The organism is Marinobacter sp. 3-2 (assembly GCF_003751355.1).
GTDB lineage: Bacteria > Pseudomonadota > Gammaproteobacteria > Pseudomonadales > Oleiphilaceae > Marinobacter > Marinobacter adhaerens.
Window position 1 is genome coordinate 1 of the sequence record NZ_RJUQ01000003.1, and the last position, 49,528, is coordinate 49,528.

Consider the following 49,528-nt stretch of genomic DNA (forward strand, 5'->3'; position numbering starts at 1 on the left):
TTTCTGGATCTGACCGGAATCGACCGGGTGGTAAGCTTCGAGCCTTTTGGTCGGCAGGCGATTTGGCTCAAGGTGGAATCACCGGACGGTTACTGGACAAGTGGTTGCATGTCAATATCACCGGCCTGGTGGCCAGCGACCTGGTAACGTGCCGGGTATAGCGCACCCGGCCGCGGAATAGACGCAAGTGTGGGCTTGAAATAAAGTTGGTAACAAATCAGCGCCGAAGGCCGCATAAAATGGATTTGCGAACACGACCCTGGAAAATAGAATAGGTAACTTTTGGCAAAAATTCGCTGTTCAAACGCCGGAAAGCCTGCAACCCGTACTAATAAAGTTGGTAACTTTGTACCGAATTCCAATCCCGTTTCATGCTTCAAGTGTTGCAGTTTTTGAGAGTTCTCTATACCAACCAAGCTCTTCTCTTATTGTCGATTCCGTTGGTCTATGCCGAAACCACTGGATGAGAAGCAAGAAGACAATTGGCAGCCAGAGCCAAACCAGCGCTACATAGATCTCCGAAAACAGCCAAATGCTCTCGCCGTGGCTAAGTGCGTAACCTGCCAAACACGCACAGACCGCCAGATACGAGCCCAGCAGCAACGGCACATTTCTCGCAACAGACTTCCGTAGAGATTGCCGGTATTCTCGCTTAGCCTGGCCCAGCAGCGTGGATATGGTCTTACTTGAGTATCTTTCGGACTCAAGCTCATTTTTGGGCACGTCTTTATAGTTCATCAAACCGGGTTCCAATCAGTCGTTACCTTTAGTCGTAGCTCTTCGCATAGCGTCAGTCGGCGGCTGCACACGATTGTCGCAATCAGGCTCCCGACCATTATTTATGTAGCTCAATCCGCTCCCCGGCGTAGACATGAACCATCTCTCATCAAAGGGATTAATTCCTCCTCGATCAGAGACTTTCGCCTTTGAGATCCGATCACGCATCTCTGAGCTAAGAGGCGAAGGATCAATGACATGTATGTTTTTCTGCTCAAAGCTGTTCTTCATAGCGGATTCCAATGCTCAGTTAGATGCCGTATTGCGCCCGAAAGCGCTTCACTTGATCGATTTGATCAGCCAGCCCTCCACCTTCCGAGAGCACTCCCTGAAGCTTAATCAAGGACTCACGGCAACCTTCTTCGTTGGCCACATACTCACGGTTTTCGGCCGTGGTCTGAATGAGACATGAGCTTCGGATCTCAGCATCGACATATCCATTTGCAAAGCCCTCTTTCATAGCCTGAGCGATTTCACGGCCGTCAAAAGTCTCATCTGCGTTAACAGTAAGAGCGAAAAACAACGCGACAGCCGCACCAAGCACTTTTAAAGCTATCTTCATAACTCGGATCTCCCGATTTCCAACGTTTGTGATCAGCCAATAAAAAGCCAGTAAATTGCCACTGGCGCAACTACGAGGCCGATGACACCCACGGTATGAATCGACACAACGCCCCGTTCCGAATCGCGTTCAGAGACTTTACTGAAATAGCGGTACATGTAGTGCGGCCATCTGAATACCATCGCGCTAGCGCCCAAGCAGATAAATGGCAGTACACCAAGCAGTCTCCACTCGGTAACGCCAGTGATGCTGGTCATCGTCGCTCCCACCATGAACAAGGTGGCCAGGAGGGCGAACGTAAGGGCAGTCTTCATTCCATCAGTCATACGTATTCCCACTTAATCAGGTTTGGGCGTTGACCAGCGAATGGCAACAACGATTACGCTCAATACAAAAACGATCGAAAAACCCTTAATTACCCAAACCAGTGCTCCGATCGGAGATTTTGGATCAGCCCCTTCGTTGAGCCACGCCCAGGGGATGCCGATGAAAGCGAACACAAACATTAACGTCAGGGCTAGAAGCCAAAGAACCTTGTATGTTTTTTCAGACTCAAACATTTGCCCGAATTCCCATCATCGTAGTGCAGCCAACGCCATAGCCCGGAATCCATAACCAGCCAAAGCTCCAAAGCTTGCATAAATGAAAAAATGACCAAGCGGAATAGCTGTGTTCGAGAATTGCAATGCGACAAACAATGCAGCGCATGAGGTGGACCCAATCAGTTGGACAACCTGATGGTGTCCCTAAGCTATGATCCGGTTGTTTCCCTGGCTCAGGCTGCCAGAGATATGGGTTGCCCGTAGTACACCTCATCGGGCGTTTGGTAATCAAGGGTTTGGTGGTACCGGGTCTGATTGTAATGCCGGAAGTACCGGTGGAGCGCCTGCTTCAAGTGTTGGCCATCCTCGAAGGCAGTGAGGTAGACGCACTCGTGTTTGAGGCTGCGCCAGAGCCGTTCCACGAAGATGTTGTCATGGTAGCAGCCCTTGCCGTCCATGCTGATCCGGATGCCATGCTCTTTGAGAACGCTTGTGAAGGCCTCGCTGGTGAACTGGACGCCCTGATCGGTGTTGAAGATTTCCGGCGTTCCATGGCGCTGTAGAGCCTCCTCCAGGGCATCGACGCAGAAGTCTGTGTCCATGGTGTTGGAGATCCGCCAGGACAGCACCTTGCGGCTGTACCAGTCGATGATGGCAACCAGATACATGAAGCCCCGCGCCAACGGCACGTAGCTGATGTCAGTTGCCCAAACCTGATTGGGACGATCGATCTTCAAGCCCTTGAGCAGGTACGGGTACACCTTGTGCCCGTCGCCCGGAACACTGGTTCTTGGTCGCGGGTACACGGCCTGAATGCCCATGGTGCGCATCAGCCGCTGCACCCGCTTCCGGTTGATGCGGTAGCCCTGGTGCTGCAAGTGGACCCGCATCTTGCGAGAGCCATAATACGGCGTTTTCAGGTGCTGCTGATCAATCAGGTACATCAGATCCAGATCCTCCTGACATTGCTCACGAGGGACGTAGTACACCGATGAGCGGCTCAGCTTGAGCAGCTCGCACTGGCGCGAAAGACTGACTTGGGGATGACCACGCTCGATCATCGCCAACCGCTGTTGACGGCTTACTGATCGAGCTTGCGCGACAAAAAATCGCGTTCCACCGTCAGTCGACCGATCTCGCGGTAAAGCTCGTCTGTGCTGGGCTCATCGGATTGCTTGCCGGCCTTCCTCTTGCCTTCGAAGAGATCGGGAGCGTTCTCCAGCAGCTCGCGCTTCCAGGTACTGACCATGGTGGGGTGAATCTGGAAACGGGCGGCAATTTCGGATGTGGTCTGGTCACCCTTGAGGGCGGCCAGAGCAACTTTGGACTTGAATGATGCGCTGTATTGCTTGCGTTTCTTGCTCATGATTCTCCTCCTCGTGGAGATGATGAATCAGAGCTTAGGCACCTGTCCAAAATTTGGGGTCCACTTCAGCAGGAGCCAATCCACATAAACAAAAGCTCTAATAGGTGTTGCTTTCTTGTCATCAACGATCTCCCCGAATTCCCATGATTAGTTCTTGTTCCAGTAACCGGCGCTCATCTCATCCTTGACCCTTAAAGGCACTTCTGAGCAGTGTTCACCACACTTCTGCTGCAATGCATTTATGTCATCCAAAGCTGCCATGAGAGCAGCGCCAGTGGCTGTCGCAAAGTCGTAGTTTTTTTGAATCTGAAGCCAGCCAATGAGCCCGACGAATAGGGCAGCTACCGCGGCTCCTGAGAGCGCTCCAAAAATAAGGCCTTCTTTCATATAGCGAACTCCCGTATTCCATTGTGGTTTTGCGTCACTCAATACCGAGCTGCTTTGCAAGCTCAGAAGTGGCAAGGTCAACAGCAAACGCTTCTCCGGTGATATAAAAGACCTTCGAGCCAGTGCGCTTAGGTTCGTAAAGCTGAGCTGTAGTGATCCGGGTGATCATGCCAGGGCATATAAAATGTACTGCCCCTGATTCATCGACAACCTTCTTTTTGGAAAGTTGGGCCTCTGTCAGCATCATGCCCGATAGAGCTTTTAGGGCGTTTGCAACATCCTTGGTGTCAACGGTCTGGGTTATGGTGTTAAACATAGCGTTCCTTATAGCGCTAATTCGTGCGGAATTTTTGAAGTTGCAGTCCTTACGGCTACATACTTTTTGGCGTGTTAACGTTTTCCAATTACCCAAATATTTGTGAGTGGAGATACAGCAAGAGCACAAGGCCAAATCCAACAAGGATTACGATCGCGCCAACGTATGCATCGAACCAAGAAAGTGATTCGCTGATATGCCCCGCTATTATTCCGACGAAGGCAACCACGAAAGAGACAAGCAACGTTTTGTACATGACAGTTTCAGCGTCCATGTTCCCGAATTCCAATCACACATTAAGGCCAGTCTGGCTTGCGAAATCTTCCACCAACATTTCAAGACGTTCCCAAGTTCCATCGAGATAACGAATCAGCAGCGTGTCTCTTTCAGGATCGTTGTAGTACCAACCCTTTTCCTCTTGAATTACGCTCTTAACCAAGCTGAGGTGAATTACTGCCTTCTCACCAGATGCAGTTGTGACTGTCCGGAGGGTCGTAGGGTCACTGTTTTCGATCATTGCCAGAGAAAGCGCCTTTTTGGTCTTTTCTTGCTCAAGCGCTAATTGTGATTCGTGCTTACTTGTAAACATGCTGGTCCTCGTATTCCTATCCGTTTTTGGCGGGAAGCCCCCGCACAGCATCGAGATCTTTCTGGCTAGGGTTGTTGGCAATCCGGCTCATTTGACGTTCGCTAACCCCCCAGCGTTGACCAATTTCAACAAGGGTCCAGCCTTTCTCCCGTGCAGCCTGATGAAAAGCTGTCATCTTACGGCCTGTCATATATGTCTAGTATCTCCACTTTACCATACTAGACGTATATGTCTAGTTTTGGGTTTGCTAATGTTGTGAAATTCACACAGCCGGCTTCACGCCTTTCCAGATACTCTGGAACGCTGCCTTTATTCGTTGAAGGTCCGGATCAATATACTCAAGTGTCATCCCCGGGTTTCGATGGCCAAGTATCAACTGGATAAGCTCCAGGTCATACCCCTTTCGATCCAGCCAGGTCGCCAACGTTCGACGGCCTGAATGGCTGGAGCCGTAGTTAAGCCCCGCCCCTTTGAGTAGTTCACGCACCAGGTTCTCCAGCGATCCACATACTTTCGTAGTCACAACTTCACCGCTACTGGTCTTGTATTTCTTGTCGTTGAAGGCTAACCGTCGCCAAGTCTTCCCGCGCTTGCCCAGGATAAGGTCGGATTCAGGGTCAAGGCCGCCATAGGAACCGTCTTGTGAAGTGAAAGCTCCTTCGGCAATCCGCTGGTCCCGCCATGATAAAAGGGCTTCCCTATGCTGCTTGGCAAGGATAAACCCGGGCCGGTGCTGATCAGTCTTGGTCGTCGGCCCACGGATAATAAACACCTCTTTGAGCGCTCCGTCCCGGTAGAACACATCAGATACCTTCAGGTGTGCCACCTCGTTCACCCGCATGCCGCTCCCAAACAGCATCCAGATGACCGCGACATTCCGGCGACCAAGGTTGCCACGGGAGGCGGCCCAAAGGATGTGTGTTAGCTGCCCGGGACGATCAACAACCTGGGCCTTACCCCGGCCATGCTCTGGATCAGCAAGCAATCTTCGAGTGGGCCTTAGCTTTGGCAATTCATGCTCCTATTCGCTTCTTGGTGCCAAATTCCAATGTACCACGTTAAGCCACCCCCTAACTTAGGGAGACCCCATAAAACAGGCCTTTATGGGAATATTGGGGTACGTCACCGGCTACTGTGCGTATCCCCAGCGGAATGAGTTACCAACTTTATTACCTTGTTACCGACTTTATTACCAGACCACAATCGGACCACTTATGACGTTGCCTGCTTGTCCTTTGTGGATGCAGGGTTGGTCGTTGGGAGCTGATCCGGAGCTGCTGATAGCGTTATTTCGAATGCGGCACCCTTATGGCTTGGAACCAAACGGATCTGACCTCCCATTTGCGTAACCATAGTTTGGCAAATAGACAAGCCAATACCGAGCCCCGAGCTATCGGGGCCTGGGTTGAACGGCTCAAAGAGCGTTGGTATTAAGTGGCCGGGTAGTCCAGGTCCATTGTCCAAAATCTGAAGGCGGCTCACCGGGCCTCCCGGGCCGGTATCTCGACTGGCGATAATGCTGATCTGAGGATTTTGTGATTTGAAGCGATCAAAAGCGTCGAGGGAATTCCCTATCAGATTGCCGATGGTTTGGATCAGGGCATTCTTGTTTCCAAAGACCAACGTGTCATGCAGCCCTTCTTCTGTGATTGTTATCTTGGCTAGGCGCTCAGCATGGAGGGTTTTCGCTTGGGCGACGGCACGATGCAGCGGCACTGACTCCACGACAGGCGTATTCTCAGGGGTCAAGAAGTCTTTGAGATCCCCAACAAGATTGCCGATTCGTTCGAGGCCGATTTGAGCCTCTTCCAAAGCTTCGTTCCGGATATCTAGATTTTTGTGTTTACTCGCAATCCTCACGGCGCTTAAAGCCACATTGAGGGGGTTGCCAATCTCGTGGATCAGAGCTCCTGATAAATGCGATATCGATCGCCACCTCTCGGATTGAATCAGTTGCGCTTCTGATCGGCGTAGATCATCCATTGCGCGGCTCAGTTCATGGTTTCGTTCGCTAAGGGCTTTTTCCAGATTAGACCGCCGTACCAGATTACTCACGCGGGCTTTGAGCTCTACCCAGCTGAAAGGCTTGGCAATAAATTCGTCAATGCCCAGATCTAAGGCATCCTGCTTGAGCGTGTCCCTGGCATTAGCGGTAATCAATAGAATTGGAATTGTAGATGTCGCTGGGTCCTGCTTAAGCTTTCGAGCGACTTCCAAGCCATCTTTCCCCGGGAGCATGTGGTCGAGGAGGATGGCGTGCGGAAGATGGGATGCTATGTGTTCATCGGCTGTAGACCCTTCGTTCAGCCACACCAGGTCATAGTCGGCTTTCAGCGCATCCAGCATCATCGAAGCAATGTCGGGCTCATCCTCTACAAGAATGATCAACGGTTTTCCCGGTGATCGATAGGCTTTACCGGTGGTTTCTGGAGCCGAGCATGTATCAAAATTGAGCAGGTAATCGCTTTCGGCCTCCCTACGAAGGTCCTTATTATCCGTTGGCTGTTGGGCAGGGGCGCCGGCTTGATTTTCTGTCAAGGGAAGCCGAAGAGTAAATGTGGCGCCGTCGCCAGGCTGGCTAAGCACGGAAACGGTGCCCAAGTGGGCCTCTACAATTTCCTTTACCAGGGCAAGCCCTATGCCTGTGCCTTGGGACTGTCTGGAAGTTGAACCGTCGGCCTGCCGATATCGCTGGAAAATAATCTCGTGGTGCTCAGTGCCAATTCCTACGCCATTATCCTCAACTCTCAGGACGGCCTGGTCATTCTCTACGAAGAGTTCAACGTTTATTCGGCCATCGTCAGGGTCGGTAAATTTGTAGGCGTTCTGGATCAGGTTGAAGCAAACTCGTTCTAACTGACTTTCGTTGCCTTCCACCCAGACAGGATATGAGGGCCAACTGGTCGATAATTGACGGTGGTTGTCGCGGCCAAAAAGCGGTGCAAGCTGATCGGTACAAACCTTGAGAACCTCAGCTAGATCGAGGCGGGTGTAGCTTACGGTTGTTTGGGAGGTATTTTCTAACACCATTAGTTCGAGTAGGTCATTGACCAGCTTGGTCAGCCGCCCTCCATTGCGAACGATTTGTTCCAAGACTTTCCTTGCGGGTGCGGGGAGTAGGTTCGCCTGCTGCTGCAAAAGGTGTTTGGCCGGGCCTACAATGACGGCCACGGGTGTTCGCAATTCATGGGAAACGTTAGCAATAAACTCTGATTTTCTGCGGTCCATTTCCTGGAGCGCTTCGTTGGATTTCTGTAGCTGCATTTCTTGTGCGTAGGAATAGAAACGAACCCGATAAGAAAAGTAGGCTGCAAGAATCGCAATCACGCCGGTGAGGAAAATGAAGTAACCGTTGTTTATAACAATCCGCCAAGCATCGTCGGGAATGCCCGCCAAAACGCTGACGAATAGGTAGGCCATCACCGAAAACGTGGTGTAAAAAACCGCCTCTCGAAAGGTCAGACCCATGATGAAACCAATACCGATCATCACCAGGTTGATACCCGCATAGTAGGGTGAAACGGCTCCCTCAGTGACATAAATAATCACGCACACCGTGGCGATGACTGATCCAGTAAAGATGGCAGTAATCCTGAAGAGGTGAGGGCGCATCGAGGGGAGGGTTGTTAGGCCGAACATCAAAGCGAGGAACCCGACCTCGAAAAGCCGGAGGGCTGTAAATTGCGCGAAATGATCAGGGTAAACAATGTAGTCGAGCGGGATGCCCAGTGTCACGATGACAATGCTCACTAGGCATCCGATCTGGTTCAGATACGCCCGATCTGCCCAGTTTTTTTCACGAAAGCCTGCGCGATATTCATCCAGATGTCCAAGATCTCGAAAGGCCGGACTGAATCGTCCGAGCTTAGCGTGCAGTTTCTTCAACATCGGCCTTGCTCGATACTCGATCCATAAAAGACGTCATGGCTGCGTGATACAGAGGCCAGTTCTCAAACATTGGCAAGTGGCCTGATCTGTCGATCAGAGTCATTTTGCTATTGGTGAGGGCCGCATGGAGGGCTTCAGTATTGGGGATAGGAACGTAGGGGTCCTGGTTGCCCGACATAACAAGCACTGGAGCTGTAACCTTTGGCATATAGGGTCTCAGGTCAAGACTTGCCAAGTCGCGGAAGTAACTTGCCATCGAAAGACCGGATATAGCCTTCAACGCGGGGAAATAGTAGCTAACGTAGTGGTTGGCATCGGTATCCTCGAAAAACCGATCTGGCTCAGCGACAACATCCCGCATGAAGATCTTATGGACTCCCAAAGAGACCGCATTAACTTTCAGGCCGAGAGCAATCAATGAGCGCCCTGGGAGACCAAATTTAGCCAGCCGTTGGAACGCTGCGTAGATCCCTCCTTCTTCTTTTCCCGACAAAGATCCGCCGATAGAAACGACACCCTCTACTTTTTCAGGGCGGGCTGCCGCTGCCAGCAAAGCCGCATGAGCTCCGGTAGAATGCCCCACCAGAACGCACCTACGTTGACCAATGAGAGCTTCGATCTGGGAGAACACTGCCTCCACCAGTCGACCTGGAGTAATCTGTTCTCCCGATTTCAAGGCCGGTGCGGGATAGTGTCCCGGTAGCGCAATGGAGTAAACCGGACGGTCTCCAAAAACACTAAGATGCTTGGGATACCAGAAGTAGATTGAACAGAGCAGACCATGAATCAATACGACCGGCGTGCCTGGTGCTTGCTCGTTGAACGCCAGGCAGGTTAATCCATCTACATTCACTGTTCGCGGGATGCCATGATTGGCAAACGCATGATTCATGACCGGGATTCCTTTCACTAAACGATCCTAGTTGGCCATACTACCGCTTGTAGATAGCCAAGGTCGTGCTCAAGGGCCGGTTTTTGGACGCGGATCACCTTTTCACATATCGCGTTAATGCACACTTAAAAGCGCTCGAAGTATTTGGCACTGAAGCCACCTTATTCTTGCAAGGATTAGCATGACCGACTGGAAAACCCGCATTGTGTTTGCGGGGCCTGATGGAAAATTCCCTGCTCCGGAGCTCTCCGGACTCGGCGATGTTATTCACATCTCCTTCGCGGAGACGCGCCTGCCGGCTTACGATCTTTTAGTCTTGGTCGATCCGCCGCTTGACTGGCTGGAGCGCACTCACCTGGAAAGGGTTACAGGTGCGGTCTCACTATTGGCGATGTCTTCGCCAACTGCCCAGCATATCCGGGTTGGCCTAAATCGCCTCGGCGTGGACGTAATCTGTGATATTGACGCGATTTACATCGAAGTGGAGCGGCTGCGAAGTCAGCTTTGGACTGCCAGGGCCAAGCAGGCCATATTGTCGCTGGAGCAAGAAAGCCAATGACGCCAACTCGAGTTGGACTGATCGACGATGAAACTCAGGCGCTGAAAATGTTTCAGTGGGAGTTCGGTGAACAGTTCGAGGTTTATACGTTTATCAGTGGTGAGGACGCCTTGGCCGCGCTTGCTGACGGTCTTGTAATTGATGTCCTTATTTCAGACCAGCGAATGCCGAAAATGCCAGGGGATTCGGTTTTAGTAGCGATTCGTCAACGATTTCCGGACATCCAATTATTGATTACAACGGCCTTCGCAGACGTTGAGCCCCTGCGGCGATGCGTAAACGAAGCGGGTGTTTATGGTTACATTGAGAAGCCATGGAAGCCCGACTTGATCGTAAAAATGGTCGAAGAGGCGCGGGCAAAGCAACTTCAGAAGGAATTGGAAAACGCTCGCACTCAAGCGCATATCAAAGCCTGGGAGGAAAAGACTCGCGGACGACGTATTGGAGATATCCGGTCAATTTGTAATGTCTTGGAGCTTCCGGAGACCGTTGCTGACAAGTACCTCGATGTGGTTACCAAGGTTGCATCCACGCACACATCCCACTGGACAGACGTTGGGTTGCTGTCGGAATCCGATGATGACCGCATTGCCTTGGATTTTCTGCGAGCTTGCCAATTGATTTGCGCTGAGGAGCCCCGCCACTCGAATGCTCGCCACACAGACAGCATTCCACTGGTCCGCTCCATGGAGCTCATAACTCGGTGCAGTGGCCCGCCTGGCCCGTCATTCGATGTTACGAAAGAGGAAGGCCGGCTGACTGTAAACTTTGATGCATGCGGCGCATTTGGAGATTCGTATTTAGACCCTCTATCTGCCAGGGATCAGGAAACACTTTTCCGGAATGCACTCTTGCTTTTGGCGTTGGCGGAAATGGAAAGGGTTGGGTGGAGCCTGACGGTGGATCCAAGGGAGGATCGCCTTATGGGCTCTGTGACATTCCCAACGTAGTGGGTAGTAAGGAGTGCGGTATGGATACCGATATTCTGGTGATACACCAGCACCGGTTAATCTTGGATATGTTAGAGCTTGGTTTACAAAACCAACTGCCTGATCTGGAGGTGGAGACTCAGCTGACAGTGCTGGGATCCGATCAGATGAAGCTGAAACCCAAGATTATCATTATAGAAGTAGAACAATTGAGTCGGGTCGCATTCAGGAACCTGGAGCCACTACGTCAACGTTATCCAGGCACTCGAATTGTGGTGCTGGGCTCCCATCCTCGGCCGCAGGTTCTTCTGGCTCGTGGCGTTCATACCTTCATTGACCTAAACCAATCGCTTGATGGAATAACAGAACGAGTTCGAGAGATAGTACAAGGTCGGGGAAGCGGGTTGATGGTCCGGCCAACTGAGGACGGTCAGCCAAACTCTGTCTTTGATCGCCTATCGGAGCGGGAGCGGGAGGTTTTGCGAGGGTTGTGCGACGGCCTGAAATCGGTCGACATAGCCTCAAAACTAGAGATTAGTCCACAAACGGTGCACTCCTATGTCAGTCGGATCTGCGAGAAGCTTGAGGTCGAAACCCGGCAAGAAAGCGTCTTCTTGGCGATGAGGCACCAGGATGAGTGGCATGTATTGTAATTTTTACATTTGTCTTATTTTTCCTACAGACGCTTATTTTACCCGGACTTAAACTAGCACCTATATAATCTTATATAGGAATTTGGGGTATGGATACCGCAGTATTTCAGGGTTCAGAGTTTGTTTGTGTTCGCCAGAATGGACGGTTGAAGACAAATTTCCCGCAGCTCGTGTGGTTGGAGGCTTCATTGGCCTGGGATCGGTGCGCCAATGATGAAGACCTACTATCCTCCCTTGCAGTGAATATGCTTCAGCATCTGTTCCCTGGTAGCGAATGGCCTATGGCACAGGGTCAGTGTTCGCATTGTGCGAAGCTTCTGTATCCGGCGTTTGTTGCTGAGATCCTATCCTCAATGCCCGAAAATGGCGGAAACCTACCAGTAGAAGTGGTTCGTGAATGGGCGTACGAGAGACTTTCCTGTAATCAGATTCCAGAATTGAATCAATGCGCTAGTTGATCAAGTGTAGCGGACTCGGCGACGCTCTTGCGCAGTGTTGCCTGTGCCGCTACACTGCGATAGTCAGTCGTAGGGGTTCAGCCATGAAAAAATTTAAGCCAGAACATCCAGGTAAGTTTTTAGAGCGGGAATTAAAGCGATTCCAGCTGCCTAAAAAACCGACTGCTGAGAACCTTCAGATCGCTCGAACGACACTGTATCGCATCATCGATGGCGAGCTGGACGTTACGGTAGAGCTGGCTTTGAAGCTTGAGGCGGCCTTTGGATACCCGGCCGATCACTGGTTGAGCCTGCAACTCGAATACGACCTATGGAAAGCCCGCAAGAGTGCCAACGTCACAGGCATTCGGCGGATGGTTCCCGAACAAATTCAAGCGGAGTTCGCCATGCTGTAATTAATCGGCATAAAAAAAGGCCCGTCTGGTAAACGGGCCTTTTTTCGAAATATTTGGCACCAAGCTGCAACTTGAGTGCCGTAGAAGGTGGGCGCTACGCACACACAACTCCTCAACAGTTGTAAGTGTAGCGCGACCCACCCCTGTGTTCAACTTTTGGGGTCAAAAAATGGCGCTACAGTGGAGCCACGCCCCCTCGAAGGATCGAGGATCAGAGCGTGGCAAAGAAGAATAACAACGCCTCTAACAGTTCGTGGGTCTCGTGCCGCCGGCTCGGTCTACCAACTGGAAACCATACGTCTACATCCGGTCGTGTCCCTCGGGGTATCGATAACCTCCTGAAAGAGTGGGAGGTTATGCATGGCTGAGCGGACAGCACGGACGTACACGCCCCCCTATCAATATCGAAATCAGCGATCTCCTCTTTCCCGTGTAATTGAGGAAATGCCATATCTGGCGCGCTGTTCGGACAACAAAACCGCTGGGTTGGTTCGGCCCAGGGAATTCGCGGTCAAACATCCCTACATCCAGGTAAACCGAGCTAACGTGGTTTCATGGCTGATCTTTGACCTTGATCATGCGAACGCCACAATCTGGCAAGACCAGGATCTGCCCCCTCCGAACCTGGTTGTGAGGAATCGTCGAAACGGTAAGGCTCATCTGTTCTACGCAATAGAGCCGGTTTTGACTGGAGAGAATGCTCGCGCCAAACCCATTGCTTTCATGAATGCGGTCTACGATGCCTTCCGAATGCGGCTGGATGCTGATGCGGCTTATAGCGGGCCCGTAGCGAAAACGCCTGGCCATCGGTGGTGGGAGACTACCGAATTCCATGACCACGTTTATGACCTTGCTGAACTTGCAGAACACGTAGAGCTGACTGTAAAGCCTTACTGGAGCAAGGAACCCAATTTAGATTCTGTCGCTCATTCTCGCCACTGTACCTTATTCGAAAAGCTACGTTTTTTTGCCTATTCCATTGTGGGGGAAGAGCGCGATAAAGGCTCCTATCAATCGTTTTGCCGGAAGCTTCGACAGTTTGCCAATCAGCAGAATTGTTTCAGTTTGCGAGGGCACAAGGAGAACCTTCGACAAAGCCAGGTAAGGGCAACTGTTAAAAGCGTGGGACGATGGACCTGGACGAGGTACACCGGCCGGTCCGACTGTCACCGAGGCGTCATGGCTCTCAATGGGGACCTCCCGCTTGATGAAAAGCAGCGGTTGGCCGCAAAACGGACGCACCAGGTTCGACGAACAGTTACGGAACGAACGATCAGGCAGGCTTGCGAAAAGTTAAAACGTGATGGCCAGCCATTGACGATGGTGGGAGTGGCAAAAGTTGCCGGGGTATCACGGCAGACCATCGCTCGATATAGGCACGTTCTAAACGAATCGCCTCAACGCACTCAATCGGATGACTCAAAAGTACTCCATTTGCCGTTGCGGTCCCTGAAACCTGTGTTTGTTAGTTATGGTGTCTATCAGATATCTGCACTGCGTTTGAGGGTTGCCTTATTAGGGGATGAGGTTGGAATAGTGGACTGGTTAAATTGGGTTCGGCGCCAATTTGAGCCTGAACGTGGTTCGGGTTAGGGATGTTCGATGGTTAGTGCTTACGATGGTGGATCTTTTACAGACCTGTTATGGCGTGCTTTCGAAGTGCCGGCGTGGAGGAGTCAGAATGTAGTGTGGCTCGGATCGACTTCAGTTTCGGTTACGGTTGACCTGGAGACAAACTTATATCCATGCCTCTTTCGTAGCTTTGATGCTTCACGGATGGTTGCTTTCACCTCTGAGATATCGCTACAACGAATGAGCTTGTAATTACCGTGTTTGCTGTTCCGGCTACCCCAGATACAAAGTACGGCGAGATCCCCGAATAAGTCCTTCTGAATTTTAATTCGGTAGTAGCGGGTAGGAGTTTGCCAGGTGAGTGCAGTCATCTTTTCAGGTGTCTATAAAGCGTAGTGCGGTCTACATCGAAGTGTTTGGCTACTGATGAAAGGCTCTCGCCTCCGTCAATTAGGATGCGGGCCTGCCTGACCTGGTCTTTTGTCAGTTTTGGTGGTCGGCCGCCTACTCTCCCTCGCTTTCTTGCAGCTTTTAGCCCGGCTTTTACTCGCTCTTGAACCAAGCGGCGTTCGAATTCTGAAAGCGCTCCAAAAATTTGAAATACCAGGTTGCCCGTGGCGGAGGTTGTATCAATAGGATCATGTAGCGATCGAACCCCGACACCGCGGGTTTTTAGGTCTTCGACAATCTCGATTAGATCCCGAAGCGATCGTGCAAGGCGGTCCAGTCTCCAAATAATAAGGGTGTCCCCTTCACGAAGGGCTTTCAAGCAGGCAATCAGTTCTGGACGATCTCTGGTCGATCCGCTGAACTTGTCTTGGTAGATCTGCTGACACCCTGACTCTTGAAGCTCATCAATCTGAAGTTCTGGATTTTGGTCAGTTGTACTGACTCGGGCATAGCCTATGAGCATGGTGCACCTTTAGCCACATGGTTTTTGCATCATATGTTTTGCAATAGGGTTTCGCAACATTTGATGGCGAATTTCCCGCGACTTCATAGGTTTTTTTCTGAGTGTTGCGAAAACAACTGTTTCTGCAACACTATCGGCGAACACAATTCACGCTGGATGCTGGTCTCAAAAAATTAGTAGGGCAGGATGGTGCGGATCGATTCCAACAGCTCAGCAAATTGTTCGACTGAGCTCAAGGGCCAGGAGTGGAGGCTGACAATAACAAGAATGAGGGTCGGCAACGATTCTGACGAAATCCTCCAGAAAGTGCACTAACCTATTGGATTTAAATTATTTTTGTATTGTAGCTCATGGGTGAAACCTGCCGATCAAAATCAAGCGTATAATCGCCGAATCGATTGATATGGTCCGTGCGGTATGGGGCCAACCCTTTGAGAATATCGTGATCTATATGATGACCTTGATCCTTGAGAGCTTTAAGAGTCAACGTCATCGACTCCACATTGTGAAGAATGACCAGGTTGGCCACCAAATGGTTATATTTGATCACCTTCCGTTGCTCGTGGCGGATATTCTCGGCGATCACCCCCTCGCCGCCGAAGAATAGCCATTTCACGAACTGGTTGAATTCTTCCGTTTTGTTCGTTTCCGCATGAATGGTTCGCCGCAACTCCACGTTGCCAATGTAATCCAAAAGAAAGGTCGTCCGAACAACCCTCCCCAGTTCCCGGAAAGCAAAGTAGAGTTTGTTCTTGAGGCTTGCGGTACCCAAGCGCCGCAGTATCGTGGAGGGTGCGATCTTGCCAGCCTTGATCGATAGCGCCACCCGGAGCATGTCGGGTACATGTGTTTCAATCAGTTTCCAGTTGACGGTTTCGCTGAATAAGGCATTGATGTGCTCATACCGCTGGCGTTTATCGGGCTTGTAGAACACCAGTTGCTTCAGATTCCGGATTCGGGGCATGAGGTTGATACCCAGCAGATAAGCCAACCCGAAGACGGGCGCACTTTGCGCCTGGGTATCGCCATGCAAGGTGTCGGGCTGGATATCGGAATCGTTTTTGATCAGCCCATCAAGGATGTAAATGGCCTCATAAACGCCGCAAGGAATGAAGTGGCTGAACAGCGCGATGTATTTATCCGAGACGTGGTAGTAGCCCACCCCGCCATAGCCACCGTACCGTATGTGGTATTCCGATAGCAGGTTCTGTTCGTACAGGTTCCATTTTGTGCCATCGGCGGCGGCCCGCTGGCCCGTTCCCCAGTGTCGCGGCAGCCGGTAGCGGTTGTAGGCATTGATAACCTGTACAATCGCCTGCTCCAGGCGCTCTTCGGTGACGTGCCGCAGGTTGAGCCAGGACACCTGCCGGCGATTAAGCGTCGTGATGGATCGCGCGGTCTGAGTTGGCCCGAGATTGCAGCCATAGCAAAATAAGGTCGAAACAAAGCGGGTACGGGGGTCGTCCAGCTTGCCCTCAAATCCGGAAAGTGGGGTTCTAGGGATTTTCCGTCCAAAAACGACAAAGTGCTCTGGAGGCCTCTCTGGCCGTGGCCTCCAGAGGGGTATTACTTTTCCCTGACAGGTAAATATCCCTCGATTGAGCGCATAAGCTCCTCCAGTTCTGGCAATTTTTCGCTCAATTCGAAATGGTAAGTCCCCTTGAGGTTAATGTTGTGCCAAGCCACAGGGGAGGCCTGTTTGACGATTCCTATTCTATGGGCGTCTCCATGGTATTCGAAGCTGGTCAGCAGCTGACTGAGTATCCTGGAGTTGAAATAGATGATGGCATTGGTGACTAGACGAGCGCACTCATTCCATAGCTGGATTTCTTCGTCTGAACTGCCCCGGAACTGATCCCCATTTACGCTGCTCACTGCCCTACGCAGTTGGTGATAGGCCTCTCCACGATTCAGCGCGCGCTGAACATAGTTTCTTAAACTGGCATCATCGATGTAGCACAGTAGATAATTCGCTTTCACCAGGCGGTTGTATTCAGTCAGGGCTTCCAGCAACGGGTGATTGTGCTTGTATCCCGAGAGCTTTCTCACCAAGGTGGCTTGTGTTGTTTTCCGTTGTTTAAGCGATACTGCGATCCGTTGGATGGTATCCCAGTGCTGCGCAATTCGATGCGTGTTAATGGGCTTTTTCAAGCGTAGCTGTATTCTATGGTCTTTGTCTTCCTTGACATCAAACATGTCATTGATCACTTTACCGACCTGGGCATAGCGCGGGGCAAACTGGTATCCGAACAGATCGAGCAACGCGAAATTCACATGGTTCACACCATGGGTGTCGGTTGAGAGCACATCCGGAATAATGTCTGACGTATTGCTCATCAACAAATCAAAGATGTAGTGAGATTCATGCTCGTTGGCACCAATTACCCTGGCATTAATGGCCGTATGATTGGCGATTAGGCTCATAGCAGAAACGCCTTTTTGTGTACCGAAGTATTTCGACGAGTAACGGGTTTTGAACGTCTCGCGCCGGGCTCCGAACTTTTGGCCGTCGGCACTTGCGTGTAAAACATCCTCCTGGATGTTGTAGTGCCTGAAGATGGGCAGCTTGGCGGTCGCGTTATTGATGTTGTCGTTGGCATCATTCAAGGTTTCCAAACGTAGGTAGTTTGCCTGGATGGTGCTGAGCTGATCATAGGTACGATCAGAGATCTGTGCCATACCGTAAATGCCTTGATTGGTTGCATTGCCGACCAGAATTGCCAACAGATCATATTCATGGGAACGGCTTCTGGATTGGGAACCCAGCACATGCGCGAAGCAGTCTATGAAGCCGGTGTCACGATCCACCATGCGCAGTACATCCGCGACACCCGTTGTAGGGATTTGCTGGAAGAAGGGATTGTTGACCAGATGATGTTTGCTGGCCGAAGGTAAGCGCCAGAAGTGTTTACCCTGCGGATTGCGCAAGATGATATTCCGGTTGTCTTCCTGTTCAAGATATTCACCGACCTCGAATAAACGGGTATCCAATTCAGTGGCCATCTGCTTTATCAGTTTCTCAGGCTCTTTGGCCAAATCGGTTAGCTGGCTCTGTTGCAGCAGCGTATATTTATGTTTTCGCCAATGCTCCCCGTCGATCAGATCAGCATCAAGCGCCCGGTATTTAATGACTTCAGGCAGTGTTAGTTGGCCATTCAGGCGATCAGGAATCTGCTGATAGAGGAACCACTCATAACGATCTAACAGGATGTTACCGTCACGATCCAGCAGGTATTCGTGTACTTTTTTCGGTAGAAACCGGGTATCGGCGGTTTGCAATTGGGCCAGGGTGTCGATTTCGCCTTGTGCTTTCGCCAAGGCAGTCGCTAAGTGCTGAGTGCCATCGCTGCCTTCAAAGCGCAGACATCGAAATAACTCTCGCAGTAAACCTTTACGCAGGCTTTCTTTCTCGTCGTAGTATTGCCACATGGCTTCATCGACTGATCGCCGCTGCTCGTTCAAGAAGAGACATACCGATTCCAGATCCTTTTTGGCCAGGAGGTTCAGTGCTTTTTGTCTTACTGTTGCAAACGGTAGTTGCAGATCAATTTCGTCATCAATGAATAGATGGAGCACTTCGGCCGCCTTGCTGACATTTTTGGCCGCTTTTTGCCAATCCTGATACACCGCTTCTTTTGCGTACTCCTTTGCCTTCTGTTTGGTCTGCCTGACATGATGCACAAAACCATCGGCAATACGTTCGAGTGCTTGTTGCCATCGCGTTTGCAAATAGCACAACAAATACAGCCGTTGGTTGCTTATGGTTTGCCGTTTCAGTTTGGCGCCGTAGTAGTCGACTTTCTCCGCCAGGTGTTGTTGATTTTTCTGCGACAGTGAAAGCAGGCTCAAGAGCAGGTCCACTTCTGACATCCAATGCTGGATGTTGCGATAGACAACCAGCTCTTTCTCAAGTTCGGTTCCAGTGAAGTTACGAGCCGATTGTCGCAACTGCCGGAACGGTAGTGCACCTTCGCCGTTTACGAGATCCGCCAGTGCATGCTTAAGATCTTGTGACATTGCACGCTCAAGGCGGTTGGCCATGTCTTCCTGTTCATCTCCCACCACTTGACTGATGATCTTTTGCAGCGTGCTGTAGGCAGGGATCGCTATCTTCTGTCTCGAACAATACTCAATGGCCGCATCGAAGAGGTGTCTTGGAGCCGTCCAGGCTCTGGCTTGCTGGGATAAGTAGGCGCTCAACGCAGCTCCGTGGTCTTTGGCATTCCAGCGCTGGTAGTTGCAGAGTTGGAAAATACGTTGGTAAATCCGTTCGTTCTCTTTTGGCGTGAGATTAAAGGGTCTACAGCCCGGCCCTGGTAGAATGGTTTGATAAACGTATTTGAGATCCTGCTTGATCTGGTGGAAACCGGGATGAAGCACCGCCGGCTTGGCCTTGAAATAGCCCAGCAGTACAACCAGCATGTAGCGCTGACCCCGGTGACGTAGGCTTGTAGCGATAGCCAGTTCCTTATCGTTCAGCGAGAAAAAGAAGCGTTGGTCTGCTGAGGTGAAAGCGGGAGGTCCATAAAACTGTTCTTGTTCCGCCTCGGACAAGATTTGAACACGTTCATCGAATGCCATGGATTTAGCCTAAAAAGGCCAAATCTTACCCAATCAGAGCCAAAATAGGGATATGGAAAAAGTAATACCCCTCTAGAGGCCATAGATGGCGGGGCTTCCAGAGCACTTTGTCGTTTTTGGACGGAAAATCCCTAGAACCCCTATCTGAAGCAACAATTAAAAGACCGGTGAAAAAGAACACGCGTTCGTCCGATGACCCTTCAGTTTGCTTCCAAATGATGCATGATCTGGAGTGCAACGTCTTTGGCGGGTTTCTCCGAGTTATCAATTTCCAACGTATTCCTATGATGAATAGGGAAGAACCGCCACTGCGACAGCAGCTCCGAAAGGTGTTGCTCGCATGAGATTTTGTGGGACTTTTGGCGCTCTACGCTGCTGGAACGGCTGATTAGCACGTCATGCCTTGGCGAAAGATGGACCGGGAACACCTGAATATTTTCAGATTCGAAGAAATCGAGATACCGTTTTATTTCTTCCCTGTCCTCCTCTGCGCATGTCATGAAGGTCATCGCAATCCGTTGCACCCCTAATTCATTCGCCTTGGATAGGGTTTGGCGTCGGATCGAGTTAGTGAAGTCGTGGAAGTCCTTCTCCCCGAACTCATCATAGATGGACAGGCTGAGATCCACCGCCAGGTGGTTGTGAAAGAGCTTGAAGCCATGTTCTTTCTCAAGCGCTTTGGCGACCGTCAGTTTCCCTGCAGCCGGCGGGCCGTGAAGCCAGACAAGTTTCATTGCGATGAGGCTCCTTAATCAGGCCATCGGGCAGTTGAGGCAAAATCAACAAACCGATCAACTTCGTCCTGATTCTCGCTAACTCCCCACTCAAAACCAATCGACCGTTTTGCTGAGAGCTCTGTAAGTGGACGTTTGACGATATTGGGCGAATCGTAGTGTTCTGGAACGATCGCAATTCCAACACCCTGTTCCACCAGGGACAGTGCACGGTCATCCTGATTGGTGACGTACGCGACGTTCAGGCGCGTGCCGGTTGACTTCAACAGGTGTTGCAGCATTTGTCGATACTCACAATGTGACCGCGAGACAAATGGTTCGTTCTCCAGGTCCGCAAGCGTGAGTAACGGGGACTTGCTGAGATGATGGTGAGTGGCCATTGCGATGCTGTAGGACTCTGAAAAAAGCGGTTTCGAGTGAGTAAAACGACGACCGTTGCCAGGACGATCCGTGAGCAGAGTCAATGCCATATCGATTCGGCCGCTTTCAGCCAGTTTCTCCATTTCTTCCTTGCTCGCGTCAAACACCTGCAATCTTAATCTGCGATTTTCTCGCCGGTAAGGCTCGATCAAGCGGGCAACGTGCGAAATGGATAAAGTGTTTATCACACCTAGCCTGATCATGCGTTGTTGATCGTGGTGTTTCAGCTCGTCACGAGCCTTGTTGCATTCCTCGACAATTCGAGTCGCGCGCTCCAATAGGGTCCTTCCCGCTGGCGTCAATACAACGTTGCGCTTGTTTCGGGTGAATAGCTTGACCCCAAGCTCATCTTCCAACTTCGCAATGGATGCCGATAGAGCCGGTTGTGAAACAAAGGCTCTTCGAGCCCCGCGAGTGAAACTCTCTGATTCTGCGGCCGCCAGAAACAGTCGTAATTGCTGCAACTCCATAACATAACCATTGATTGTGATTAGGATTCATATAATCGATTTCAATTATGTTATTTGATGGGATACGCTTTTACCAGCATCGTAACGGGATAAGGGGAAGGAACATGGGCACGACCGACAAACCGATCGCGCTGGTGGTTGGAGCTGGCGACCATTTAGGGGCGGCGATCGCACGCCGATTCGCCAGGGAAGGATTCCATCTCGTGGTGACCCGTCGCCGGGGAGACCTGGAAAAGCTCTGTGTGGAAATCAGTGACCTAGGGTCCACGGCAACTGCCATTCATTCCGACGCCCGCGACGAGACGCAAGTAACTGAACTGATCAATCGAGTGGAGTCAGAGTTGGGCCCTATACGGGTGGCGATTTTCAACGTGGGTGGAAACGTCCGATTCGATCTCTGCGAAACAACCACTCGGGTGTACCAGAAGGTTTGGGAAATGTGTGCGCTGGCTGGCTTTCTGGTGGGCCGTGAGGTGGCGGCAAAGATGCTGACCCGCAACGAAGGAACCATCCTGTTCACCGGTGCATCGGCAAGCCTGAGAGGCGGGGCCGGCTTTTCAGCCTTCGCGGGTGGCAAGCACGCGTTACGGGCCCTGGCTCAAAGCATGGCGAGGGAGCTTGGACCTAAAGGAATCCACATAGGTCACGTTATTGTTGATGGACTGATACGAAATGAGGCGACCGCTGAATTTCTGCCTGATCTTTATGCCAGTAAGGGGGAGGGTGGCATCATCGAGCCCGATGATCTCGCCGACATTTACTGGCATCTCCATACACAGCCCCGGTCAGCCTGGACATTCGAGCAGGATGCGCGGCCATTTTCTGAGTCCTGGTAGATCCTTTCCAACAAGAGGTAATCACGATGAGTACGAACATCGATTTTTATTACGATTTCATAAGCCCCGCGTCCTATTTCGCATGGATGCGATTGAAGGAACTCACTGAGGGAACCGGCGCCCGTATCAATTACAAGCCGATTCTTCTCGGGGGCATTCTCAAGGCCACTGGCAATACCTCTCCGGTAACCGTTCCAGCCAAATGGGAATGGATCAAATCCGATTTTCAACGCCATGCCGATCACTACGGCATTCCGTTCCAGTTAAATCCGCACTTTATTTTCAGCACGGTCAATGCAATGAGAGGGGCGCTCTGGGCGCTATCTAACGGTCGGATCGAATCCTACAACCAGGCGATGTTCTCAGCCGCATGGGCCCAGGGTGAGGACCTTTCATCCCCGGATGCATTGAGGGAGATCTTAACCAACGCTGGCTTTGATTCGGAACAGGCAGCGAACGCAATGGCGCAACCCGAGATAAAAACTGAGCTGATCGAGGCGACGGATGACGCCGCCAAGAGGGGCGTGTTCGGAGCTCCCACCTTCTTCGTCAACGATGAAATGTTCTTCGGCCAGGACCGTATGGACTGGGTCAAGCGGGCGCTTGGCTAACCTGAGCTGTCTTCCGCGCCAACACCAATGTCACTTTCGTCACTCCTGAGGTATCTATGAACGACCCCATTCAACGCTGCAAGGTTTTAACCGCAGGGGTGCTCAACCTGATATTGGTAATGGGTATCGCCCGTTTTGCGTACACACCTTTGCTGCCGGCCATGCAGGAACAGACCGATTTGGGAGCGGCGGAAGGAGGTTGGCTTGCAGCGATTAACTATCTCGGGTACCTCGTGGGTGCGGTGGTTGCTTCTGTGATCAGTGACCTGGAACTAAAAGACCGCCTCTATCGCATCGGGTTGGTGGCTGCGGTCGTGACGACAGCCGGTATGGGACTGACTGAGAACCTGTGGCTCTGGGCAATCTTACGTTTTTTTGCGGGTCTGAGCTGTGCCGCTGGAATGTTGATTGGCTCAGGATTGGTCCTGAACTGGTTGATGCGAAACAATCACCGCGGTGAGCTCGGCATTCAGTTCAGCGGCGTTGGTTTGGGAATGGCGTTGTGTGCCGTTGCCGTCGAGGTAATGAATACCGTGTTTGACTGGCGCGAGCAATGGTTCGTGTTGACCGCCATAGGCGCTTTGATTCTTATCCCGGCCTGGGTATGGTTGCCAAGGCCAGAGTCGATACCCAGTGGTGTGAATCGCAAAACCATGGAGGACTCCCCGCCAGGTGCCATCTTCATGAGGCTTGTGACGGCAGCTTACTTTTGCGCCGGCGTTGGTTATGTTGTCAGCGCAACTTTTATCGTTGCAATTGTTGATGAGCTTCCAGGACTGGAAGGCAAGGGTGTCTGGGCTTTTCTTGTCATGGGGCTGGCAGCTGCGCCAAGCGCTATCCTTTGGGATCTGGTCGCGCGTCGGTTTGGGAATATGAACGCGTTGATCGCTGCAAGCCTGCTTCAGGCTGTGGGTATTCTATTACCGGTCATCGAACCGAGCCTAATGTTGACGATGCTGGGCGCCATCCTTTTTGGGGGAACCTTTGTGGGCATTGTCTGCCTTGTCCTGACGATGGCCGGGCGCTTCTATCCCTCCCGGCCGGCGAAATTCATGGGTAAAATGACAATCTCTTTCGGAATTGCGCAGATCGTTGCACCGGCGTTTACCGGTATTCTGCGTGAGCACAACGGGGACTACGCCGTGGGACTGTATACGGCATCTGCGACGATGTTGGTCGGCAGCGTTCTGTTGCTCATGGCAAAAAGTCGGGAGGTTGGTGAAACGCCAACCCCCGAGGCTGTCAATCGATGAAAGGCGAATTGTTATTTGTGTGGTGTTGTTCATTGGCATAATGCAGCCAGGCATTGAATCCCACTAGCGCCATTACGATGAGTGTTCATACCGGTGGCTTGGTTTGTAGAGGCAGTACCGACTGCTGGGACACCGGGCTGGAGGTGAACGTAAACCGCAACAACCATAATAATTCCGGTTAAGGCTGTTGAACCGAAAAACAAACGGTCCGCTAGTGATGTCGCTGATACCCGATGCTGCTATGTCTGCCCAATGACCCGACGGCCAGTTTATTCGGATGAAATGTTGGTGATTTAGTCGTAGATGACGACGCAGCGCACTTCGATACTTTGGCGATCCGGCGCACCGTAAGGTGTGGCTGGATCTTCGAACGCGCTATGGAAGCTGAAAGTGGACGGCGATCGCGGATCACTCGCATCCGCCTGCTTGCCGTCAGATCTCGCCAGTGGCCCCGCCGAATCCCATTGTTTAATCAGTAGCGCTTCGTCCCCCGTCATTTCCGGGAAGTAGTACCAGTGATGGCGCTCGGCGTGTTTTGCAAAATAGTTTTCCCCGAGACGGTCCTGATAGTGAATTTCAAATACGACCAGGTCTTCCGGGTTGACTGTCTGGCTATCGCATAGTGCCAGGGGATGTGTGGCCACCGGCTCGCTGGATATATTTCGCCACAGGTTGATAATCGCAAAACGGCCACCTTCTGCGAGCGCACGCTCGACCGTGTCATTGGAGATCAATGACTCTTTGTCGCCAAGAACACTGCGCAGAGTGTCATTGCTGCCGGGAGGGTTCGTCAGGTCGCGCAAGCGCTGGGGGGCACTGGTGAGCGTATAATCGCCATGCACCAGATGCAAAGGCTCCTGCACTTGCTGTCCGCCTGATATCTGTTTTCCGCTTTGTTTTCCGAGCACCGAGCGGACATTGTGGTCGAAGGCAAATGCACGGCCACCGGTCGCTTCCTCTATGATTTTCGCGCATTCCGGGTAGTAGCATTGAACGATCTGTTGCTGATCCAGAAAATCCAGACCAGGTTGTGCGAGCGGCCGGGTCAGCAACTCGAATCCGTTGGCGGCAAGGCTAAGACGCTGATTGCCTGAAAAAACGCGACCGTTGTGAACCTTCTTTTCCTGCTTGTCGTGCACCACTCCCTGCATTTCGCTGTCGTTTCCGCCCGTATCCCTGCGTATCAACACCTTGCCATTTCGGTAGAGTGATGACTCGGTGGATTTATCCAGATAATTAAAAAAGCCCAGGCTGTGGTCGCGGTTATGCGTATTCGCTTTCGGTGTGCTCATCGATGGTGCCTCTCTCAATTAAATAACGAGTGTCTGCGGAAACATCTTGCACGGGGCAAAGCCAGAACTGAAACTCTGAAACCATATTCCTGCTATTCATATACGTGATAATGACATCGTAGACTGAAAGCTGGATATTGGGCCTCCCTTTCGGGAAGCCATTCAGAGATCAGGCGGTAGCCGTTTCGTGGTTATCCAGAGTGGCGGAAATGCGGGTCAGAAGCAGCGCACTGAGAACAATCACGCCGCCAATCCAGGGTGTGTTCATTAGCCCCATGTCGGCTACTACATGGCCGCCGAGCCAAGCGCCGACGGCAATACCAATGTTGAAGGCCGCGATGTTCAGGCCGGAAGCAACATCTACGGAATGCGGAGTGTAACGCTCAGCCAGTTGGACCACATACACCTGCAAGCCCGGTACATTGCCGAAGGCAAAAGCACCCCAAACCAGCAGGGTGATAACGGCTGTAACCGGATTGTAAGCGCTGAAGGTCAGTACGAACAGGATGGCCGCCAGGCCGCCAAAAACGATGTACAGCGCTGTGGTTGGCCCGAAACGATCGGCCAGCTTACCGCCCCAGATATTGCCAGCGGCCACAGACACGCCGTAGACGAGCAGCAGGAGGCTGACCATGCCGGAGGCAAAACCGGTAACGTCTTCGAGGATCGGGGTCAGGTAGGTGAATGCCGTGAATGTACCGCCGTACCCAATGGCGGTCATCGCGTACACCAGCAGCAGTCTCGGGCCAATGCTGAAACGTTGGAAAACAGGCAGCGAAGCCGCAGCGGATCTGAACGGACTCCCGGCTGACTTGGTGGCCGCCGTGAAAGCCCTGCATGAGCGAGCTCAATACGCGGCCGATGAACGTATTACGCAGGAGCGCGAAGCGCACCAGACGCTGGAACAGCAATGGCGCACCGAGCTGGAAGAGGTGCGGCAGCGGTGCGAGTCACTGGAAGAGCAACGCTGCGGGCTGGAGAAGGCCAATGAAGCGCTTCGCAACGAAAGCGATGCCCAGGCCCACGCTCTGCAACAGGAACAGCACCGGGCGGCCTCACTCACGTCCAAACTGGAGGCAAGTCAGGAGAAACTCAGTGAGACCACTGCAACCGTCCAAGAGATGAAGCAGGAAAACCGCGATATCCGCAGCCATTTCGAGCACTACCAGCAGGAGATTGCCGAGGATCGCCGTCATGAACGGGACCAGTTCCACAGGACCCAGTCAGGGCTGGAGGGTCAGGTGGATCAGCTGACGCAGCAGCTCCGCTCCAGCGAACAGGACCGCGACACGCTGAGACAACATCGCGACCAAATAAACCAGCGCTATGAGGCCAGTCAGGATCACGCTGAAAACTTGAAAGAAAAGTTGCACGCGAGCCAGGCCGTCATAACACAATGGGCAACGCGAACAGAAACGCTGGAAGCGACAGTCGACCGCCTCCAGCTGGAGCGAGATAGCGACGCCGAACACCGGGAGAAGCTTGGTGCGGCCCTAACGGATTCTGAAAAACATCTCGCGGCCTGCCAGCAGCGGATCTCCGACCTCAGAGAGCGCGTGGCAGCGGCTGACGACCGAAACCAGTTCCTCAACGATCAGAATCGCGAATTACTGCAGGAAAAAGCTGTCCTCCAGGGTCAGTTGAAACAACTACAAACAAGCCTGGCTAAATAGCCCGCTATTGTCTCGGCCTGATCATCCCTGAGAGTTGCGAGTAATGCCAATCGCGCAAGGAGAAGTTTAGATGTCTACCGTGACCTTTGGCAGGCTGCGAGCTGCGGCAAAACGCATTCAGCATGATGCGCTGACGGTTTATTTTGTGGCGCGAGACTCGAATACCCCCATAGTCGTTCGGCTGCTTGCGCTCGCAATCGCAGCGTACGCCATGAGTCCAATTGATCTCATTCCGGACTTCATACCGATCCTGGGCTATCTTGACGACATTATCTTGGTCCCGCTGGGCATCGTCCTTGTCATCAAGCTGACGCCATCGAATGTGATAGAAGCGAGTCGCTCGAAAGCAGCTAAAGTGGCAACCAAGCCGATCAGCCACGTTGCGGCCGCAGTCGTTATTGGCACATGGCTTTTATGTGCCGCGGCTTTTGGCTACTGGGTGTGGGAATACGGCAGGTAACGCATCGTCTGCACGCGATGAAATAGTTAATTTAGGGCTTGTAAAACAGATGGTTAATGCGCTTTTTGGAGGATTTCGTCAGAATCGTTGCCGACCCTCAGAATGAGCAAACGAGTGGAAATATCCACTGATATCTTTCGTTCTTCCATCTTGCGTTTGTTGCGTGACCTGGTTTCGATCCGGCGCTGCCATGAGAACCGGAACATAGCGTTCGATAGATTCCTGAGGGCATAAAAAAAGCCGCAATTAAGCGACTTGGTGAGAATGAAACAGGCACAAAAAAGCCCGATCACTCTGCGAGTATCGAGCTTGGGTGTACCTCTTCCATCTTGGGAAATTATCCCCGGATTATTCGCATGGAGTCAATACCGGTGAAGAAGTCCCAACATAACAATCTTACCCTCTTTTTGTGACATAGGGCCAGGAGCGCGGCCTATCATTCAAATAATAAATGGCTTCTTGCGCTGTACGGTAAATTTCCGTACAATTCATGTGTGTCTTTCAAAGGCACGGGAGAAAGAGAGAAATATTGTCTAACACAATAACGGGGAGATGCTGAGGAAAACTCTTTTAAAGAGAAATTCCCAGCAGATGAAAAAATGCAGCATAAAGTCGCAAGGCTGGACCTACGATTGGATCCAGACATCAAGAACCTTGCGGCGCGGGCTTCTGCTTTAGTGGGCTCGAAAACTTTGAGCGATTTTGTAGTGCAAGCAATTCGCGAAAAGGCCAGTCGAGCAATCGAGGAAGCAGAAGTTGTGCGGTTGAACAGCGAGGCCTTTGCTGCCTTTAAGGCGACATGCGAGTCACCAGAGACAGCAAATGAAGCGTTGTCAGCAGCCATGCGCCGCCGACATAAACGGAAACAGGAAAGTGCTTTTTATAGAAGAACTGAACAAGAAACTTCACGACCGTAAAACGTTTGATTGCGGGCTTGCTGACGTCAATGAGTTCCTGAAAAAGCGGGCGAGTCAGCAAGCCCAGCAATCCATCAATCGAACCTGGGTGGCTCTCGATGATGAAATGGTGGACCGCCATCCAGCGCCAATAGTTGGGTTTTACACTCTAACCAGTTGTACGGTGGCTCATACAGACATCCAGGGAAACTATCCCCACTACCCATTACCCGCTTTTAAGTTAGCCTGGTTCGGTGTTCATAATGAATATCAGGGCACTCCAATGCGCGTTGGTGAAGAACTGCTAGTAGAGGCACTGCTTCAGTCCTGGGAGCTTTTTACCCACACTCAACTAGGTGTTGCCGTAGTCGTTGACCCGTTAACCCAGAAAAGTGAAGACTTTTTCCGGAAATACGATTTTCAGGAAATTGGGCGCTCGTTCCATGGTCAAGAAACCCTCTATTTGCCGATGAGAAAAATCCGGCAGATGATTGAAGCGGATCTGCTCCTGGGGGCCGAGGAAAAATTTGGTTCCAGAACGAAAGCTGAGCGTTGGTTTGATACACCTGATTCGCTGTTCGGTGGCCTGTCGCCCCGAAAGATGATTGATCTCGTCGGTGGCGTCGGGACTCTGGAAGATGCGATCTATGAGAGCTGAAGGCGGCGCCTCAGCTCTGATTCTTATTTACAGATCAGTTTCAGCTTCAAGAGCTGTTTTTACGCTCTCGGGGGAAATAACATGCTCAGCGTCTGGATCAAGTTTCGAAACCAGATTGTGTACCAGTTTTTCCCCCCACTTGGCCACGTGATCTCCTGTGTCACAGACGACATGGCCCGCGTACCAGCCGGCAATGGCAGTTGCCAGAGCCATTGAGCCAGAACCTTTCGTGCCCCAGTAAAGGCCGCCATCGTATTGAAACTGGTCGTAGCGAGTCGGAAGTTGTTCGATTGGACCTCGGTGCTCCATTAAGGCTACACGGGCACCATTGAAAAATTTAAGGTGAACTGCCTGGCTCATAATCAGATTTCCGTTTAGTGGCACAATGAATTTAGAGTATGCTTAATTTATCATTTAAAAACAATGATTTAACTTATGCGCAGTGTTGTTGTTCATCGAACTAGCCAGCCTCAATAACTCTTTCTGAAACAATGGCCTTATTGGCCAGCGGCTTGGCCTGGTTCACCAGATACTTCATACAGCATGAAAATCGTGCTTCTCATGAACCTCCTCGGCCAGAGGAGCTTTGGTTGCTGCTAAACAAAAGCGGACATTTGCAGCTCTCAGCTTCGAATCGGCTTTCGATTCAATTTTGAAGGCTGGTACCGCTTAATCGGATGCACTAACGATAAAGTGGAATAACTATTCCGACCCGGCGATCACCGATGATATGGAAAATTATGAATAACGCGGTATTTCAGTAGCCTAATTAATTGCTGTATGCATGACATTCATGAGCTGATTCATAACCTCTGGTTTTGCTCCATTTCATGAACCTTCGCTTCTTCTCGCAGCCGGCCATTGTCTGACCGGCTCCAAAAAAAATTGCAATTTATGCCTGCGTGATCAAAGCATTTTCTTCAGTTGTCCGTAGTCTCCACCGGTACGAAGGACGAGAGTAATGTCATTGTCATTCCGGTTTCTGAAGAACCAGCCATGGTTGCCGGTAAAAGCGGCTTCCAGTTGGCCTTCGTCTTCCGGTACGCCCCGGCCTTTCTCGTATGAAATTGACTGGCCGCCTCCATCGCCATGGGTATCAAAGTTGATTGGGCCACCCTCGGATACCCAAGAGAAGCGAGCCACAGCACCTTCTTCCATGGTGAGCTTAAACTCAGTACCTTCGCCAGGCGTAAGAACCACTCGCACTTCGTCCTGCCATTGTGTTTCTGCAGGTGCTGGTTCTGATGCTTGTTGTTCTTGCACGGCCGCAGGTTCTGGTTCTGGCTCTGGGGCAGCTTCCTGAGCGGGTTCTTCGGCTTCAGGCTGTACTGCTTCGGTTTCCTGCTGATCGCTAGAGGATTGCACGGCAACCATCTGTGCCTCCTCGTCAGCGGCAGCTTCATCAGCCAGTTGTTCCTTGATTTCGCCCATTTCGGTCAACCCCAGCAATCTGCCGGCACCGGTCGGGTCCAGGGCGTACTCGGCGGGCATGACCACGGTCACCAGCAGAATCAGCGCCACAATAGCTGCGATGATGGTTGATCGAATAAGTTTGGCAGTGCTGGGCAGTTCTTCACGGTTGGGTATATCGGTGTTGTACATAGCAAATCTCCAGAATCAGGCGACAAAGTAACCCGTGAGCTGATAGCCAAAGAGCAGGAAACCTGCACTCATCATGGCAACGTTGGCTGTATAGGCGTGGCGGAAAAAGCCGTCGGTTTTACGCCAGAAGCTGATGGCAATCAGGATCATGGCTAGGGCGATCAACTGTCCGATTTCCACGCCCACGTTGAAGGCGAGGAGGTTCGGAATCAGGCCGTCCGGCGAGATGTCGTATTCGATGATCTTGGTGGACAGGCCGAAACCATGGAAGAACCCGAAAATCAACGTGGCGGCCTTGGTGTTGGGCTGGAAGCCAAACCACCGCTGGTAGGCACCGATGTTGTCCAGTGCCTTATAGACGATGGACAGGCCGATAATCGCATCAATGATGTAGCTGTTGATGCCCACATTGAAGTACACCCCCAGCAGCATTGTGGTGGAATGCCCCAGGGCAAACAGGCTCACGTAGATCGCGATGTGCTTCATTTGGTAAAGAAAGAAAATGACACCCAGCAGGAACAGCAGGTGGTCATAGCCGGTGACCATGTGTTTGGCCCCCAGATAGATGAACGCAATAAGGTTTATCCCGGTAATTTCCTGGATGTAGCCCCTGTCGCCCTGAGCGACTGCGTGGGCAAGCACATCGGTACTCATACCCAGAAAGCCCAGGGTCAGAAATGTCCAGAACAGACGACTGCCTGTGCCCGTTGAGGGCACACCACGGCAACCGCCAAGCAAGCTTGACAACATAAAGACTCCAATTGAATTTGTTTTCTCGGGCCACGTAAGCGGCAAGAATCAAGCGGGAATAGAGGCTTTTGGAGGGCGTTCAAGCCGATAGCGCAAACTGCGGGGAGAACCTCCGGCAAAGGGCACGGGCTGCCGGAGAACGGTCAGGCTTTGGGAAACAAACGGAACCCTGAGCTGGTCCACGGTCTCGTGAGTATGATTGCCAGCATCATGATGCACTGAGGATGTCTCTGGCTCTTCGTCAAAATCGTGGGTGTGTCCATGCGCACCATAACTGCCTGGGTGGCCGTCAGGCTGCGATTCCCAATCGCCTGCCAAGTTGGCCACACCGTGAGAGAATGACTCGCCAATCACCGACAGCGACAGGCCCGCCAATGCGAACAGCATGACGAGCGTCGGAAGCAGTTTTCTTTGATGGAGGGCCGAAATCATCAGTCTCAATGGTCGAGTCGGTGGTTGGATTTCAACGAAGCAAGAGGATACCATCCCCCCACGGGGGATAGGAATTAAACATGATAAATGATCACACGCATCAATCGCATCCGAATATCATCAAACGCCTTAAGCGGGCCAACGGCCATCTTGAAAGCGTGATTGGCATGATGGATCAGGGGAAGCCCTGCCTGGAGCTGGCACAGCAGCTTCACGCTGTGGAAAAGGCCATCCAGCAGGCCAAGCGCGTCTTGGTACAGGACCACATTGAACACTGCCTGGACGATGCCATCGGACCGCTGGAGCCGGAGCAGCAGCGGCGCGTCGACGAGTTCAAAGCAATCGCCCGTTATCTTTGATCTCGTTACTCTCTAATTTGCGTTCTCTCCGTTAATCACAGCGAAGAGGTTCCACCGTCACGTGGACCAGGGACTGGCAGTGTGCCTGAATGCGCTCCTTATAAACTGCGGGCGACTCGGGCTGATGCGAGACGACTGAGACAATAGCGGCATGAATGTTTGGGCCTATTGCCCACACATGCAGATCACTGACTTTGGCATCGTCGTCTTCGACGGCCTCTTTAACAGCGTCCTCCATGTCCTGATGTTGCTCGTCGAGAAGGATTTTTGAGGTGTCTCTTAAAAGTTGCCAGGACCAACGGGTTACCAGAATCGCACCGATAATCCCCATCATCGGGTCCATCCAGTTCCACCCGGCATATTTACCCGCCAGAAGGGCAGCAATGGCAAGGACTGACGTCAACGCATCTGCAAGCACATGCAGGTAAGCGGCCCGTCGGTTGTGGTCATGGTGATGATGGTGGTGACCGTGATTATGCCCGTGACTGTGACCATGGTCATGACCTGCATCCCCCAGTATCCACGCTGACACCCCGTTGACCACCAGGCCTATGATGGCCACAAATATGGCCCCATCGAAAGAAATGGGGACGGGCTGGATAAAACGCCCAACACTCTCGATGACCATGTAGAGCGCAAAGACAGCCAGCAGAATGGCTCCGGTAAAGCCGCCCAGCGCATTGACCTTCCCCGTCCCGAAAGAGAATCGGGCGTTGCCTGCGTTTTTCCTGGCGTATGCATAGGCGAAGGCGGCAATACCCAGGGCCACCGCGTGCGACCCCATGTGCAGCCCATCGGCCAGCAAGGCCATCGAGCCATAAACGATCCCGGCCAGGATTTCCCAGACCATCATCGCCAGCGTTAGGCCCACCACGATGAGCGTTCGGATTTCTCCGGGGCGCTTCCGATCCTGGCCAAAGACATGCTTATGTTGCCAATGATCGAGTCGTTCGTGGTGCATCACAGTGTTCCTAGCGTGGCTGATGATTTGGTAAGTCTGGGGTCAAAACCAGCTTTTAACCTATCCCCCGTGGGGGGATATATGAGAATGCTACTGTAGTCAGATGGCCATCACAACCGTTCAGCCATAAAAGTGTTGTGATTGCTACAAACACGTAGTAGATTCTACAGAATGTCATGGCTTCTACTGATTCTGTCACTTCCTACAGAAAATGCGACGGTGCGTATGCGGGCCTGGCGCTCTATTAAGGCATGGGGCGCGGCTTCACTTCGCGACGGCGTCTATTTACTGCCAGCTCACCCCGATCACGTCGAGAAGTTGGAGGCTGTGGCCCATGACGTGCGTGAAGCCGGCGGTGTCGCCCATGTTGTACCCACTGACGGCCCGGATGCTCATGAATTCCCCGCTTTATTCGATCGTGCGGACGACTATGAGGCCTTGCACTCGGACATCGCAGAACTACGGGCAACGCTGCTGCCAGAATCGGCCATGGAGGTTATTAGGGAGACCCGGAAACTGCGTAAGCGCTTCACGCGCGTGTCACAGATTGATTTTTTTCCAGGTGCTGCCCGTGAACGGGTCGATCGGGCGTTGCAGGAACTGGAAACCGACGCAAATCGGGTGCTGTCGCCTGATGAGCCGCTACCTGTTTCAGGCACGGTCGCTCTCCTCAACCGTGCCGACTACCTGGGAAGGGTATGGGCAACTCGTCGCCGACCGTGGGTGGACCGCCTGGCCAGCGCCTGGTTGATTAAGCGATTCATCGATCCGGAAGCGAATTTTCTATGGTTAAGCTCTCCAGCTGATTGCCCTGATCACGCGCTGGGTTTTGATTTCGATGGAGCGGCCTTCACCCATGTAGCTGACAAGGTCACCTTTGAAACGTTGCTGGCGAGCTTTGGCCTGCGCCAGGTGGCACTGCAGCGGATCGCGGAACTGGTGCATTACCTCGATGTTGGCGGCCATCAGCCACCGGCGGCCACTGGAGTTGAATGCGTATTGATGGGCTTTCGCGAGTCTCATCATAACGATGATCAGCTGTTACTGGCTGCCAATCAGGTGTTCGACAGTTTGTACACAACCTATACGAAGGGGAAGTAAGCATGCCGGAGTCGTCCCACTCCACCGATACAGCCCACAGAACCCAACAAGACACCGTGCCATCGGGTGGCGATCGCAACGAGTTTGGTCATGAGATTACGTTTGGGGAAGCGGTGCGCGTCTGGCTAAGGATTGCAATGCTGAGTTTCGGCGGTCCTGCCGGCCAAATCGCCGTCATGCATCGTATTCTGGTGGATGAAAAGCGATGGGTCAGCGAAAGCCGGTTTCTGCACGCCCTGAACTACTGCATGGTACTGCCCGGGCCGGAAGCCCAACAACTGGCTACTTATATCGGCTGGCTGCTGCATGGCGTCAAGGGTGGGCTCGTGGCCGGCGGACTGTTTGTGTTGCCGGGTTTTTTGAGCATCCTGGTGTTGAGCGTGCTTTATGCGGGCTTTCAGGATGCAACCCTGGTGCAGGCGCTTTTCTTTGGGATTAAAGCGGCGGTGTTGGCGATCGTGATTCAGGCCGTCATCCGGATCGGTAAGCGCGCGCTCAAGAATGCCTATATGTACATCTTGGCGGCCCTTGCTTTCATTGCCATCTTTTTGTTCGCTGTCCCGTTCCCGGTAGTGATCCTGACTGCTGCCGTTATTGGCCTGCTGGGGCGGTACATGGACCCGGAACGATTCGTGGTCATCAAGGGACATGACACGCCCGAGGATGGTGAACGGGCGATCGACACCATGATGGATGGCGGTGCCGCACATCATACCAAGGCAACGCGCAAGCGGGCGCTCAAGGTACTCGCGGTCTGGCTACCGCTGTGGTTCACACCGCTAGTTGTATTGGCTGTATCGCTGGGCTTTGACGATGTCTTCACCCAAATAGGGCTTTTCTTCAGCAAGCTGGCCGTCCTCACCTTCGGTGGTGCTTATTCAGTATTGGCTTATATGGCACAGGAGGCCGTACAGAACTATGGCTGGCTTGCGCCAGGGGAAATGCTGGATGGTTTGGGCATGGCAGAGACCACGCCCGGCCCCTTGATTCAGGTAGTACAGTTCGTGGGCTTCATGGGCGCTTTCCGCGACGCAGGCCCCCTCGATCCTTTTACAGCGGGCATTCTTGCATCGATTCTGGCTACCTGGGTGACCTTTGTTCCCTGTTTTCTGTGGATATTCCTGGGCGCACCCTATGTAGAAAGGCTGCGCGGGAACCAGGCGGTGAGTGCTGCGTTATCGGCGGTCACCGCCGCCGTTGTGGGCGTGATGCTGAACCTGGCTATCTGGTTCGCGGTGCATGTCGCTTTCGCCGAAGTAGATACGGTTCGGACCTTTGGCATGCAGTTAATGGTGCCGACATGGGGCAGTATTCAGATCGCCAGTGTGGTGCTTGCACTGGCCGCCTTTATTGCCATGTTACGCTTCAAGGTGGGCATGTTGCCGGTGATCTTAGTCAGTTCGCTACTGGGCATCGCTTATTACCTGTTGTTCGGAGGCACGCCGAGCCTGTGAGCAGCGTGTCAGGCCTCTTTTTAGGAATGTCCACAGTAACGGGGTAGAACCCATTAAGCGCAGGCGCGACGAAGCCCATTTCATTGCGCCTTCGGTTCCATTCCATGGGCGCGCATACTGCAAGCGCTATTCGTCTTACTCGAATGTCCGCTTTGCGACCAAACTGCACTTTGGAGAACACATGCGCGCGTTGCTCGACGGGCCATGAGTCAATTACTGCACTGCGTGTAAGAGAAAAATGGCGAGGCTCGGGATATTCGCAGGAAACCTCAGAGTCACTGGGCTACAGGCAAATCCAACAAAAACTCATGAACCTTTCGGTACACTGCATGTGCTTTAACATAAGATAGATTATGCGCAGCGGATTTTCATCTCGAACAGACGGCCACCACAGCCGGCAGCGGGATCAAAGGCACATCCGTGTGCCCGCTTCGTTATTTTTTCTTCCGAGGCGATTTACCCTTTTCCCGTACGATTTCCCGCGGGAGGATTTTAATAGTCGTCAGCCAATATGCTACTAAACAATCCAGCGGTCTCTGTGGCATCAGTGATGGCTTGTCGTACCTCAGACTTGGTCAGGTCAAGTACTCTAAGTTTATCCTTCACTTCTGCCACTGATTCAACGCGGCGGTATGCACCGGCGTGCCTCTCTGCATACATAGCTAGTCCTTGCAGTTTGGGCAAAGCATCGGCTAAGTGGAGTCCATGTGGGTCAACAATATCCGCGACAACTTGGCCATCTTGCTCGGCAAAGAAGATGAAATCAGGGCGCAGGATTTTGTACTGGCCAGCTTCCTGGTAGGCGATACCCAGCGACGACTGCCCTGGCTGCTGCGGATTGCGGTACCAGGATGTGAAGCCCGGCCTGGCCGATTCAGTCTCGACAACGGTACGCTCCCAGTCATTCATGTCAGCCGGGTACTTTCCTGCTTGATCGCATAGCAAGTGACTATCCCAGACCGGGAAGACTCTCACCTTGCCGTTTTCGTTCGCCTTGGTCGCCTCATAACGGGCCTCTGGCTTCAGCAACCCTGCGTCTTGCGGCTCCGTGCTCATTTCGATGATCTGCCGATAGGATTCCCTTCGATCATCGCTCAGGGCCTTGATCTGCTCCCGATACTTGGACAGCCAGGCCTTCGCCAGTTTGTCCGCCTCGGCATCGAAATAAGCTTGTGCCTCCATAACCAGGCCCAAGCCAGCAACGGTTACGCGAGCTTCAACGATGGCTTCCAGGAATGCTTCCGGGTCGTCATCCCGGTCGGCCTCCTGGCTGGCCAAATGGTCAACATACGAATGGGCAATCGCCGGGCTGAAAATGCGAGCTGCGCGCCGGTAGGCGTCGTCGATTACCGCCACGTCGGCATCTTCCCAGAACTGTTCCAGGCTGCGCCCCTGGCCCAGCATGTCCGCTTTCACTGTCTTGCCGTCCACAACCAACACGGACTGCCGCTTATCCTTGATCTTGGCTGCGTTGTCGGCCTGAAACTTATCCAGGGATGCGTGCATTTCGGCATGGGCCAGCCTGCCTGCACCAGGGAGGATATCGTCGGACGCCAACTCATGGGCCAGCGCAGTCAACCTGACAGCAGGCTTGGCACCACGCTGCGGGCGTGTCTGCGACGGCAACGCCTCGAATGCCTCCCACACGGCAGGCGAAACAGCGGGATTTGGCACCACTTCAATGTAGTCAATCAAGACTCGGCCTGGCGTTGCCGCCTCGCTGCCGGTCGTCAACTCATCAACAACCTGCTCTACAGCCTTGCGATTGAATTTTGGCAGTAAGCAGTCCACCGCATTCAAGCGGTCATTACCAGGTATACGGCGAGCTAGTGGCGAACGCACAAGACGGCCCAATAACTGCGTAATGTGCTCCTTTTCCTTTGCTGCACGGAAAGAAACCATGACCTCGGCTCGCGGACAATCCCAGCCGGTGCTGATGGCGTCCTTAGCAATCAAGACCCGCACCCATGTTGACTCCTCGACTCGCTGAGGCTCGATGTAGGGCACGTCGCGGTTACCGAAGCGCTGTGTAGTGTGATCCCCGAAAACGTGCGCCACGCTGGCAGATGGCAGCTCAGGGTAGCGCTCGAAAACGGTATCCAGCGCCCGCCCGATTTCATCGGGGTCAGGCGTGTTGGGAACCTGCAAAACCATCAACGGCACGACAATATGGGCTTCCTGCTGTTGCTTCGAGTAAGCAGCCCAAGCAGCGGTGGACTCTTTCAACTTGTCGGTCGCTCGACGCACCAGAACGGTATCGAAATCACCAACATTATCCGGTATATCCAGCAGGATGGTGTCTTTGATAAGGCCGGACTCTTGAACCTTGGAGGCATCAACTTCCACATTGGGCAGCTTGATGTGCTTGCCTGCTGACTCAATCGCCTTATTGAATCGCTCCACAGTGGCCGAGATACCCCACACAGCTGGAATGCCGGGGACGCTACCCACGCCATTGATGAGCCGTTGAACGATAGTATTCCTGTCGTTCTGGCTAGCTGCCGTCTGTTTGCCCATACCCCGGTGCGCCTCATCCAGCACGAGATACAGCGTCAAATCCGGGTCTTCAATGGTGTTCTTTATGGTATCCCAGATAGTGTACGCACGCAGGTCAGGGCGCATGTCGGGAAACGTGCCATCCACTTTAGCCGCCATTTCCTCGGGATCATGGCCACGCACCAGTAGGCTATTCTTGCTTAGCTTCTGGGTATTGAGAAAGTAGATTTTCCCGGCTTGGAACTTCGGCCTGTTGAAGGTGTTTTCGATCACCACCAAGTCGGTGTAGTTAATACGATCACTGGCCTCGATAAAACGAAAGCGGGTTTGCTCGTTCAACGAGGGGTCATCGCTGAACCAGATCACCACTGCACCAGGGTCGGCATCAAAGCTGAACTCATCGTCACCGTGAAACAGCGCCTCGAACGTGGCCGCCGCCATTACCGTTTTACCTGCGCCGGTTACTGCGGTGAGCGAGAATGCCGTCCTGTCAGATTCACTGTGCCAAAGGCGACGGGCCTTGCCCAGGTTATTCAAGGAGTCGCGGACGGCGTCGCGCTGATAGTCTTTGAGCGTGAACTTCATCCGTTATTCTCCGTTGGTAAAGCTGAAGTTGGTGAGATAAGACTCGTACAGGCGCACTGGCTCAACGCCATCGGGCAACCGCTTGGCGATTGCCTGGAAGCGGCGGTCATCGTCAGTAACGATATAGGCAATGCGTACCCCATCCACCTGGGCCAGTGCCTCGATAAAGGGTGTAGCTGCATCCACGTTGTTTAGCAGTGCATAGGCATCGGCCACCGCCCATCCATCGGCGGGCAGCTTGTCAATACGACGCCCACGCGCTCCAGCGCGCAACCACAGTAAGGGCGCGATTCGGCTAAACGCCAGGTTGTGGCTGACCGATAATGGGGTTTCATAGGTCAGGGTGAAAAATTCGGCGTTTTCCTCGAAACCTTCTGCTATCGGGAATTCGTCGATAAACTTGTAATCGCCCTTAATCGGCTGACCGTCCGGAGTATTGCCTGTGATGGCAGCGGCAACACGCGGCTTGGTGATGTAGTCGCAGATACCCAGCCTCTCCCAATCGGGATCACCTGGACGTAGTCCCGCCTGGCGCAGAGCGGCTTGCTCATCGGAACGAACTTCGTTATTAGTGACGCATATCGACTGTCGTCGACCACCGTCCTGTCGATTGAGGCGCATCACCGCATGCGCGGTTGATCCTGAACCACTGAAAAAATCGAGGATAACAGCGTCGGGCTTCCCTCGAACAATTATGCGAAGGGCGTCTTCAACAGCATAAAGACTCTTGGGGAACGGAAATGCGCGACCATTGCCCAAAAACTTTCCGACTAAATCGGTGCCGTACGCGCCGGCGTCGTGCTTTGTCCTGTGCCAAACGGTACGGACTTTTCTGGTCGCAGCACCGTCGTAAACTACATCTGCAACCCCAGTCACTGGATCTCGAGCCAGCACGACTAAGGTTCCATTTTCAATTTCCTTACGAAGCTGTTCGGACAGGTACGAAAAGCCCCACGTTTTGCGTTTCTTGTCATACGCTCCAAGCGCTACAAAGCCCTTTTTGACAAGATCGTTAAATGTACTGACTCCGACTCCCCATCTTCCAAGCGTTAGGTTTTTGCGTACAGGCCAGACCGCAACGTTACCGTCCGAATCAGTTAGGTTAAAGTCGGGTTCTTGTCCAAGAGGAAGGTATTGGCCTGCTTTCACAATCTTCTTGGTCTTGGGGTTGATCCAGATAGGGTAAAACATCTGTTCACGATCTTTTCTTTCCGCTTCATCCCCTGATCGAAGTAATCCTTTCCACCGAGGGCGTGCGTGGCCATCATCAGATGCTTTCGAGTCCGTCGTTGTCAAGAGATCATCGTCCCCTGCGAAGATTTTGCTCTCAGGACCGAAACAGAAGAACGCATATTCCTCCACACGTGAAAGATAACCTTGTGTCACACCCTTAGGGTTGATCACGATTGTGACCTGCTGGATAGTGAACCCCTCTAATGTTTGTTCCAGCAACAACCCTAAGCGACGAACCTCGTGCTCGTCTATTGTGACTATTAAAGTACCTGACGGCTTAAGTAGCTCCTTCGCGATTAGCAAGCGCCGCTCCATGAAAGCAAGCCACTTGGAATGGCGATAAATATCGTCCTCGCCAACATAGTTGTTATTGTACTTCCAGTCACTCGCGCCCGAGTTGTAAGGCGGGTCAATATATATGGCGTCAACATTGCCGCGATGGGTATAAGTTAGTGCCTTGAGGGCATGATAGTTTTCACCATTAATGACCGTATGGCACGGCTTATCGCCGCCACGCAGCACCTTGCCGGTACTGACCAGGCCCGGATAGATGGTGTCGCGGAACTCGGCCACCACCACTAGGTCATCCAGCGCCACGGTTTGCGTTTCGCTCTCTTCGGCACCCAGTAACTCCAAAACAGCCGACTTCTTGGCTCTTTGGATACTCTTCACCTGCCACAGCCGCTGATCTCCATTCTTGGTGGAACCACGCTCCGGCAATACGCGTACCTTGTCACCCTTCCGAATCGGTCGCAGCGGCAATTCTACCGCTTCCGGGCTATGACGCTCGAAGTTCAGCCCGAAGGGTAACCGTGACGACAGCATTCTGAACTCTCGATCCAGCTCGGCCCCTAACGCCGCGTCTTTGGCTTTTGCCTTGGCAATCAAATCGGTCAGTCGTGACACTAACGGCTCCTAATTCTTTTGGTTTTGCTATTAATTGGCCAAACTTGCTTATGTTTTCCACGGGTTGATTGCTGTTACACCCGCGGCCTAAAAAGTGCTGCTATCTCTTGTGGCTACTGAAAAGCCATTGATGACCGCAGTGGCAGCAACCAATAGCTTTGCTTTTAGACCTTGGAATAGATGTGAGTGGTTATATTCGAGCAGGGTCGTCCTCTAATTAACGAATGCGCTATGCCAAACCAAACCTACCAAACCATGGATAATTTCCCGCGCTTTACATAGCGTACCCTTCACGCTTAAGTGAAGTGTTCAACGTTGTCCGGCTGACGTGGAAGTGCAGGGCAACTTCTGTTTTGGTCACCATCGGATCGGACAGCATAGCCGCCGCTTTTTTCACATCTGAGCCGGTCATAACAGGCTTTCTTCCACCCATTCGCCCACGAGCTCGGGCAGCCTGTAATCCAGCCATCGTCCGCTCCCTAATCAGATCACGCTCAAACTCAGCCAGTGCCCCAAAAATGTGGAACACCAGGCGACCACCCGAGCTGGTTGTGTCGATTGATTCCGTTAGGGACTTAAAGCCGATTCCGCGATCCTGGAGATCCTGAACAATCTCCACCAGGTCCTTCAATGAACGAGCGAGGCGATCCAGCTTCCACACGACCAAGACATCGCCCGGCCGGAGCATACGGAGGCACTGCGACAATTCGGGTCGCTCACGTAGGGTTCCGGTAAATTTTTCCTGGAATACCTGTTCAGCCCCGGCTTTCTCCAAGGCGTCCACTTGGAATTCGGGATTTTGGTCGTTAGTGCTGACGCGCGCATAACCTATGATCATGAAAGGTACCTTTTCTGCTCATAGATTGTTGTACGTGATTGTTGAACATGAAACAAGCCGAAATCGAGTATTTTTGTGTCGTTTTCAGAAGACGGCTGCACTGAACGTCAGAAGCCGACTGCACTATAGCAGCGGAGGGGTTGGATCCATCAGGCAACGACGGGCTGCTGCCGGCCAATAGCCGACAATGACGACACTGGAAATCCCCGCCTGTGAGCGTCGGCTCAGGGCGGGACAGCGTCATCCAGCTACCTGCGCCACTGACTCAGCCTTGTCCAGCCGGCCGCGCCGCACGAACAGACTGACCAGCCGTTGACGGATCGCCACCTGGAGTTCCGCCAGTTGTTCCGGCGTGATGCGAATTTCACCCGCTCGACGAGCGCAACACCGGCGCCGCCTACGCCAAGAACCGGCGAATCGAACTCAAACTCACGAACCGCTGAGCGCCGCGTCACCGCGCTGCTGCGCCAGCCAGTCGCGCGGGGCGCAGCCCATGCGCACGCGGAAGGCGCGCGCCAGAGCGTTCGGGCTGCCGTAGCCGACGCGGTCGGCCACCACCGCCACCGGCCGCCCCTGCTTGAGCAGGGTGCAACTGACGTTCATCCGCCAGTCGGCCAGATAGTCGCCCGGCGTGACGCCCACCGCGTCCTTGAACGCGGCGGCGAAGCGCGCGCGTGACATGCCCGCCTTCGCCGCCAGCGCCTCGAGCGACCACGCGGTCTGCGGCGCATCGTGCATGGCGGTTATGGCGCGCGCGAGTTTCGGGTCGGCCAGGCCCGCCAGCAGTCCGGTGGCGCCAAGCCGCCCATCCATCAGATAACGCAGCAACTGGATCAGTAGCAACTCGCACAAGCGGTCGATGGCGGCCTGCCGACCGCACTGGTCGCGCTCGGCTTCGGCAAACAGCAACTCTAGCGTCGGCCCGAGGCCGGGCAAGTCCGCCAACGGAATCAGCAGCATCGACGGCAAGGCCATGGCCAACGGATTGCCCGTCGAAGCGCCCAGGTCGACCTCCGCACACAACCGCTCAGCGGTATCGCCGGGGGCGGCGACAAAACGATGCGACGCCCCGCGCGGATAAAACAGCAGGCTCGGCTCGGTAACCAGCAGATCTTCATGCACGGGCGAACGCGCCGTAATCGGGCCGCGCCGCACCAGATGGATATAGCCATGCGGCGCCGCGTAATGATGCTGCCCACAGAAGGCGCCGCTGTGAAAAACGCGCGCCGAAAGCGAGTAGTGCCGGAGCAAGCCGGCCAGTCGATCCGCCATTCCACTCTCCATATAAGACGATAGGTTACGTATTTGATACTTTACGTGCCATATCGTACCAAACAAAGGGCGATCATGCCCACGTGCTCTTGCACCTCACCCACTACGGAGATAGACATGACCCAAATCGCCCCCCTGACCATCGACACCGCTGACGCCGCTACCGCTGCCACACTCAAGGCCGTCAAAGCCAAGCTTGGCATGGTGCCGAACCTGTTCGCCACGCTGGCCCACGCGCCGGCGGCGCTCAATGGCTACCTCGGCTTGTCCGAAACGCTGGGCACCGGCCGCCTGAATGCCTCCCAGCGCGAGATCGTTGCGCTCGCTGCCGGTCAAGCCAATCGCTGCCAGTATTGCCTGAGCGCACACACCCTGATCGGCAAAGGTGCCGGACTGTCGGCAGAGGCCATCGCCGCGGCCCGCACCGGCCAGGCGGCCAACGCACTTGACGATGCAATCGCCGGCTTTGCCCGCGCGCTGGTCGAGCAACGCGGCGTGGTGTCGGCCGACGCCATGGCCAACTACCGCCGCGCGGGGCTCGACGACGGCCTGATACTGGAAGTGATCGCCAACGTCGCGCTGAACACGCTCACCAACTACACCAACCACATCGCCGACACCACGGTGGATTTCCCCGTGGTCGCCGTCTGATCTCCATAGGCATATAAGGAGAACACGATGAAAATCGCACTCACCGGCGCTCTGCTCGCCAGCGCCCTCGTCCTGCCACTGGCCGTCACGGCCGGCGACTTTTCGCCCTATGTGGACAGCCAGGGCGGCATCAGCCGCCCCACAGACTTCCGCACAAACTTCGTCCACCTGGGCTCATATGCGGTGTTGGACGAAAAATCCGCCTCTCGCGGCTTGCACGATGTGTACACCGAAAAGGCCTCGGCCGAGCACTACCGCAAGACCGGCAAGTTCTTGGACGGCGCCACGCTGGTGAAAGAGATCCGCAAGCTCGAAACCAGCGCCATGACCACTGGCAACCCTGTGGTCTGGGGTTCCGATGCGGCCGTGTGGTTCGTGATGGTCAAGGACGCCAAAGGCCGTTTCGCCAGCAACCCCTTGTGGGGCGACGGCTGGGGCTGGGCGCTGTTCAAGGCCGACGCCCCCGCCAAGAATGTCGCCGTCAGCTACGAAGCCGACTGCATGGGCTGCCATGTGCCGGCGGCCAAGACCGACCGCGTATTCATCCAGGGCTATCCGACACTGACCCAGCACTGACTTGCTGCCGGGTTACGCTTCGCGCAGGATGGCACCTCCGTCCTGCGCGAGCCACCCTTTCCGGAAGCGCGCCATGCCGACACTCGACGCCTTTCTGACCGACGTCCGCGCCTGCACGCGCTGCGCACCGCATCTGCCACACGGCGTGCAGCCGGTCTTCCAGTTTCACCCGAGTGCGCCCATCCTCATCGCCGGCCAAGCACCGGGGGCCCGGGTCCATGCCTCAGGCGTGCCCTTCGACGACGCCAGCGGCGCGCGTCTGCGCGCCTGGCTGGGCGTGGACCGCGACACCTTCTACGACCCTACCCGCATCGCCATTCTGCCCATGGGCTTCTGTTATCCGGGCACCGGCAAAAGCGGTGACCTGCCGCTACGCCCGGAGTGCGCCCCCCGCCTGGCGCGAAGCCTTCATGCAGCGTTTCGAGCGCCTGTCGCTGGTCATCGTGCTGGGCAGCTACGCCATGGACTACCACCTCGGTACTGGCAAGACGCCGCTCACCCGGGTGGTCGAAGCCTGGCGCGAGCACTGGCCGCAAGCGTTCCCCCTGCCTCACCCTAGCCCGCGCAACAATCGCTGGCTGGTGCGCAACCCCTGGTTCCAACAAGACGTGCTGCCCGCGCTGCAAGCACGCGTCCAGGCAGTCCTCACCGCCAACCCCAAGGAAACCCCATGACCGACGACACCGCCGCCATTACCGAGCTGCTGCACAAGTACTACGACACCCTGGCCTGGGCGAACGGAGACAGGCACCGGCTTTGGAGCGATGAACGACGGCTTCAGGTGCGGTAGCTGACGCCTGGGACCTCAATCACCGTATGACCGGGTCGAAAGCGGTCCTTTCTCTGACAACATCGCCCTAGCCCGCACTCAACCCCCACAACACATCCAGCACATGTTGCGTAGGCCGCTCGACGTCCCCACCACGGTGGGCAATACCAAGTTGACGCCACAATAAGGGCTGTAATGGCCGCATGACGATCCTGGTATCGGGCAATGGCGTGGAGGCTTCATGCGGCAACAACGTCGCACCATAACCGGCCGCCACTAGGCTTTTGATCGCATCGTTGTAGTTCAGTTGAATACGCGGCGTGGGCTGCCGTCCATCACTGGCGAACCACTCCGAGGTCAAGCGCGAAAGCCGAGTAGTTTTGTCATTCAGAATTAATGGCTGGGCGGCCAGCCAACCGGGGGTCACAACATCCGGGCATTCCCAGCGAGCCGGCAAGAAGGCCATGACCGGGTCCCGCCGCCATGGCTCGATCCGCAATTCCTTCACCGGGGTCTGTGGCAGCGCGACCAGACCGATCTCCAAAGAGCCCTCGGCAAGCTTCTTCAAAGTTTCCTGCGACGTGAGCACCGCGACCTGCACATCGATAGCGGGATGGCGTTGGCCCAACGTCTCCAAAGCTTGCGGCATCAACTGTGCGATGGCCCCTGTGGAGGCACCCAGCCGCACACGCCCGGCCAAGCCCTGCACCTGACGCTCCACGTCCTCAAGCGCCTGCTCCGCATCCGCCAACAGGCGCCGCGCGCGCTCCACCAGCGTTTCTCCAATCGCCGAAGGCTGAATGCGCCCACGTGTGCGCGACAACAGCTTTCCGCCAACCCGCGACTCCAGGTCGGCAATATGCAAACTGACCGTGGGTGGCGCGAGGTGCAGCACACGGGCCGCCTCGGCAAACGAACCCAGGTCGGCAATGGCCACCAACGTGCGCAGACGGTCCAGGCTGATTTCGCGCATGAGTCACTCCTTGTTCAGAAAAGCTGAATTTCATCGTTTAGAAATTCAACTTTTCCTATCTTAGCCCCTCACTGAAGATTGGAACTCCTGATTTCCTATGTCCGAGAGCATTCCATGGCAAGTCCTCTTATATTCATCGACGGCGACCAAGGCACCACCGGGTTGCAAATCCATCAACGTCTACGCGACCGGACCGATCTGCGGCTTATCACGCTCAGCCCCGAACATCGCAAGGATCCGCAACGTCGCGCCGAAATCATCAACGCCTGCGACATCGCGATTCTCTGCTTGCCCGACCAAGCCGCACGCGACGCTGTAGCGAGCATCGAAAACCCCGCCGTTCGGGTGATCGATGCGAGTTCGGCGCACCGCACCCATCCAGACTGGACCTATGGTTTCGCGGAGATGAACTCGCAGCAGGCCCAACGCATCGCCACGGCACGGCGGGTCAGCAATCCCGGTTGCTATCCCACGGGGGCGATAGGGCTGCTGCGCCCATTGCTGGAGGCCGGGTTGCTGCCCAGGGACTATCCGACGAACATTCATGCTGTGTCGGGCTATTCCGGAAAAGGGCGCGTTGGCGTGCAAGAGCATGAGGGAGAGGGCGCATCACAGGCGCCCGCGTTTCAGGTTTATGGTCTGGGGCTGGCACACAAACATATTCCGGAGATTCAGCAGCAAAGCGGTCTGATGGAGCGGCCGATGTTTGTGCCGGCTTATGGGGCTTTTCGGCAGGGGATCGTGCTGACCATACCGTTGCAACTTCGCTTGTTGGCGCCGGGCGTGGATGCGGTGCGGTTGCATGCGTGTCTTATGCAGCACTACGTCGATGCGGACCATGTACAGGTGATGTCGATGCAGGAGGCCAAAGGGTTGACGTGCCTTGATCCTCAGGCGCTTAACGGGACTGATAGTTTGCGATTGGTGGTGTGTGAAAATGATGAGACGGGGCAGGTTTTGTTGGCTGCGGTGTTTGACAATCTTGGGAAGGGAGCCGCTGGAGCGGCGGTGCAGAATCTGGATTTGATGGTTGCAGGAACATGACTCCGACTACCCACTGGCTCTAGAGTCTATGGCTCGAATTTTCGAGCGGTTGTTTCCTCTCTGTTTATGGCCTGGCATCGACGGCATTAAACGAGTCGAAAACAGAATCTACGCGTGTCAGCAGTTTGCAATCCAGTCAGGCTTTGAAGTTAAACGGTCGTCCACGACAGGCAGCAATCGGCCAACAGCGGCCGTTTTAGAGTAGGGAAAATAAATCCCCTTTTCTGCTGTCTACGCTTCGCAGCGCCGGTTACCCGGTCACCACGCAAGACTCGCTTCCGGTCGGTGGCTAACCTTTACCGGGCGGGGGTCATACCCGCTGGGTTTCTTACGCCATTTCGTGACGGCTTGCGCCGTCATTCCCAGGCGACCAAGCTTTGCCTGGCGCACATAAATCAGTCCCCTTTTTCTCTTTGCGCAGCAATGGCGTCGATCCTTCGCGCCTGCAAACCTTTGGTGCAGGCTCCAGCTCGCCCATTGCCCCCAACGACACCGCCGAGGGTCGCGCCCAAAATCGCCGCGTTGAAATCAAACTGGTGCCCCGTAGCGGCGCTGTAGCTCAAGGGTAATGGTGCCTTGGTGCTCTTTTCGTCGGATGCCCAGCTATCTTTTAATGGGTTACGGGCGATTTGCAGTGGGCTCCAAAACCTGGCCTCAGGAGGTGCAAGCTCCCGTGGCACCGGCTTTGGACTGGGCAGACCAATACGCCGGCCCATAAGCCCATAAGGATCCCGGCCTCGGCCGGGTTCTTTATGCCCGCTTCGCGGGCTTGAGCCCAGAAGGGAGCGGCGTGCGCCGGATTCGCATCTGCCAGCCAGTACGCAGCCCGTTTGGAACTCAGTTGATCCGTCTTTTTCAACGGTTTAACAGCCAAATCAATACGTTCACAAGTACACTCGCCACCCTAGGGATGGTGAAGCATCCACGAGCGGTACTAGAATTTTCAGCTTTTCGGTGCCGCCGCACGAATTCAAGGGGCAAGCATGGATTACGAACAACTGCCGAGGGCCGCCTTGGTCCGTATGCTGCAGGAGCATGATGCGGCGCTTGCCGATGCTGGCAAGAATGGCATCGTTATGAGTTACACCGGGCGGGCTGCTCCCTGGCAGATCATCCGCCAGGTCAAGCCGAAGCTGCATCGTATTATCAAGAAAGTATCCTTTGGAGAGGAAACCGCCCAGTCAGAGAATGAGATCTGGGACGGTGAAAACCTTTCTGCGATGGTCACGCTCTATAAATATCGTGGTCAAGTTGATCTTGTAGTAACAGACCCGCCGTACAACACCGGCGAGGACTTCCGCTATAACGACAAGTGGGACAAGGATCCAAACGATCCAGATCTCGGCGATGTAGTTCCTAAAGATGATGGGTCCAAGCACAGCAAATGGTTGCGCTTCATGACACCCAGAATCTGGATGATGCGTGAGATGCTAACCCCAGGCGGGGTTATGGCTATCTGTATTGATCATAGGGAACTATTTAGACTTGGCATGCTCATGGACGAAATCTTCGGCGAAGAGAATCGCATTGGCATAATCAATTGGCAGAAAAGCTATTCACCTCGCAGTGATAATAAGGGGGCGGCGGCGAAAACTGAGTGCAACACCTGACCTTTCCGGTACGGTGCTGTCCCTATGTCTTATTCCGAACTCAGCGTTGAAGAGCGCGCCACCATTCAAATCGGTCATGCCCAAGGTTTCAGCCTGCGCGGGATTGCCTGCTTGATCAACCGATCCCCTTCGACCATCAGCCGGGAGCTGCGCCGCAATCGAGATGCCTGTGGCGGCTACTCGGCCCGCGTGGCCCAGCAGCAGATGCAGGCCCGCCGTCAGGTGTGTCGACCGAAGCAAAAGCTGTTGCCGGGTAGCGAGCGCTTCGAATTGGTGGCGCATATGCTGCGTGAGCGTTTGTCTCCCGAGCAGATTGCCGGCAAGCTGCGCAGCATGAATATTCCCAGCCTCAGAGATGCCTACGTCTGTCGCGAGACGATCTATAACGCGATCTATGCCTTGCCAGTCGGCGAGCTGCGTAAAGAGCTGATCATCTGCCTGCGCCAAAGCAAGACGATGCGCAGGCCGCGCTCTGGCGGCGTGGATCGGCGCGGTCAGATCCCTGAGAGGGTCAGTATTCATGTACGTCCGCCGGAGATCGAAGACCGACTGATGCCAGGGCATTGGGAAGGCGACCTGATCAAGGGCAAGGCCAACGCCTCGTCTGTAGGTACGCTGGTGGAGCGCACCAGTGGCTACCTGATGCTGGTGAAGATGAACGACGCGACGGCGACCTCGGCGATGGAAGGCTTCAGTGCAGCGCTCAATGGCATGCCGCTGGCGATGCGCAAGAGCATGACCTACGACCAGGGCCGAGAAATGGCGCGGCATGCTGAAATCACCCAGCAGACCGGGGTGGCGATTTACTTCTGCGACCCGCACAGCCCTTGGCAGCGCGGCAGTAACGAAAACATCAATGGCCTGATCCGCCAGTACCTGCCCAAAGGCACGGACTTGTCGGTGCATAGCCAGGAGGAACTGGATGCCATCGCACTGCAACTGAACATGCGCCCCCGTAAGCGCTTCGACTTCAAGTGTCCGATCGAGGTTATGGACGAGGTGATGCAGGAAGCTATGGCTATGCGGCATGATGCTCCAGCTTCAATTCAATAACCGTGTTGCACTCAGCTCCTGTAACCGCCCACTTTAATGTCAGGAAGCTTAAGCTCTGTTAGTGTTTTGGCTATTCTCTCTCCTCTTGGAAGACTGGTTGAAAGAGCCAGGAATATTTCCAATAACCCATTAAGTCAATCCCTCTACACTGGGCGCACCGATGAGTTTTTGGAAATATTCC

The 49,528-nt window shown here is 53.8% G+C and carries 49 protein-coding genes and 3 pseudogenes; 24 read left to right on the top strand and 28 right to left on the bottom strand.

The window, feature by feature from the left end:
* Nucleotides 1-369 precede the first annotated feature (369 nt).
* The 11 genes from EDB94_RS01250 to EDB94_RS01305 form a co-directional block, all read right to left on the bottom strand.
* Nucleotides 370-738, bottom strand: a complete 369-nt coding sequence (locus EDB94_RS01250) for a hypothetical protein (RefSeq protein ID WP_108019831.1) — start codon at nucleotides 736-738, stop codon at nucleotides 370-372.
* 289 nt (nucleotides 739-1,027) lie between these two features.
* Nucleotides 1,028-1,339 carry a hypothetical protein gene (locus EDB94_RS01255; RefSeq protein ID WP_108019833.1) on the bottom strand — a complete coding sequence of 104 codons (312 nt, stop codon included), beginning with the start codon at nucleotides 1,337-1,339 and terminating at the stop codon, nucleotides 1,028-1,030.
* A gap of 32 nt (nucleotides 1,340-1,371) precedes the next feature.
* A complete protein-coding gene (locus EDB94_RS01260; RefSeq protein ID WP_108019835.1) occupies nucleotides 1,372-1,665 on the bottom strand; it encodes a hypothetical protein in 294 nt (97 codons plus the stop codon).
* A 12-nt stretch (nucleotides 1,666-1,677) separates the two neighbouring features.
* On the bottom strand, nucleotides 1,678-1,899 hold the full coding sequence (locus EDB94_RS01265) for a hypothetical protein (RefSeq protein WP_108019838.1): 222 nt from the start codon (nucleotides 1,897-1,899) through the stop codon (nucleotides 1,678-1,680).
* Between the two features lie 215 nt (nucleotides 1,900-2,114).
* Nucleotides 2,115-3,247, bottom strand: a protein-coding gene (locus EDB94_RS01270; protein ID WP_108019840.1) for an IS3 family transposase whose coding sequence is annotated in 2 segments (ribosomal slippage) — nucleotides 2,115-2,977 and nucleotides 2,977-3,247 — 1,134 coding nt in all. Because the reading frame shifts where the segments join, the coding sequence is not laid out codon by codon here.
* A gap of 147 nt (nucleotides 3,248-3,394) precedes the next feature.
* A complete protein-coding gene (locus tag EDB94_RS01275) occupies nucleotides 3,395-3,634 on the bottom strand; it encodes a hypothetical protein (protein WP_108019842.1) in 240 nt (79 codons plus the stop codon).
* A 34-nt stretch (nucleotides 3,635-3,668) separates the two neighbouring features.
* Nucleotides 3,669-3,950 (bottom strand): hypothetical protein, encoded by a 282-nt coding sequence (locus EDB94_RS01280; protein WP_108019844.1) that lies wholly within the window; start codon nucleotides 3,948-3,950, stop codon nucleotides 3,669-3,671.
* Nucleotides 3,951-4,239: 289 nt separating this feature from the next.
* Nucleotides 4,240-4,539: a hypothetical protein gene (locus EDB94_RS01290; protein ID WP_108019848.1), complete on the bottom strand. Its 300-nt coding sequence runs from the start codon at nucleotides 4,537-4,539 to the stop codon at nucleotides 4,240-4,242.
* A gap of 262 nt (nucleotides 4,540-4,801) precedes the next feature.
* Nucleotides 4,802-5,551, bottom strand: coding sequence for a site-specific integrase (locus EDB94_RS01295; protein ID WP_108019850.1), 750 nt, complete (start codon nucleotides 5,549-5,551; stop codon nucleotides 4,802-4,804).
* 200 nt (nucleotides 5,552-5,751) lie between these two features.
* Complete coding sequence (locus EDB94_RS01300; protein WP_108019852.1) at nucleotides 5,752-8,427, bottom strand: ATP-binding protein; 2,676 nt, start codon at nucleotides 8,425-8,427, stop codon at nucleotides 5,752-5,754.
* Nucleotides 8,405-9,319, bottom strand: coding sequence for an alpha/beta fold hydrolase (locus tag EDB94_RS01305; RefSeq protein WP_062786910.1), 915 nt, complete (start codon nucleotides 9,317-9,319; stop codon nucleotides 8,405-8,407). Before EDB94_RS01305 ends, EDB94_RS01300 begins: the two co-directional genes overlap by 23 nt.
* 181 nt (nucleotides 9,320-9,500) lie before the next feature.
* Between EDB94_RS01305 and EDB94_RS01310 the strand changes: the two genes are divergently transcribed.
* From EDB94_RS01310 to EDB94_RS01330, 5 genes are all read left to right on the top strand, one after another.
* Complete coding sequence (locus EDB94_RS01310; RefSeq protein ID WP_062786907.1) at nucleotides 9,501-9,878, top strand: hypothetical protein; 378 nt, start codon at nucleotides 9,501-9,503, stop codon at nucleotides 9,876-9,878.
* The gene (locus EDB94_RS01315) at nucleotides 9,875-10,828 is read left to right on the top strand and encodes a response regulator (RefSeq protein WP_108019854.1); all 954 of its coding nucleotides are present in this window, start codon (nucleotides 9,875-9,877) and stop codon (nucleotides 10,826-10,828) included. Before EDB94_RS01310 ends, EDB94_RS01315 begins: the two co-directional genes overlap by 4 nt.
* A gap of 20 nt (nucleotides 10,829-10,848) precedes the next feature.
* Nucleotides 10,849-11,460 (top strand): response regulator transcription factor, encoded by a 612-nt coding sequence (locus tag EDB94_RS01320; RefSeq protein ID WP_181259088.1) that lies wholly within the window; start codon nucleotides 10,849-10,851, stop codon nucleotides 11,458-11,460.
* Nucleotides 11,461-12,001: 541 nt separating this feature from the next.
* Nucleotides 12,002-12,313 (top strand): HigA family addiction module antitoxin, encoded by a 312-nt coding sequence (locus tag EDB94_RS01325; RefSeq protein WP_062786896.1) that lies wholly within the window; start codon nucleotides 12,002-12,004, stop codon nucleotides 12,311-12,313.
* Between the two features lie 360 nt (nucleotides 12,314-12,673).
* Entirely contained in the window at nucleotides 12,674-13,906 is a 1,233-nt protein-coding gene (locus EDB94_RS01330) for a replication initiation protein (protein ID WP_108019858.1), read from the top strand.
* A gap of 346 nt (nucleotides 13,907-14,252) precedes the next feature.
* On the opposite strand, the gene EDB94_RS01335 is transcribed toward EDB94_RS01330, so the two are convergent.
* The 5 genes and pseudogenes from EDB94_RS01335 to EDB94_RS01360 form a co-directional block, all read right to left on the bottom strand.
* Nucleotides 14,253-14,798 carry a recombinase family protein gene (locus EDB94_RS01335; RefSeq protein ID WP_062786891.1) on the bottom strand — a complete coding sequence of 182 codons (546 nt, stop codon included), beginning with the start codon at nucleotides 14,796-14,798 and terminating at the stop codon, nucleotides 14,253-14,255.
* Between the two features lie 325 nt (nucleotides 14,799-15,123).
* Nucleotides 15,124-16,284 (bottom strand): annotated as a pseudogene (locus tag EDB94_RS01345) (transposase); the annotation flags it as partial.
* 80 nt (nucleotides 16,285-16,364) lie between these two features.
* Complete coding sequence (locus EDB94_RS01350) at nucleotides 16,365-19,379, bottom strand: Tn3 family transposase (protein ID WP_008169784.1); 3,015 nt, start codon at nucleotides 19,377-19,379, stop codon at nucleotides 16,365-16,367.
* A 200-nt stretch (nucleotides 19,380-19,579) separates the two neighbouring features.
* A complete protein-coding gene (locus EDB94_RS01355) occupies nucleotides 19,580-20,113 on the bottom strand; it encodes a hypothetical protein (protein WP_108019859.1) in 534 nt (177 codons plus the stop codon).
* Nucleotides 20,114-20,127: 14 nt separating this feature from the next.
* Nucleotides 20,128-21,003 (bottom strand): LysR family transcriptional regulator, encoded by an 876-nt coding sequence (locus EDB94_RS01360; protein WP_108019861.1) that lies wholly within the window; start codon nucleotides 21,001-21,003, stop codon nucleotides 20,128-20,130.
* A gap of 104 nt (nucleotides 21,004-21,107) precedes the next feature.
* Here EDB94_RS01360 and EDB94_RS01365 point away from each other — a divergent pair, with 104 nt between their 5' ends.
* The 3 genes from EDB94_RS01365 to EDB94_RS01375 are packed head-to-tail and all read left to right on the top strand — an operon-like array spanning nucleotide 21,108 to nucleotide 23,703.
* The gene (locus tag EDB94_RS01365; RefSeq protein ID WP_108019863.1) at nucleotides 21,108-21,839 is read left to right on the top strand and encodes an SDR family NAD(P)-dependent oxidoreductase; all 732 of its coding nucleotides are present in this window, start codon (nucleotides 21,108-21,110) and stop codon (nucleotides 21,837-21,839) included.
* Between the two features lie 26 nt (nucleotides 21,840-21,865).
* Nucleotides 21,866-22,450 (top strand): 2-hydroxychromene-2-carboxylate isomerase, encoded by a 585-nt coding sequence (locus EDB94_RS01370; RefSeq protein ID WP_108019865.1) that lies wholly within the window; start codon nucleotides 21,866-21,868, stop codon nucleotides 22,448-22,450.
* A 56-nt stretch (nucleotides 22,451-22,506) separates the two neighbouring features.
* Nucleotides 22,507-23,703, top strand: coding sequence for a YbfB/YjiJ family MFS transporter (locus EDB94_RS01375; RefSeq protein WP_108019867.1), 1,197 nt, complete (start codon nucleotides 22,507-22,509; stop codon nucleotides 23,701-23,703).
* Nucleotides 23,704-23,996: 293 nt separating this feature from the next.
* Here the strand turns inward: EDB94_RS01375 and EDB94_RS01380 are convergent, their stop codons facing one another.
* A complete protein-coding gene (locus EDB94_RS01380) occupies nucleotides 23,997-24,995 on the bottom strand; it encodes a CmcJ/NvfI family oxidoreductase (RefSeq protein ID WP_108019869.1) in 999 nt (332 codons plus the stop codon).
* A gap of 169 nt (nucleotides 24,996-25,164) precedes the next feature.
* Nucleotides 25,165-25,740 (bottom strand): annotated as a pseudogene (locus EDB94_RS01385) (MFS transporter); the annotation flags it as partial.
* Between the two features lie 4 nt (nucleotides 25,741-25,744).
* On the opposite strand from EDB94_RS01385, the gene EDB94_RS01390 reads away from it, so the two are divergent.
* From EDB94_RS01390 to EDB94_RS20570, 4 genes are all read left to right on the top strand, one after another.
* Entirely contained in the window at nucleotides 25,745-26,668 is a 924-nt protein-coding gene (locus tag EDB94_RS01390; RefSeq protein WP_260312494.1) for a DNA-binding protein, read from the top strand.
* A 70-nt stretch (nucleotides 26,669-26,738) separates the two neighbouring features.
* Nucleotides 26,739-27,128, top strand: a complete 390-nt coding sequence (locus tag EDB94_RS01395) for a YkvA family protein (RefSeq protein WP_008295667.1) — start codon at nucleotides 26,739-26,741, stop codon at nucleotides 27,126-27,128.
* A gap of 599 nt (nucleotides 27,129-27,727) precedes the next feature.
* The gene (locus EDB94_RS01400) at nucleotides 27,728-28,045 is read left to right on the top strand and encodes a DUF1778 domain-containing protein (protein ID WP_099619992.1); all 318 of its coding nucleotides are present in this window, start codon (nucleotides 27,728-27,730) and stop codon (nucleotides 28,043-28,045) included.
* Nucleotides 28,002-28,682, top strand: a complete 681-nt coding sequence (locus EDB94_RS20570; protein WP_146162232.1) for a DUF2384 domain-containing protein — start codon at nucleotides 28,002-28,004, stop codon at nucleotides 28,680-28,682. The genes EDB94_RS01400 and EDB94_RS20570 overlap by 44 nt, the downstream gene beginning before the upstream one ends.
* Before the next feature lie 27 nt (nucleotides 28,683-28,709).
* Here the strand turns inward: EDB94_RS20570 and EDB94_RS01410 are convergent, their stop codons facing one another.
* The 4 genes from EDB94_RS01410 to EDB94_RS01425 form a co-directional block, all read right to left on the bottom strand.
* A complete protein-coding gene (locus EDB94_RS01410) occupies nucleotides 28,710-29,042 on the bottom strand; it encodes a hypothetical protein (protein ID WP_062786883.1) in 333 nt (110 codons plus the stop codon).
* A gap of 546 nt (nucleotides 29,043-29,588) precedes the next feature.
* On the bottom strand, nucleotides 29,589-30,284 hold the full coding sequence (locus EDB94_RS01415) for a hypothetical protein (protein ID WP_108019875.1): 696 nt from the start codon (nucleotides 30,282-30,284) through the stop codon (nucleotides 29,589-29,591).
* A gap of 15 nt (nucleotides 30,285-30,299) precedes the next feature.
* Complete coding sequence (locus EDB94_RS01420; RefSeq protein ID WP_011786636.1) at nucleotides 30,300-31,034, bottom strand: HupE/UreJ family protein; 735 nt, start codon at nucleotides 31,032-31,034, stop codon at nucleotides 30,300-30,302.
* Nucleotides 31,035-31,082: 48 nt separating this feature from the next.
* Nucleotides 31,083-31,421, bottom strand: coding sequence for a hypothetical protein (locus tag EDB94_RS01425; protein ID WP_223268878.1), 339 nt, complete (start codon nucleotides 31,419-31,421; stop codon nucleotides 31,083-31,085).
* A gap of 125 nt (nucleotides 31,422-31,546) precedes the next feature.
* On the opposite strand from EDB94_RS01425, the gene EDB94_RS01430 reads away from it, so the two are divergent.
* A complete protein-coding gene (locus EDB94_RS01430; protein WP_011786634.1) occupies nucleotides 31,547-31,825 on the top strand; it encodes a metal-sensing transcriptional repressor in 279 nt (92 codons plus the stop codon).
* 31 nt (nucleotides 31,826-31,856) lie between these two features.
* On the opposite strand, the gene dmeF is transcribed toward EDB94_RS01430, so the two are convergent.
* A complete protein-coding gene (gene dmeF, locus EDB94_RS01435) occupies nucleotides 31,857-32,786 on the bottom strand; it encodes a CDF family Co(II)/Ni(II) efflux transporter DmeF (RefSeq protein WP_108019877.1) in 930 nt (309 codons plus the stop codon).
* A gap of 171 nt (nucleotides 32,787-32,957) precedes the next feature.
* Here dmeF and EDB94_RS01440 point away from each other — a divergent pair, with 171 nt between their 5' ends.
* Together EDB94_RS01440 and chrA are read left to right on the top strand one after the other, a co-directional pair.
* Nucleotides 32,958-33,887 (top strand): chromate resistance protein ChrB domain-containing protein, encoded by a 930-nt coding sequence (locus tag EDB94_RS01440; protein ID WP_058091223.1) that lies wholly within the window; start codon nucleotides 32,958-32,960, stop codon nucleotides 33,885-33,887.
* A 2-nt stretch (nucleotides 33,888-33,889) separates the two neighbouring features.
* Nucleotides 33,890-35,341 carry a chromate efflux transporter gene (gene chrA / locus EDB94_RS01445; protein ID WP_219908299.1) on the top strand — a complete coding sequence of 484 codons (1,452 nt, stop codon included), beginning with the start codon at nucleotides 33,890-33,892 and terminating at the stop codon, nucleotides 35,339-35,341.
* A gap of 492 nt (nucleotides 35,342-35,833) precedes the next feature.
* Here chrA and EDB94_RS01450 read toward each other — a convergent pair whose 3' ends face one another.
* From EDB94_RS01450 to EDB94_RS01470, 4 genes are all read right to left on the bottom strand, one after another.
* Complete coding sequence (locus EDB94_RS01450; protein WP_108019879.1) at nucleotides 35,834-38,422, bottom strand: DEAD/DEAH box helicase; 2,589 nt, start codon at nucleotides 38,420-38,422, stop codon at nucleotides 35,834-35,836.
* A 3-nt stretch (nucleotides 38,423-38,425) separates the two neighbouring features.
* The gene (locus tag EDB94_RS01455) at nucleotides 38,426-40,561 is read right to left on the bottom strand and encodes a site-specific DNA-methyltransferase (protein WP_108019881.1); all 2,136 of its coding nucleotides are present in this window, start codon (nucleotides 40,559-40,561) and stop codon (nucleotides 38,426-38,428) included.
* 274 nt (nucleotides 40,562-40,835) lie between these two features.
* On the bottom strand, nucleotides 40,836-41,399 hold the full coding sequence (locus tag EDB94_RS01460; RefSeq protein WP_108019883.1) for a recombinase family protein: 564 nt from the start codon (nucleotides 41,397-41,399) through the stop codon (nucleotides 40,836-40,838).
* Nucleotides 41,400-41,828: 429 nt separating this feature from the next.
* Nucleotides 41,829-42,671, bottom strand: a complete 843-nt coding sequence (locus EDB94_RS01470; protein WP_057387757.1) for an AraC family transcriptional regulator — start codon at nucleotides 42,669-42,671, stop codon at nucleotides 41,829-41,831.
* A 117-nt stretch (nucleotides 42,672-42,788) separates the two neighbouring features.
* Between EDB94_RS01470 and EDB94_RS01475 the strand changes: the two genes are divergently transcribed.
* The 4 genes from EDB94_RS01475 to EDB94_RS20815 all read left to right on the top strand — a co-directional run bounded on the left by EDB94_RS01475 (nucleotide 42,789) and on the right by EDB94_RS20815 (nucleotide 44,572).
* A complete protein-coding gene (locus EDB94_RS01475; RefSeq protein WP_020309197.1) occupies nucleotides 42,789-43,322 on the top strand; it encodes a carboxymuconolactone decarboxylase family protein in 534 nt (177 codons plus the stop codon).
* 27 nt (nucleotides 43,323-43,349) lie between these two features.
* Entirely contained in the window at nucleotides 43,350-43,898 is a 549-nt protein-coding gene (locus tag EDB94_RS01480; protein WP_003465000.1) for a cytochrome P460 family protein, read from the top strand.
* Nucleotides 43,899-43,971: 73 nt separating this feature from the next.
* Nucleotides 43,972-44,457: a uracil-DNA glycosylase family protein gene (locus EDB94_RS01485; protein WP_020309195.1), complete on the top strand. Its 486-nt coding sequence runs from the start codon at nucleotides 43,972-43,974 to the stop codon at nucleotides 44,455-44,457.
* Nucleotides 44,360-44,572, top strand: coding sequence for a hypothetical protein (locus tag EDB94_RS20815; protein ID WP_223866296.1), 213 nt, complete (start codon nucleotides 44,360-44,362; stop codon nucleotides 44,570-44,572). The genes EDB94_RS01485 and EDB94_RS20815 overlap by 98 nt, the downstream gene beginning before the upstream one ends.
* 183 nt (nucleotides 44,573-44,755) lie before the next feature.
* Here EDB94_RS20815 and EDB94_RS01495 read toward each other — a convergent pair whose 3' ends face one another.
* A complete protein-coding gene (locus tag EDB94_RS01495) occupies nucleotides 44,756-45,640 on the bottom strand; it encodes a LysR family transcriptional regulator (RefSeq protein WP_003465017.1) in 885 nt (294 codons plus the stop codon).
* Nucleotides 45,641-45,754: 114 nt separating this feature from the next.
* Here EDB94_RS01495 and argC point away from each other — a divergent pair, with 114 nt between their 5' ends.
* The 5 genes and pseudogenes from argC to EDB94_RS20990 all read left to right on the top strand — a co-directional run.
* Nucleotides 45,755-46,684, top strand: coding sequence for an N-acetyl-gamma-glutamyl-phosphate reductase (gene argC / locus EDB94_RS01500; RefSeq protein ID WP_003465021.1), 930 nt, complete (start codon nucleotides 45,755-45,757; stop codon nucleotides 46,682-46,684).
* A 413-nt stretch (nucleotides 46,685-47,097) separates the two neighbouring features.
* A pseudogene (locus EDB94_RS20820) lies at nucleotides 47,098-47,253 on the top strand (OmpA family protein); the annotation flags it as partial.
* 414 nt (nucleotides 47,254-47,667) lie between these two features.
* Nucleotides 47,668-48,294 (top strand): DNA methyltransferase, encoded by a 627-nt coding sequence (locus EDB94_RS01510; RefSeq protein ID WP_003465024.1) that lies wholly within the window; start codon nucleotides 47,668-47,670, stop codon nucleotides 48,292-48,294.
* A gap of 24 nt (nucleotides 48,295-48,318) precedes the next feature.
* Nucleotides 48,319-49,347: an IS30 family transposase gene (locus tag EDB94_RS01515; RefSeq protein WP_003465026.1), complete on the top strand. Its 1,029-nt coding sequence runs from the start codon at nucleotides 48,319-48,321 to the stop codon at nucleotides 49,345-49,347.
* Between the two features lie 36 nt (nucleotides 49,348-49,383).
* Nucleotides 49,384-49,528 (top strand): HAMP domain-containing protein (locus EDB94_RS20990; protein ID WP_404935305.1); only part of this gene is annotated, 145 nt, incomplete at its 3' end.

Coding starts and splice junctions, on each gene's coding strand:
- EDB94_RS01250 (WP_108019831.1), bottom strand. CDS start 738: ATGAACTATAAAGACGTGCCCAAAAATGAGCTTGAGTCCGAAAGATAC.
- EDB94_RS01255 (WP_108019833.1), bottom strand. CDS start 1,339: ATGAAGATAGCTTTAAAAGTGCTTGGTGCGGCTGTCGCGTTGTTTTTC.
- EDB94_RS01260 (WP_108019835.1), bottom strand. CDS start 1,665: ATGACTGATGGAATGAAGACTGCCCTTACGTTCGCCCTCCTGGCCACC.
- EDB94_RS01265 (WP_108019838.1), bottom strand. CDS start 1,899: ATGTTTGAGTCTGAAAAAACATACAAGGTTCTTTGGCTTCTAGCCCTG.
- EDB94_RS01275 (WP_108019842.1), bottom strand. CDS start 3,634: ATGAAAGAAGGCCTTATTTTTGGAGCGCTCTCAGGAGCCGCGGTAGCT.
- EDB94_RS01280 (WP_108019844.1), bottom strand. CDS start 3,950: ATGTTTAACACCATAACCCAGACCGTTGACACCAAGGATGTTGCAAAC.
- EDB94_RS01290 (WP_108019848.1), bottom strand. CDS start 4,539: ATGTTTACAAGTAAGCACGAATCACAATTAGCGCTTGAGCAAGAAAAG.
- EDB94_RS01300 (WP_108019852.1), bottom strand. CDS start 8,427: ATGTTGAAGAAACTGCACGCTAAGCTCGGACGATTCAGTCCGGCCTTT.
- EDB94_RS01305 (WP_062786910.1), bottom strand. CDS start 9,319: ATGAATCATGCGTTTGCCAATCATGGCATCCCGCGAACAGTGAATGTA.
- EDB94_RS01310 (WP_062786907.1), top strand. CDS start 9,501: ATGACCGACTGGAAAACCCGCATTGTGTTTGCGGGGCCTGATGGAAAA.
- EDB94_RS01315 (WP_108019854.1), top strand. CDS start 9,875: ATGACGCCAACTCGAGTTGGACTGATCGACGATGAAACTCAGGCGCTG.
- EDB94_RS01320 (WP_181259088.1), top strand. CDS start 10,849: ATGGATACCGATATTCTGGTGATACACCAGCACCGGTTAATCTTGGAT.
- EDB94_RS01325 (WP_062786896.1), top strand. CDS start 12,002: ATGAAAAAATTTAAGCCAGAACATCCAGGTAAGTTTTTAGAGCGGGAA.
- EDB94_RS01330 (WP_108019858.1), top strand. CDS start 12,674: ATGGCTGAGCGGACAGCACGGACGTACACGCCCCCCTATCAATATCGA.
- EDB94_RS01335 (WP_062786891.1), bottom strand. CDS start 14,798: ATGCTCATAGGCTATGCCCGAGTCAGTACAACTGACCAAAATCCAGAA.
- EDB94_RS01350 (WP_008169784.1), bottom strand. CDS start 19,379: ATGGCATTCGATGAACGTGTTCAAATCTTGTCCGAGGCGGAACAAGAA.
- EDB94_RS01355 (WP_108019859.1), bottom strand. CDS start 20,113: ATGAAACTTGTCTGGCTTCACGGCCCGCCGGCTGCAGGGAAACTGACG.
- EDB94_RS01360 (WP_108019861.1), bottom strand. CDS start 21,003: ATGGAGTTGCAGCAATTACGACTGTTTCTGGCGGCCGCAGAATCAGAG.
- EDB94_RS01365 (WP_108019863.1), top strand. CDS start 21,108: ATGGGCACGACCGACAAACCGATCGCGCTGGTGGTTGGAGCTGGCGAC.
- EDB94_RS01370 (WP_108019865.1), top strand. CDS start 21,866: ATGAGTACGAACATCGATTTTTATTACGATTTCATAAGCCCCGCGTCC.
- EDB94_RS01375 (WP_108019867.1), top strand. CDS start 22,507: ATGAACGACCCCATTCAACGCTGCAAGGTTTTAACCGCAGGGGTGCTC.
- EDB94_RS01380 (WP_108019869.1), bottom strand. CDS start 24,995: ATGAGCACACCGAAAGCGAATACGCATAACCGCGACCACAGCCTGGGC.
- EDB94_RS01390 (WP_260312494.1), top strand. CDS start 25,745: ATGCTGAAACGTTGGAAAACAGGCAGCGAAGCCGCAGCGGATCTGAAC.
- EDB94_RS01395 (WP_008295667.1), top strand. CDS start 26,739: ATGTCTACCGTGACCTTTGGCAGGCTGCGAGCTGCGGCAAAACGCATT.
- EDB94_RS01400 (WP_099619992.1), top strand. CDS start 27,728: ATGCAGCATAAAGTCGCAAGGCTGGACCTACGATTGGATCCAGACATC.
- EDB94_RS01410 (WP_062786883.1), bottom strand. CDS start 29,042: ATGAGCCAGGCAGTTCACCTTAAATTTTTCAATGGTGCCCGTGTAGCC.
- EDB94_RS01415 (WP_108019875.1), bottom strand. CDS start 30,284: ATGTACAACACCGATATACCCAACCGTGAAGAACTGCCCAGCACTGCC.
- EDB94_RS01420 (WP_011786636.1), bottom strand. CDS start 31,034: ATGTTGTCAAGCTTGCTTGGCGGTTGCCGTGGTGTGCCCTCAACGGGC.
- EDB94_RS01425 (WP_223268878.1), bottom strand. CDS start 31,421: ATGCTGTTCGCATTGGCGGGCCTGTCGCTGTCGGTGATTGGCGAGTCA.
- EDB94_RS01430 (WP_011786634.1), top strand. CDS start 31,547: ATGATAAATGATCACACGCATCAATCGCATCCGAATATCATCAAACGC.
- dmeF (WP_108019877.1), bottom strand. CDS start 32,786: ATGCACCACGAACGACTCGATCATTGGCAACATAAGCATGTCTTTGGC.
- EDB94_RS01440 (WP_058091223.1), top strand. CDS start 32,958: ATGTCATGGCTTCTACTGATTCTGTCACTTCCTACAGAAAATGCGACG.
- chrA (WP_219908299.1), top strand. CDS start 33,890: ATGCCGGAGTCGTCCCACTCCACCGATACAGCCCACAGAACCCAACAA.
- EDB94_RS01450 (WP_108019879.1), bottom strand. CDS start 38,422: ATGAAGTTCACGCTCAAAGACTATCAGCGCGACGCCGTCCGCGACTCC.
- EDB94_RS01460 (WP_108019883.1), bottom strand. CDS start 41,399: ATGATCATAGGTTATGCGCGCGTCAGCACTAACGACCAAAATCCCGAA.
- EDB94_RS01470 (WP_057387757.1), bottom strand. CDS start 42,671: ATGGCGGATCGACTGGCCGGCTTGCTCCGGCACTACTCGCTTTCGGCG.
- EDB94_RS01475 (WP_020309197.1), top strand. CDS start 42,789: ATGACCCAAATCGCCCCCCTGACCATCGACACCGCTGACGCCGCTACC.
- EDB94_RS01480 (WP_003465000.1), top strand. CDS start 43,350: ATGAAAATCGCACTCACCGGCGCTCTGCTCGCCAGCGCCCTCGTCCTG.
- EDB94_RS01485 (WP_020309195.1), top strand. CDS start 43,972: ATGCCGACACTCGACGCCTTTCTGACCGACGTCCGCGCCTGCACGCGC.
- EDB94_RS20815 (WP_223866296.1), top strand. CDS start 44,360: ATGGACTACCACCTCGGTACTGGCAAGACGCCGCTCACCCGGGTGGTC.
- EDB94_RS01495 (WP_003465017.1), bottom strand. CDS start 45,640: ATGCGCGAAATCAGCCTGGACCGTCTGCGCACGTTGGTGGCCATTGCC.
- argC (WP_003465021.1), top strand. CDS start 45,755: ATGGCAAGTCCTCTTATATTCATCGACGGCGACCAAGGCACCACCGGG.
- EDB94_RS01510 (WP_003465024.1), top strand. CDS start 47,668: ATGGATTACGAACAACTGCCGAGGGCCGCCTTGGTCCGTATGCTGCAG.
- EDB94_RS01515 (WP_003465026.1), top strand. CDS start 48,319: ATGTCTTATTCCGAACTCAGCGTTGAAGAGCGCGCCACCATTCAAATC.